The 56,882-nt window shown below is 73.0% G+C and carries 48 protein-coding genes and 1 pseudogene (2 of these 49 only partly in view); 29 read left to right on the top strand and 20 right to left on the bottom strand.

Annotated features, from left to right (window positions below):
- A protein-coding gene (gene polA, locus ACFC0G_RS01045) for a DNA polymerase I (protein ID WP_376395148.1) crosses the window boundary here: on the top strand, positions 1–1,865 show its 3' portion. Its footprint begins 856 nt before the window's first position; 1,865 of the gene's 2,721 nt are visible here — the last part of the coding sequence; its start codon lies beyond the left edge, outside the window; it ends in the stop codon at positions 1,863–1,865.
- 603 nt (positions 1,866–2,468) lie between these two features.
- A pseudogene (locus ACFC0G_RS01040) lies at positions 2,469–2,804 on the top strand (serine hydrolase); the annotation flags it as partial.
- Positions 2,805–3,006: 202 nt separating this feature from the next.
- Here ACFC0G_RS01040 and ACFC0G_RS01035 read toward each other — a convergent pair.
- Positions 3,007–3,945, bottom strand: coding sequence for a DUF4184 family protein (locus ACFC0G_RS01035; RefSeq protein ID WP_376396128.1), 939 nt, complete (start codon positions 3,943–3,945; stop codon positions 3,007–3,009).
- A 267-nt stretch (positions 3,946–4,212) separates the two neighbouring features.
- Between ACFC0G_RS01035 and ACFC0G_RS01030 the strand changes: the two genes are divergently transcribed.
- From ACFC0G_RS01030 to ACFC0G_RS01020, 3 genes are all read left to right on the top strand, one after another.
- Positions 4,213–6,051: a lytic transglycosylase domain-containing protein gene (locus ACFC0G_RS01030; protein ID WP_376395145.1), complete on the top strand. Its 1,839-nt coding sequence runs from the start codon at positions 4,213–4,215 to the stop codon at positions 6,049–6,051.
- 170 nt (positions 6,052–6,221) lie between these two features.
- Complete coding sequence (locus ACFC0G_RS01025; protein WP_107105423.1) at positions 6,222–6,362, top strand: SPW_0924 family protein; 141 nt, start codon at positions 6,222–6,224, stop codon at positions 6,360–6,362.
- Between the two features lie 9 nt (positions 6,363–6,371).
- Complete coding sequence (locus ACFC0G_RS01020) at positions 6,372–7,358, top strand: DUF3068 domain-containing protein (protein ID WP_376395141.1); 987 nt, start codon at positions 6,372–6,374, stop codon at positions 7,356–7,358.
- Here ACFC0G_RS01020 and hrpB read toward each other — a convergent pair.
- Entirely contained in the window at positions 7,342–9,915 is a 2,574-nt protein-coding gene (hrpB, locus tag ACFC0G_RS01015) for an ATP-dependent helicase HrpB (protein WP_376395138.1), read from the bottom strand. The two genes, ACFC0G_RS01020 and hrpB, sit on opposite strands and share 17 nt — an antisense overlap.
- A gap of 87 nt (positions 9,916–10,002) precedes the next feature.
- A complete protein-coding gene (locus ACFC0G_RS01010) occupies positions 10,003–10,842 on the bottom strand; it encodes a class I SAM-dependent methyltransferase (protein WP_376395135.1) in 840 nt (279 codons plus the stop codon).
- A gap of 357 nt (positions 10,843–11,199) precedes the next feature.
- On the opposite strand from ACFC0G_RS01010, the gene rpsA reads away from it, so the two are divergent.
- The 4 genes from rpsA (at position 11,200) to ACFC0G_RS00990 (ending at position 14,917) form a co-directional block, all read left to right on the top strand.
- Positions 11,200–12,708, top strand: a complete 1,509-nt coding sequence (gene rpsA / locus ACFC0G_RS01005; protein ID WP_024757309.1) for a 30S ribosomal protein S1 — start codon at positions 11,200–11,202, stop codon at positions 12,706–12,708.
- Between the two features lie 187 nt (positions 12,709–12,895).
- Positions 12,896–13,834 carry a PAC2 family protein gene (locus ACFC0G_RS01000; protein ID WP_376395132.1) on the top strand — a complete coding sequence of 313 codons (939 nt, stop codon included), beginning with the start codon at positions 12,896–12,898 and terminating at the stop codon, positions 13,832–13,834.
- A 31-nt stretch (positions 13,835–13,865) separates the two neighbouring features.
- The gene (coaE, locus tag ACFC0G_RS00995) at positions 13,866–14,471 is read left to right on the top strand and encodes a dephospho-CoA kinase (RefSeq protein ID WP_376395129.1); all 606 of its coding nucleotides are present in this window, start codon (positions 13,866–13,868) and stop codon (positions 14,469–14,471) included.
- Between the two features lie 77 nt (positions 14,472–14,548).
- Positions 14,549–14,917, top strand: a complete 369-nt coding sequence (locus tag ACFC0G_RS00990; protein WP_376395126.1) for a tetratricopeptide repeat protein — start codon at positions 14,549–14,551, stop codon at positions 14,915–14,917.
- 115 nt (positions 14,918–15,032) lie between these two features.
- Here the strand turns inward: ACFC0G_RS00990 and ACFC0G_RS00985 are convergent, their stop codons facing one another.
- Positions 15,033–15,302 (bottom strand): DUF6343 family protein, encoded by a 270-nt coding sequence (locus ACFC0G_RS00985; RefSeq protein WP_376395123.1) that lies wholly within the window; start codon positions 15,300–15,302, stop codon positions 15,033–15,035.
- Positions 15,303–15,399: 97 nt separating this feature from the next.
- Complete coding sequence (locus tag ACFC0G_RS00980; RefSeq protein ID WP_376395120.1) at positions 15,400–15,735, bottom strand: hypothetical protein; 336 nt, start codon at positions 15,733–15,735, stop codon at positions 15,400–15,402.
- A 229-nt stretch (positions 15,736–15,964) separates the two neighbouring features.
- Here ACFC0G_RS00980 and ACFC0G_RS00975 point away from each other — a divergent pair, with 229 nt between their 5' ends.
- From ACFC0G_RS00975 to ACFC0G_RS00965, 3 genes are all read left to right on the top strand, one after another.
- A complete protein-coding gene (locus ACFC0G_RS00975) occupies positions 15,965–18,859 on the top strand; it encodes a DEAD/DEAH box helicase (RefSeq protein WP_376395117.1) in 2,895 nt (964 codons plus the stop codon).
- A complete protein-coding gene (locus ACFC0G_RS00970) occupies positions 18,856–20,157 on the top strand; it encodes an SWIM zinc finger family protein (RefSeq protein WP_376395115.1) in 1,302 nt (433 codons plus the stop codon). Before ACFC0G_RS00975 ends, ACFC0G_RS00970 begins: the two co-directional genes overlap by 4 nt.
- 139 nt (positions 20,158–20,296) lie before the next feature.
- A complete protein-coding gene (locus ACFC0G_RS00965) occupies positions 20,297–21,109 on the top strand; it encodes a chaplin (RefSeq protein ID WP_376395112.1) in 813 nt (270 codons plus the stop codon).
- Between the two features lie 92 nt (positions 21,110–21,201).
- Here the strand turns inward: ACFC0G_RS00965 and ACFC0G_RS00960 are convergent, their stop codons facing one another.
- The 3 genes from ACFC0G_RS00960 to ACFC0G_RS00950 all read right to left on the bottom strand — a co-directional run bounded on the left by ACFC0G_RS00960 (position 21,202) and on the right by ACFC0G_RS00950 (position 23,646).
- Complete coding sequence (locus ACFC0G_RS00960; RefSeq protein WP_376395109.1) at positions 21,202–21,882, bottom strand: DUF2293 domain-containing protein; 681 nt, start codon at positions 21,880–21,882, stop codon at positions 21,202–21,204.
- 25 nt (positions 21,883–21,907) lie between these two features.
- Positions 21,908–22,366 carry a hypothetical protein gene (locus tag ACFC0G_RS00955; protein WP_376395106.1) on the bottom strand — a complete coding sequence of 153 codons (459 nt, stop codon included), beginning with the start codon at positions 22,364–22,366 and terminating at the stop codon, positions 21,908–21,910.
- A 68-nt stretch (positions 22,367–22,434) separates the two neighbouring features.
- Positions 22,435–23,646: a pyridoxal phosphate-dependent aminotransferase gene (locus tag ACFC0G_RS00950; protein ID WP_376395103.1), complete on the bottom strand. Its 1,212-nt coding sequence runs from the start codon at positions 23,644–23,646 to the stop codon at positions 22,435–22,437.
- Between the two features lie 91 nt (positions 23,647–23,737).
- Between ACFC0G_RS00950 and ACFC0G_RS00945 the strand changes: the two genes are divergently transcribed.
- Together ACFC0G_RS00945 and ACFC0G_RS00940 are read left to right on the top strand one after the other, a co-directional pair.
- Positions 23,738–24,388: a winged helix-turn-helix transcriptional regulator gene (locus tag ACFC0G_RS00945; protein ID WP_376395100.1), complete on the top strand. Its 651-nt coding sequence runs from the start codon at positions 23,738–23,740 to the stop codon at positions 24,386–24,388.
- A gap of 99 nt (positions 24,389–24,487) precedes the next feature.
- The gene (locus tag ACFC0G_RS00940) at positions 24,488–24,982 is read left to right on the top strand and encodes a cupin domain-containing protein (protein ID WP_376395097.1); all 495 of its coding nucleotides are present in this window, start codon (positions 24,488–24,490) and stop codon (positions 24,980–24,982) included.
- Here ACFC0G_RS00940 and ACFC0G_RS00935 read toward each other — a convergent pair.
- Both ACFC0G_RS00935 and ACFC0G_RS00930 read right to left on the bottom strand, forming a co-directional pair.
- On the bottom strand, positions 24,916–25,323 hold the full coding sequence (locus ACFC0G_RS00935) for a MerR family transcriptional regulator (protein ID WP_376395094.1): 408 nt from the start codon (positions 25,321–25,323) through the stop codon (positions 24,916–24,918). The two genes, ACFC0G_RS00940 and ACFC0G_RS00935, sit on opposite strands and share 67 nt — an antisense overlap.
- 26 nt (positions 25,324–25,349) lie before the next feature.
- Positions 25,350–26,102: an SDR family NAD(P)-dependent oxidoreductase gene (locus tag ACFC0G_RS00930; RefSeq protein WP_376395091.1), complete on the bottom strand. Its 753-nt coding sequence runs from the start codon at positions 26,100–26,102 to the stop codon at positions 25,350–25,352.
- Between the two features lie 95 nt (positions 26,103–26,197).
- On the opposite strand from ACFC0G_RS00930, the gene ACFC0G_RS00925 reads away from it, so the two are divergent.
- Entirely contained in the window at positions 26,198–26,842 is a 645-nt protein-coding gene (locus ACFC0G_RS00925; RefSeq protein WP_376396125.1) for a uridine kinase, read from the top strand.
- 55 nt (positions 26,843–26,897) lie between these two features.
- Here the strand turns inward: ACFC0G_RS00925 and ACFC0G_RS00920 are convergent, their stop codons facing one another.
- Positions 26,898–27,830: a carbohydrate kinase family protein gene (locus ACFC0G_RS00920; RefSeq protein WP_376395089.1), complete on the bottom strand. Its 933-nt coding sequence runs from the start codon at positions 27,828–27,830 to the stop codon at positions 26,898–26,900.
- Entirely contained in the window at positions 27,827–28,831 is a 1,005-nt protein-coding gene (locus ACFC0G_RS00915; protein ID WP_376395086.1) for a pseudouridine-5'-phosphate glycosidase, read from the bottom strand. The genes ACFC0G_RS00920 and ACFC0G_RS00915 overlap by 4 nt, the downstream gene beginning before the upstream one ends.
- A gap of 281 nt (positions 28,832–29,112) precedes the next feature.
- Here ACFC0G_RS00915 and ACFC0G_RS00910 point away from each other — a divergent pair, with 281 nt between their 5' ends.
- The 4 genes from ACFC0G_RS00910 (at position 29,113) to ACFC0G_RS00895 (ending at position 33,482) form a co-directional block, all read left to right on the top strand.
- On the top strand, positions 29,113–29,469 hold the full coding sequence (locus ACFC0G_RS00910; protein WP_329624093.1) for a cupin domain-containing protein: 357 nt from the start codon (positions 29,113–29,115) through the stop codon (positions 29,467–29,469).
- Positions 29,470–29,748: 279 nt separating this feature from the next.
- Entirely contained in the window at positions 29,749–31,119 is a 1,371-nt protein-coding gene (locus ACFC0G_RS00905; protein ID WP_376395082.1) for a discoidin domain-containing protein, read from the top strand.
- Positions 31,119–32,480, top strand: coding sequence for an MFS transporter (locus ACFC0G_RS00900; RefSeq protein ID WP_376395079.1), 1,362 nt, complete (start codon positions 31,119–31,121; stop codon positions 32,478–32,480). Before ACFC0G_RS00905 ends, ACFC0G_RS00900 begins: the two co-directional genes overlap by 1 nt.
- A gap of 3 nt (positions 32,481–32,483) precedes the next feature.
- Positions 32,484–33,482: a hypothetical protein gene (locus tag ACFC0G_RS00895; protein ID WP_376395076.1), complete on the top strand. Its 999-nt coding sequence runs from the start codon at positions 32,484–32,486 to the stop codon at positions 33,480–33,482.
- Between the two features lie 35 nt (positions 33,483–33,517).
- Here the strand turns inward: ACFC0G_RS00895 and ACFC0G_RS00890 are convergent, their stop codons facing one another.
- A complete protein-coding gene (locus ACFC0G_RS00890; RefSeq protein ID WP_376395074.1) occupies positions 33,518–34,810 on the bottom strand; it encodes an MFS transporter in 1,293 nt (430 codons plus the stop codon).
- A 152-nt stretch (positions 34,811–34,962) separates the two neighbouring features.
- Positions 34,963–35,529, bottom strand: coding sequence for a methylated-DNA--[protein]-cysteine S-methyltransferase (locus tag ACFC0G_RS00885; RefSeq protein ID WP_376395071.1), 567 nt, complete (start codon positions 35,527–35,529; stop codon positions 34,963–34,965).
- A 241-nt stretch (positions 35,530–35,770) separates the two neighbouring features.
- Here ACFC0G_RS00885 and ACFC0G_RS00880 point away from each other — a divergent pair, with 241 nt between their 5' ends.
- From ACFC0G_RS00880 to ACFC0G_RS00860, 5 genes are all read left to right on the top strand, one after another.
- Positions 35,771–36,670 (top strand): MHYT domain-containing protein, encoded by a 900-nt coding sequence (locus ACFC0G_RS00880; protein ID WP_376395068.1) that lies wholly within the window; start codon positions 35,771–35,773, stop codon positions 36,668–36,670.
- An 82-nt stretch (positions 36,671–36,752) separates the two neighbouring features.
- Entirely contained in the window at positions 36,753–38,888 is a 2,136-nt protein-coding gene (gene uvrB, locus ACFC0G_RS00875; RefSeq protein ID WP_376395065.1) for an excinuclease ABC subunit UvrB, read from the top strand.
- 139 nt (positions 38,889–39,027) lie between these two features.
- A complete protein-coding gene (locus ACFC0G_RS00870) occupies positions 39,028–39,606 on the top strand; it encodes a TerD family protein (protein ID WP_376395062.1) in 579 nt (192 codons plus the stop codon).
- Between the two features lie 156 nt (positions 39,607–39,762).
- Entirely contained in the window at positions 39,763–41,649 is a 1,887-nt protein-coding gene (locus ACFC0G_RS00865) for a TerD family protein (protein ID WP_376395059.1), read from the top strand.
- Positions 41,650–41,881: 232 nt separating this feature from the next.
- Complete coding sequence (locus tag ACFC0G_RS00860) at positions 41,882–42,907, top strand: TerC family protein (RefSeq protein WP_376395056.1); 1,026 nt, start codon at positions 41,882–41,884, stop codon at positions 42,905–42,907.
- Positions 42,908–42,978: 71 nt separating this feature from the next.
- Here the strand turns inward: ACFC0G_RS00860 and ACFC0G_RS00855 are convergent, their stop codons facing one another.
- The 3 genes from ACFC0G_RS00855 to ACFC0G_RS00845 form a co-directional block, all read right to left on the bottom strand.
- Positions 42,979–44,349, bottom strand: a complete 1,371-nt coding sequence (locus tag ACFC0G_RS00855; RefSeq protein ID WP_376396122.1) for an MFS transporter — start codon at positions 44,347–44,349, stop codon at positions 42,979–42,981.
- A gap of 150 nt (positions 44,350–44,499) precedes the next feature.
- Positions 44,500–45,156, bottom strand: a complete 657-nt coding sequence (locus tag ACFC0G_RS00850) for an MBL fold metallo-hydrolase (RefSeq protein WP_376395053.1) — start codon at positions 45,154–45,156, stop codon at positions 44,500–44,502.
- A gap of 35 nt (positions 45,157–45,191) precedes the next feature.
- Complete coding sequence (locus tag ACFC0G_RS00845) at positions 45,192–45,890, bottom strand: maleylpyruvate isomerase family mycothiol-dependent enzyme (RefSeq protein ID WP_376395050.1); 699 nt, start codon at positions 45,888–45,890, stop codon at positions 45,192–45,194.
- Positions 45,891–46,046: 156 nt separating this feature from the next.
- On the opposite strand from ACFC0G_RS00845, the gene uvrA reads away from it, so the two are divergent.
- Both uvrA and ACFC0G_RS00835 read left to right on the top strand, forming a co-directional pair.
- On the top strand, positions 46,047–49,118 hold the full coding sequence (gene uvrA / locus ACFC0G_RS00840; protein ID WP_376395047.1) for an excinuclease ABC subunit UvrA: 3,072 nt from the start codon (positions 46,047–46,049) through the stop codon (positions 49,116–49,118).
- A gap of 135 nt (positions 49,119–49,253) precedes the next feature.
- Positions 49,254–49,679 carry a Rieske (2Fe-2S) protein gene (locus ACFC0G_RS00835; protein WP_376395044.1) on the top strand — a complete coding sequence of 142 codons (426 nt, stop codon included), beginning with the start codon at positions 49,254–49,256 and terminating at the stop codon, positions 49,677–49,679.
- A 45-nt stretch (positions 49,680–49,724) separates the two neighbouring features.
- On the opposite strand, the gene ACFC0G_RS00830 is transcribed toward ACFC0G_RS00835, so the two are convergent.
- Complete coding sequence (locus tag ACFC0G_RS00830) at positions 49,725–50,654, bottom strand: hypothetical protein (RefSeq protein ID WP_376395041.1); 930 nt, start codon at positions 50,652–50,654, stop codon at positions 49,725–49,727.
- A 235-nt stretch (positions 50,655–50,889) separates the two neighbouring features.
- Here ACFC0G_RS00830 and ACFC0G_RS00825 point away from each other — a divergent pair, with 235 nt between their 5' ends.
- Positions 50,890–51,477 carry a papain-like cysteine protease family protein gene (locus ACFC0G_RS00825; protein ID WP_376395038.1) on the top strand — a complete coding sequence of 196 codons (588 nt, stop codon included), beginning with the start codon at positions 50,890–50,892 and terminating at the stop codon, positions 51,475–51,477.
- Positions 51,478–51,482: 5 nt separating this feature from the next.
- Complete coding sequence (locus ACFC0G_RS00820) at positions 51,483–52,259, top strand: hypothetical protein (RefSeq protein ID WP_376396119.1); 777 nt, start codon at positions 51,483–51,485, stop codon at positions 52,257–52,259.
- A 459-nt stretch (positions 52,260–52,718) separates the two neighbouring features.
- Here the strand turns inward: ACFC0G_RS00820 and ACFC0G_RS00815 are convergent, their stop codons facing one another.
- Complete coding sequence (locus tag ACFC0G_RS00815) at positions 52,719–53,405, bottom strand: response regulator (protein WP_376396116.1); 687 nt, start codon at positions 53,403–53,405, stop codon at positions 52,719–52,721.
- A gap of 45 nt (positions 53,406–53,450) precedes the next feature.
- Complete coding sequence (locus ACFC0G_RS00810) at positions 53,451–54,680, bottom strand: sensor histidine kinase (protein WP_376395035.1); 1,230 nt, start codon at positions 54,678–54,680, stop codon at positions 53,451–53,453.
- A gap of 259 nt (positions 54,681–54,939) precedes the next feature.
- On the opposite strand from ACFC0G_RS00810, the gene ACFC0G_RS00805 reads away from it, so the two are divergent.
- Positions 54,940–56,882 carry the 5' portion of an MMPL family transporter gene (locus tag ACFC0G_RS00805; RefSeq protein WP_376395032.1) on the top strand. The gene runs 295 nt beyond the window's last position, so 1,943 of the gene's 2,238 nt are visible here — the first part of the coding sequence; it begins with the start codon at positions 54,940–54,942; its stop codon lies off the right edge, out of view.

Below are 56,882 nucleotides of genomic sequence, written 5' to 3'. Positions count from 1 at the left end.
TCGTCCTCGACACCCTGGAGATCCGCAACCCCTCGCTGCGCGAGCGGCTCCTCGCCGTCGACCCCGGCGCCGCCGAGGAGGCCGCCCCGGCCCCCGCCGCGGGCGTCGAGCTCGACACCACCGTCCTCGGCGCCGGCGAGCTCGCCCCCTGGCTCGCCGAGCACGGCACCGAGCCCCTCGGCATCGCCACCGTCGACACCTGGGCCCTCGGCACGGGGAACGTGAGCGAGATCGCCCTCGCCGCCGCCGGCGGCGCCGCCGCCTGGTTCGAGCCCAGCGCGCTCGACGAGACCGACGAGCGGGCCTGGGCCGCGTGGATCGCCGACCCGGACCGCCCCAAGGTCATGCACAACGCCAAGGGCGCCATGCGGGTCTTCCCCGAGCACGGCTGGAGCATCGCGGGCGTCACCATGGACACCGCCCTCGCCGCCTACCTCGTCAAGCCCGGCCGGCGCTCCTTCGCGCTCGACGCGCTCTCCGTCGAGTACCTCGGGCGCGAGCTCGCCCCGGCGGCCGCCGCCGACGGCCAGCTCGCCTTCGGCGCCGACGACACCGCCGAGGCCGAGGCCCTCATGACCCAGGCCCGGGCGGTCCTCGACCTCGCCGACGCCTTCGACGAGCGGCTCGGAGAGGTCGGCGCCCGCGAGCTCCTCCACGACGTCGAGCTGCCCACCTCCGCCCTCCTCGCCCGCCTGGAGCGGCACGGCATCGCCGCCGACCGCGACCACCTGGAGGCCATGGAGCAGCAGTTCGCCGGCGCCGTGCAGCAGGCCGTGAAGGAGGCGCACGCCTCCGTCGGCCACGAGTTCAACCTCGGCTCGCCCAAGCAGCTCCAGGAGGTCTTCTTCGGCGAGCTGAACCTGCCGAAGACCAAGAAGACCAAGACCGGGTACACGACGGACGCCGACGCGCTCGCCTGGCTGGCCGGCCAGACCGAGCACGACCTGCCCGTGATCATGCTCCGCCACCGTGAGCAGGCGCGGCTCCGCTCCACCGTCGAGGGCCTGATCAAGACCGTCGCCGCCGACGGCCGGATCCACACCACCTTCAGCCAGACGGTCGCCGCCACCGGTCGCCTCTCGTCCACCGACCCGAACCTGCAGAACGTGCCGGTGCGCACGGACGAGGGCCGCGCCATCCGGCACGGCTTCGTCGTCGGCGAGGGCTTCGAGGCCCTCATGACCGCCGACTACAGCCAGATCGAGCTGCGGGTCATGGCCCACCTCTCCGAGGACGAGGGCCTCATCGAGGCCTTCGCCTCCGGCGAGGACCTGCACACCACGGTCGCCTCCCAGGTCTTCGGCGTCGAGCGGTCCGCCGTCGACGCCGAGATGCGCCGCAAGATCAAGGCCATGTCGTACGGCCTGGCCTACGGCCTCTCCGCCTTCGGCCTCTCGCAGCAGCTGAACATCGACCCGGGCGAGGCCCGCGGCCTGATGGACACCTACTTCGAGCGCTTCGGCGGGGTCCGCGACTACCTGCGCCGGGTCGTCGACGAGGCCCGCGCCACCGGGTACACGGAGACGATGCTGGGCCGCCGCCGCTATCTGCCCGACCTCAACAGCGACAACCGGCAGCGCCGCGAGTCCGCCGAGCGGATGGCGCTCAACGCCCCCATCCAGGGCACGGCCGCCGACATCGTGAAGGTCGCGATGCTGGGCGTCGACCGGGCGCTGACGGAGGCGGGTCTCGCCTCCCGGATGCTGCTCCAGGTCCACGACGAAATCGTGCTCGAACTCGCCCCCGGCGAGCGCGAGCAGGTCGAGGCCCTGGTCCGCGAGCAGATGTCCGCCGCGGCCGACCTGCGCGCCCCGCTCGACGTCTCCGTCGGCGTAGGCCCGAACTGGGACTCGGCAGCACACTGACACAGGGGCCCACGCCCGCTGGCGTGGGCCCGAGCCTGTCGGTGGGCCCACCCCCCGCCGTGTGGGCAATCGTCCCGCAGGGCGGGACGGGTGGGCACACGGGACGGCGCCCCCTGCCGGGCCCAGGCTTCTGGCGCCTGAACCCGCACCACGGGCGCGGTGCAGCCGTCCGGGGGCCGGCTCCGGCGGGTGTGCGCCAGGTGGACCAGTCAGGGGGCGGGCCGACAGGCCCGCTCCCTGAAACTGGGGAGCGTGATCACGAGCCGCCGCTCCCGCCTCCGCGCCTGGGCCCTCCTCGGCGCGCTCCTCGGAGCGTCGGGCACCGCCTGGCCCGCCGAGGCGCACCGCGCGCCCGCCCTCTGCACCTCGTCCCGCGACCCCGCCGTCGCCGCGCGCGTGTCCGAGGGCATCGCCGCGGCGCTCAAGGGCCGCGACGGCACGGTCTCGGTCGCCGTCCACGACCTTCGGAGCGGACTGCGCTGCCGGCTCGGGGACACCCAGGTCTACGACTCCGCCAGCATCGCCAAGGTCCTCATCCTGCAGGCCGTCCTCGGCCGGGCCGAGGAGTTGGGCCGCGCGCCCACCCGACTGGAGGGCCGGCGGATGAAGGCGATGATCACCCGCTCCGACAACACCGCCGCCACCGACCTGTGGCGGGGGCTCTCGCGGGCCCGGCTGAACAGGGTGCTGCGCGAGGCCGGCGCCCAGGACACCGTCCTCGGCCACGACCGCTACTGGGGCCTCACCCGCACCACCGCCCGCGACCAGCTGGCCCTGCTCGCCGCGGTCTCCCGCCGGACCGAGGCGCTCACCCTGATGGGGCAGGTCGTCAGCAGCCAGGCCTGGGGCGTCACCGCGGGCGCGCCCCGCACGGTCAAGGTCCACCTCAAGAACGGCTGGCTGCCCCGCGCCAACCACGCGTGGCGCGTCCACAGCATCGGCATCGTCCGCGGGACCAGCACCGGCACCACCACCGGCAACCCCGGCACTGGCGCCGCCGCCGACTACCGGCTGGCCCTCCTGAGCCACGACAACCCCACCATGCGGTACGGGGTACGCACCCTGGAGAGGATCGCCCTCGCCGTGCACCGCGGACTCGCGGGCAGCCCGGTGGCCCGCGGCTTCACCCCCGGGGACAGGATCAGCGAGACCCCGGACGGGAGCGCTCCGCACGGCCGACCGGGGCCGCCTCGGCCTCCGAGCCCGCCGCTCCCTCCGGCCCCACCGCTCCCTCCGAGCCCGCCGCACCCTCCGCTGCAGGGAGGGACCTGGGCGACGTTCCCAGGAGCCGCGCCCCCGTCCCGTACAGCACGAGCCCGACGGCGAGCCCCGCGCCGGCCCCGAAGCAGGCCGTCGGAATGACGTCCAGGGGCGTCTCGATCCGGTCCCAGCCCCAGTACGCGGCCCAGCGCAGCACCCGGTGGGCGACGCCGGCGAGGACGCAGCCGCCGATGAGCCCGACCGCGACGAGCCGCCCCCGCCGGCCCGGGACCGGCACCCGCGCGGGCAGCCCCGTGCCCGGAGCGGTGGAGCGCAGCGCCCGGAGCGTGAACCAGGAGAGGAACCCCAGGGCCAGCGCGGAACCGCCGTACTGCGCGTAGAGATAGACGGGGAACCCGGCCACGATCTCGCCGAGGAAGGGGATCGCCCGGGTGCCCCAGCGGTCGATGTGCGTGAACGAGTCCCACACCACGTGGGTCGTGGAGCCGAGGACGGCGGAGAGGAAGAACCACCCGGCGAGCACCGCCGTGTGCCGGTCCCGCCAGGACCGGCCCCGTACGAACCCGTACACCCGTCCGCGCCACCGGGCGGGCAGCAGCGCGACGAGCGGCTCGCGCACGGTCAGCCACAGGGCCACGAGCACCGCGGTGATCAGCACGTCCGCCGTGACGATCCCGACGGGGGAGTGGGTGACATCGCCGAGGGCCATCGCCCCCGGCGCCGCCGTGGCCGCGAAGTAGGTCATGTCGGGTGCGAAGGAACCCGCGACGAGGGCGGAGGCGACCAGCGGTCCGCGCGCGGTCCCGTCCCGGCGCAGCCCGGGCAGGACGGCGGCGGCATGGCTGAGCGTGAACGGCAACGGGAGCTCCCACTCGGTTCCGGGGTGACGGCCGAGACGGGGCACGGCCGCAGTACAAGAGGCGCGGGACCCGCCGGTCGGTTCCCCTTCCCGACCCGTATACGTGAGGAGGCCACCGGTCCGTGTCCGGTCGGCAGGCGACCAAGAGGTGACGAAAGCGTGAAACACGGTCAGGCGCCCGTGCCCGGTGGTCCGGAGTTGGCATAGGGTCGCCGGAGGTCACACGCGGGGAGCGTGGGACGCGTCGACGGGGAGGGGACCACAGGTATGGCAGCGCAATTGGGCCGCCGGCTGCGCAGGGGGGCCACCAGCGGTGCGGTGGTGGCCGCGGCGGTCGCGGCGCTCGCCGCCTCGCAGGCTCCGGAGATGATCCCGCCGGCCGCGGACAACACGGGCGGTGACCGGGCCATCGGCGCCGGGGACAGCACGACGCCGCCGGCCGACGACTCGGCGACCGGCGATTCCCCGTACTTCACCGAACTGCCGCCCCTGAACACCCCGAACAAGCCGGGGGCGACCACCAACCTGCCGGTGATCACCGGGCCCGCCGAGGCCGGCATACCCGCGTCCGTCCTCTCCGCCTACAAGCGGGCCGAGGCGTCGATCCGCTCGACCGACCCCGCCTGCAACCTGCCGTGGCAGCTGCTCGCCGGCATCGGCAAGGTGGAGTCCGGGCAGGCGCGCGGCGGCGGTGTCGATGCCAACGGCACCACTCTCTCGCCGATCCTCGGCCCCGCCCTCAACGGCGTCGGCTTCGCCAACATCTCGGACACCGACGGCGGCGCCTACGACGGCGACAAGACGCACGACCGCGCCGTCGGCCCGATGCAGTTCATCCCGTCGACCTGGGCGACCTGGGGACAGGACGCCAACGGCGACGGGAAGAAGGACCCGAACAACATCTACGACGCCGCGCAGGCCGCCGGTCTCTACCTCTGCGACAACGACCGGAACCTCGCGCTCAAGGCCGACCTCGACCGCGCCGTCCTCAGCTACAACCGCTCGACGGAGTACCTGAACACGGTCCTGTCCTGGTTCGAGTTCTACCGGCGCGGCACCCACCAGGTCCCGGACGGCACGGGAGTGCTGCCGGTCGACCGCAGCGACGACCACGGCCGGGGCAACCGCCCCACGCCCACCCCGCCGGTCTCGCCCCCGCCGACGACGCCCGTGCCGAAGCCCCCCGTGCCGAAGCCGGGCACGACGAAGCCGTCCGAGCCCAGCGCGCCTCCGACGACCACGCCGCCGACGACGGACCCGACCAAGCCGACCACCCCGCCGACGAAGCCCACCACTCCGCCGACGACGACGCCCACCGTCCCGCCGGCCGTCAAGGTCGCGCGGCTCGCGCCCGTGGCCACCGGTCCGCTGACGACCACCACCGGGAACGTCTTCGGGAAGGCCCCCACGGTCGCGGCGCTCGACGCCTCGGGCGCGCCGGTCGCCGGTGTGAGCATCCGCTTCGAGATCAGCGGAACCACCGACGCCCGCTTCGCCGGCGGGACGACCACGGCCACCGTCACCACCGGCTCCAGCGGCATGGCGGCCTCTCCCGCCCTGCGGGCGGGCCAGAAGGTCGGCCCGTTCACCGTCCGGGCCACCGTCGTGGGCCGCACCCTGAGCGCCGCCGAGTTCGCGGCGACGGTCACCGAGCGCCAGGCGGACACCCTCGCGCGGCTCGACGGCGAGGCCGCCCTGACCGCCACCACCGGCACCGGGTTCACCCAGCAGGTGAAGGTGAAGGCCACCGACAAGGGCGCGCTCGCCCCCGGTGTCCTCGTCACCGGCACCGTCGTCACCTCGAAGACCGCGACCGAGGCGAGCGCCGACGGCCCGTACTTCAAGGGCGAGGCGGGAGCGACGGCCAGGACCGAGGTCTTCACGACCGACGCGAACGGTCTGATCACCCTCGACTCCGGGGCTCTCCTCGCAGGCGACAAGGCGGGCACCTACTTCCTCAAGCTGACGGCGCCCGGCGGCGGCAGCATCTTCGTCGAGCTCACGGTCACGGCGCCCACGCCCACCCCCGAGCCGTCGACCCCGGAGCCGACGCCCTCCACGACGGACTCGCCCGAGGCCACCTCCTCTCCCTCACCCTCGGCCTGACCGAAGGACCGCTCCGCGCGACCCGGCCTCCAGCGCCGCCCCTCCGTCCGCACCGGACGGAGGGGCGGCGTTCCGCGTTACCCGGGTGCAACGTGTTCTCATCTCGCCGTCGCGTTGCTACGGTTCCCCCGCCCTGACGCCCTATCAGATCGAGCAGCGGGAGGCCGACCATGCGCGCCCTTGTCGCCGTCGCCATCGGACTCGCCCCAGTCCTCCTCTTCGTCCTCCTCGTCTCCCTGGTCGATCTGCCGCCCGACGGGCCCACCTCGCCCAAACCGCTGCTGACCGCCGATCCCGGCCCGAAGAAGTAGGGGGCGACCGTGCGCCGCCGAGCCAGCCTCGTCCTCCTCGCCCTCGCCGTCTGCTGCGCCGCTATGGCCCCGACCCTGCGGTGGTACGCCTTCCCGCGCCTGGCGAAGATCCCGCCGAACCAGTACCAGGAGACCGTCCTGGAGGCCCGGCCCGCGACCCTCCTCAACTACTCCACGCTCAAGGCCGAGAAGGTCGAGAAGCTCACGATCATCCAGACCCTCAAGGGCAACGTGGAGGAGTCGAAGCGGATCGAACGCGACGCCGGCCGCGACGTCGTCGTCTGGGACGCCCTCGCCTACGTCACCGGCCCCGACGGCAAGATGGTCTCCAAGGTCCCCGAGCGGTACATCTTCGACGCCCACACCCAGGACCCCGTCCACGCCACCGGCGAGACCGTCGACGGCGACCCGGTCCGGCGCGAGGGCATCGAGTTCAAGTGGCCCTTCCTCACCGAGAAGCGCGACTACCAGTACTTCGACGCCCAGACCCGCACCTCGGCCCCCATCCACTACAAGGGCACCCAGACCTTCCGCGGCATGGAGGTCTACTACTTCGAGCAGACCATCCCCTGGACCAAGGTCCCCATGCCCAAGACCATGCCGATCAAGATCCCCCCGCAGGTCATCGCCGACTCGGGCCTCACCCGCTGGTACACCACCAAGCGCATGTTCTGGATCGAGCCCGTCACCGGAGCCCCCGTCAACGGCGAGGAGATCCACCGCGAGGAGCTCCGCAACGCCAAGGCGCTCATGGGCCAGGACACCATCACCGTCTTCGAGGGCCACGTGAAGATGCGCGAGGACTACGTCAAGAGCGTCGGCGAACTGGTCGAGTCCAACCGCCTGATGGTCCTGATGCTCGTCTCCTACATGCCCTGGAGCCTCACCGTCCTCGCCCTCGCCCTCCTCGCCCTCGCCTTCTGGCTGGAAGCCCGCTCCCGCCGACCGGCGACGCCGCCGGAGGCGCCCGCGCGGCCCGTCACCGCTCCCGTCTGAGCCGCGCGCTGGTGTGCCGGGTCGGCTCCGCCGCGGACGGGTCCTCCGGCCACGGATGCTTCGGATACCGGCCCCGGAGCTCCGCCCGCACGGCGCGGTAGCCCTCCCGCCAGAACGACGCCAGGTCGGCGGTGACGGCCGCCGGCCGCCCGGCGGGGGAGAGGAGATGAACCAGGACCGGCACCCCCGCCACCCGGGGCGTCTCCGCCAGACCGAACATCTCCTGGAGCTTCACCGCGAGCACCGGCCGTCCGCCGCCGTACTCGACCCGTATCCGCGAACCGCTCGGCACCTCGATCCGCTCCGGCGCGAGCTCGTCCAGCCGGCCCGCCTCGCCCGTCGCCCAGGGCAGCAGCCGCCGCAGCGCCTGCCCGGCGTCGATCCGCCCCAGATCCGCCCGGCGCGCGGCCCGGGACAGCTCCGGTTCCAGCCATTCCCCGGCCCGGTCGACCAGCGCCCCGTCCGCCACGTCCGGCCACGGCTCGCCCACCTGCGCGTACAGGAACGCGAGCCGCTCGCGCAGCTCCGAGGCCTCCCGACTCCACCGCAGCAGCCCGAGCCCCTCCCGCCGCAGCCCGTCGAGCAGCGCCTCCCGCACGAGAGCGGGCTCCGCCCCGGACCCGAGGGGCCGCACGGTCAGCTCCACCGCGCCCAGCCGGTCCACCGAGCGCGCGACCACGTCCCCGTCCTCCCAGTGGACCTCCTCGCCCGTGGCCCGCAGGTGACCCGCCGCCCACCGGGCGGTGCCCTCGTCGACCACGGCCGCCAGCCGCACCCGCGCCGTGGCGTCCCGCGCCGTACGGTCCGCCACCGCCACGGCCAGCCACGGCGTGGCACGCAGCGCCGACCCCTCGGCGATCCGGGCCCCGCTGCCCGACACCATCAGATAGCCGCCCTGCTCCCGGGCCCTGGCCACCCGCTCCGGAAAGGCCAGCGCGGTCACCAGACCGGCCACGGCGTCCTCATTCCCCGCCCCCGCCCCCGAGCCCGGCCCCCGACCCGGCCCCGCTCCTCGCCCGGGCTCGGCCGCCTCACCCGCCGAACGCTCCAGACGCCGCGCCTCCGCCTTCCAGCGGGCCGCGTAGCCGTCCTCGCCCCGGCGGGCCGACCGCCAGGCCGCCGCCAGATCGTCCCCGTACTCCCGGGGAGGCTCCTCGCTCAGCAGCGCCACCACCTCCGCCGCCCGCCGGACACCGACCTCGGCGGCGCCGTCGAGCAGCGCCCGGCCCAAACGGGGGTGGAGCCCCAGCCGGGACAGCCGCCCTCCGCGCTCGGTGGCCCGGCCGTCCTCGTCCACGGCGCCGACCGCCGCGAGCACGGAACGGGCCGCCGCCATCGCCCCGGAGGGCGGCGCGTCGAGCAGGGCGAGCCCCTCCGCCGTCGGATCGCCCCAGCAGGCGACCCGCAGGGCGAAGTCCGTGAGATCGGCGATCCTGATCTCGGGCGAGGGGAACCGCGCCCGACTGCCGTCCTCGGCCTCCGCCCAGCACCGGTAGACCGTCCCGACGGCCTCACGCATCGACCGCCCGGCCCGCTGGGTGGCCGCCGCGACCGACACCGGCACCGTCGCCAGCGACCCCAGCCCCCGCGCGTGGTCCATCCGCGGCTCCCGCGCGAGCCCCGAGTCCACGACGATCCGGACCCCCGGCACCGTCAGGCTCGACTCCGCCACGGAGGTCGAGAGCACCACCCGCCGCCGCCCGCCCGGCTCGGCACCCCGCAGGACCGCGTCCTGCACCGCCGCCGGCGCCCGGCCGTGCAGCTGGAGCACCTCCGCGTCCACACCGGCGAGCAGCCCCGCCGTCCGCGCGATCTCCCCCGTGCCGGGAAGGAAACAGAGGACGTCCCCCGCGTGCCGCTCCAGCGCCAGCCGGACCGTCGCCGCCACATGGCGCAGCAGCGCCATGTCCACCCAGGTGCCGTGCGCGGGCCGGATGCCGGCCGGCGGAGCGGCGAACCGGACCGCGTACCCGTGTCCCTCGCCCTCGCTCCGCACGATCGGCGCGGGCCCGTCGCCGTCGACGGCCGTGAGCAGCCGGGCCCACGCCTCCGCGTCGCTCGTCGCCGAGGCTGCGATGAGCTTCAGCTCCGGCCGCAGGGCCGCGCGGACGTCCACCAGGAAGGCGAGGGCCGTATCGGCGTCCAGATGCCGCTCGTGGCACTCGTCGAGCAGGACCACGTCCACACCCGCCAGCTCGGGATCCCGCTGGAGCCGCTGGAGCAGAAGGCCCGTCGTCACCACCTCGACCCGGGTCGCGGGACCGGCCCGCCGCTCGCCGCGCACCGAGAAGCCGACCGTCCCGCCGACCTCCTCGCCGAGCAGCCAGGCCATCCGCCGGGCCGCCGCGCGCACCGCCATCCGGCGCGGCTCGGCCACCAGCACCCGCCGCTTCGGTCCGTCCCCTATAAGACCCGCGAGCGCGAGCGGCACCAGCGTCGTCTTGCCGGTGCCGGGCGGCGCGTGCAGCACCGCCGTGCCGCGCTCCGCGAGCGCGGCCAGCAGCTCGGGGACGGCATGGCGGACGGGAAGCAGGTCGAGTGCGTCGTTTCGGATCACGCACTCAGTTTCATACGAGAGAAGAAGAGGCGGGCCCGGCTGTCCACAGGCCCCACCCATTCATAGGACTAATCCTGGCGCTCGGGACTAGTCCTGGCGCTCGCAGACGAAGATCGCCGTGCCCGGGATCAGATTCCCCCGGAGCGGGGACCAGCCACCCCACTCCTGGCTGTTCCAGGCCGGCCACTCCGGCTCGACCAGGTCCACGAGCCGGAAACCGCCGGCCACCACGTCCCGCACCCGGTCCCCGAGCGTCCTGTGGTGCTCCACATAGACGGCCCGGCCCTGCTCGTCCTGCTCGACGTAGGGCGTCCGGTCGAAGTAGGAGGCCGCCACCGAGAGGCCCTCCGGCCCCGGCTCGTCCGGGAACGCCCAGCGGATCGGGTGCGTCACCGAGAAGACCCAGCGGCCGCCCGGCCGCAGCACCCGGCGCACCTCACGGAAGACCCGCACCGGATCGGCGACGAACGGCACCGCGCCGTACGCCGAGCACACCAGGTCGAAGGAGCCGTCCCGGAAGGGCAGCGTCCCGGCGTCCGCCTCGACCAGCGGCACACCCCCGCCGATCCGCAGCGCGTGCTGCAACTGCCGGTGCGAGAGGTCGAGGGCCACCGGCCGCGCCCCCTGCGCCGCCAGCCAGCGCGAGCACTGCGCCGCCCCCGCGCCGATCTCCAGGACGTCGCGCCCCTTCAGCGAACCGGCCGGCCCGAGCAGTTCCGCCTCGGCCTCGTCGAGCCCCTCGGGACCCCACACGAACCGGTCGTCGCCGAGGAAGGCCCCGTGCTCGCTCTGGTACTCGTCCGCGTTCCGGTCCCACCAGCCGCGGCTGGCCCGGCTGCTCTCCGCGTCCCCCGCGTCACGCCGGGTGGCCTCGGACTCGTCCTCGGCCGCGTCGCGGCCCTCGTGCTGTTCGTACTCTTGGTTCATCTCGCCCGCCGATGTAGTTTGCGCTCAGTGCCGCTGTGCGGCCGACCCCGCCGCTGAGGCGTGGATCCGGCGCGGCGGACAAGAATTAGTGCCGGGTTTGCGCGGTTCTGCCCGTCGTGCGCGCTTCGCGCATTGACCCTGTCCGGCCGCCCCCGTATGCTAAAGGTTGCGCTGCGGGCCTGCGCGCCTCAGACGGAGCAGGCCGCGCTCGTACCTGTTGTATGTCCCCTCGGTTTTCGAGGCACTTTTCCGTTCGCGGGAAGGGGCCTCATTGGCTGTCCGGCTTCTTGGTGCGATACGGGCTCTCGGCGTAGCAGTACCTACGACTTTCTGTCCGTAACCGGAGCCCTTACCCACATGACGAGCAGCACCGAGACCACCGCCACCACCCCGCAGGTTGCGGTCAACGACATCGGTGACGAGGAAGCATTCCTCGCCGCGATCGACGAGACGATCAAGTACTTCAACGACGGCGACATCGTCGACGGCGTCATCGTGAAGGTCGACCGGGACGAGGTCCTGCTCGACATCGGTTACAAGACCGAAGGCGTGATCCCGAGCCGTGAGCTCTCGATCAAGCACGATGTCGACCCGAACGAGGTCGTCAAGGTTGGCGACGAGATCGAGGCCCTGGTTCTCCAGAAGGAGGACAAGGAAGGCCGCCTGATCCTGTCCAAGAAGCGCGCTCAGTACGAGCGTGCCTGGGGCACGATCGAGAAGATCAAGGAAGAAGACGGCATCGTCACCGGTACCGTCATCGAGGTTGTCAAGGGTGGTCTCATCCTCGACATCGGCCTCCGTGGCTTCCTGCCGGCCTCCCTCGTCGAGATGCGTCGCGTCCGCGACCTCCAGCCCTACGTGGGCAAGGAGCTCGAGGCGAAGATCATCGAGCTGGACAAGAACCGCAACAACGTGGTCCTGTCCCGCCGTGCCTGGCTCGAGCAGACCCAGTCCGAGGTTCGCCAGACGTTCCTCACCACCCTGCAGAAGGGTCAGGTCCGCTCCGGCGTCGTCTCCTCGATCGTCAACTTCGGTGCCTTCGTGGACCTGGGTGGCGTCGACGGTCTCGTGCACGTCTCCGAGCTGTCCTGGAAGCACATCGACCACCCGTCCGAGGTTGTCGAGGTCGGCCAGGAGGTCACCGTCGAGGTTCTCGACGTTGACATGGACCGCGAGCGTGTCTCCCTGTCGCTGAAGGCGACGCAGGAGGACCCGTGGCAGCAGTTCGCCCGTACGCACCAGATCGGTCAGGTCGTCCCGGGTAAGGTCACCAAGCTGGTTCCGTTCGGTGCGTTCGTCCGCGTGGACGAGGGCATCGAGGGTCTGGTCCACATCTCCGAGCTGGCCGAGCGCCACGTGGAGATCCCGGAGCAGGTCGTCCAGGTCAACGACGAGATCTTCGTCAAGGTCATCGACATCGACCTCGAGCGTCGTCGCATCAGCCTCTCGCTGAAGCAGGCCAACGAGTCCTTCGGTGCCGACCCGGCCTCGGTCGAGTTCGACCCGACCCTGTACGGCATGGCCGCGTCCTACGACGACCAGGGCAACTACATCTACCCCGAGGGCTTCGACCCCGAGACCAACGACTGGCTCGAGGGCTTCGAGACCCAGCGCGAGGCCTGGGAGACCCAGTACGCCGAGGCGCAGTCTCGCTTCGAGCAGCACCAGGCTCAGGTCATCAAGTCCCGCGAGGCCGACGAGGCCGCCGCTGCCGAGGGCGCTGCCGCCCCGGCCGCCGGTGGCAACGCCGGTGCGGGCATCTCGGGTGGTTCGTACTCCTCGGAGTCGGACGACAACTCCGGCGCCCTGGCGTCGGACGAGGCGCTCGCCGCCCTGCGCGAGAAGCTGGCCGGCGGCCAGAGCTGAACAGGCTCTCCGCTGAGCGCTAGTCGCTAGCGAATCGAGGCCCGCTCCCCTTCGGGGGAGCGGGCCTCGGTCGTTTCCGCGGCCGTACCGGGGCCCACCGGACTCCTCCACCGGAAGATCGGCCCGCGCGGGAATGGTGGTGCGGCTCACGGCGTTGCCAGAGAGAACACGAGGAGGAGCGGTAATCGTGCTTGATCCCCAGGATTTGTACGAATGGGACCCGAAGGGCCTGGCCGTCGTGGACCTGGCCCTTGCGCAGGAGTCGGCCGGGCTGGTCATGCTGTACCACTTCGACGGCTACATCGACGCGGGCGAGGCCGGTGAGCAGATCGTCGAGCGGCTGCTCGACACCCTTCCCCACCAGCTGGTGGCCCGCTTCGACCACGACCGGCTCGTGGACTATCGCGCCCGCCGCCCCCTGCTGACCTTCCGGCGCGACCGCTGGACCGCGTACGACACGCCGTCCATCGAGGTCCGCCTCGTCCAGGACGCCACCGGAGCGCCCTTCCTGGTCCTCTCGGGCCCCGAGCCCGACGTGGAGTGGGAGCGGTTCGCCGCCGCCGTCCGGCAGATCGTCGAGCGGCTCGGCGTGCGCCTCGCGGTCAACTTCCACGGCATCCCCATGGGCGTGCCGCACACCCGGCCCGTCGGCCTCACCCCGCACGGCACCCGCACGGACCTGATGCCCGGACACAGCAGCCCCTTCGACGAGGCGCAGGTTCCCGGCAGCGCCGAGTCCCTCGTCGAGTACCGGCTCTCGGAGTCCGGTCACGACACCCTCGGTGTGGCCGCCCACGTCCCGCACTACGTGGCCCGCTCGCCGTATCCGGACGCGGCCCTGACCGTCCTGGAGGCCGTCACGGCCGCCACCGGTCTTGTGCTCCCCGGTGTCGCCCACGCCCTGCGGACGGAAGCCCGCCGCACCCAGACCGAGATCGACCGCCAGATCGGCGAGGGCGACGAGGAGCTCGTCGCCCTCGTGCAGGGCCTTGAGCACCAGTACGACGCGGTGGCCGGCGCCGAGACGCGCGGCAGCCTGGTCGCCGAGCCGGTCGACCTGCCGTCGGCCGACGAGCTGGGCCGCGAGTTCGAGCGCTTCCTCGCGGAGCGGGAGGGCGACGCGTAGTGCCCGCCGGGCAGGCCCTAAGCTGCCGCTCATGCTGAAGGTGGGCCTGACCGGCGGGATCGGCGCCGGCAAGAGCGAAGTGTCGCGGCTGCTCGTCTCGTACGGAGCCGTGCTGATCGACGCGGACCGGATCGCGCGCGAGGTCGTCGAACCCGGGACACCGGGGCTCGCCGCCGTCGTGGCGGCCTTCGGGGACGGCGTCCTGACCGAGGGCGGGACGCTCGACCGGCCGAAGCTCGGCTCCATCGTGTTCGCCGACGCCGACCGGCTGGCCACCCTGAACTCCATCGTGCACCCCCTGGTCGGGGCCCGGTCGGCCGAGCTGGAGAGCCTGGCGGGCGCCGGAGACGTCGTCGTCCACGACGTACCCCTGCTCACCGAGAACGGGCTGGCACCGCTGTACGACCTGGTCGTGGTCGTCGACGCGTCCCCCGAGACCCAGCTCGACCGGCTCGTACGCCTCCGGGGCATGGCCGAGTCCGAGGCCCGGGCCCGGATGACCGCCCAGGCCGCGCGCGCTCAGCGGCTGGCCATCGCGGACCTCGTGATCGACAACGACGGTCCGCTGGAGGCGCTGGAACCGCAGGTGCGGAAGGTCTGGGACGAGCTGGAGCGCCGGGCCGCCTCCCCGGCCTGAGGCCTCCCCGGGCACCGAGGCGGAATGCCGCCGCCGGGTTCGGTGTTCCTTCACCTCATCGAGGGAAGGATGCCATCGTGGCCGACAGGAACCCGGAAACACACGTCATCGACTTCCGCGCCGCCGAGCACCTGCTGGCCGCGCGGGACCCGCGTGGCGCCGTGAAGCTGCTGGACTCGGTGATCGCCGCCCATCCCGAGAACACGGCGGCGCGCCTGCTGCGGGCCCGGGCGTTCTTCGCCGCCGCGCAGCTCCGCCCGGCGCAGCTGGAATTCGAGCTGGTCCTGGAGCGGGAGCCGGACAACGCGTTCGCCCACTTCGCGCTGGCCCGCACCTTCGAGCGCTCCGGGCAGACCGCCCAGGCCACCCGGCACTTCCGGCTCGCCGCCGCACTCGACCCGAAGCCGGAGTACCTCCAGGCGGCGGGATTCGACACGCGGCACTGAAGGCAGGGCGGCACTGAAGGCACGCGGCGCTGAAGGCACGGAGGCGCTGAAGGCCCGCCGCACTGACGACTCCCGGAACCGGCCGCGGGCGCGACCGACGGCAGTCGGTCAGCGGTCAGCGGCCCGTGCCGCCGTGGTCGGGCTCGTAGGGCGGGACGTCCCGGCCGGGCTGCCAGTGCGGGCCCTGATGGAGGTGGCGCACCACCATCGTCAGGTCGACCATGACCACCAGGAGCAGCACTCCGCAGGCCGCGGCCCAGCCCGGGCGGCCCACCAGCGAGAACACGGTCGTGCCGAAGACGGCCCAGAGCAGCCCCCACACACTGAGCCAGAAGCGCAGTCGCAGGGCACTGCGCGCGGTGGCCGGTTCGTTCCCGGAACGCATGGCGACCCCTCCCTTCGGGGCACCTGTCCTTCTTCCAGCATGGACCTGCGGCGGGGGAGGGGGAAGGGGCCGGGGGCCGGGGAGCGCTGCCGGGTGTCTAGTGGACGACGCTGTAGCTGCGCCAGGGCAGGTGGCCGGGCACGATGCCGTCGCTGGTGTTGATGGGGAGGTAGATGGAGTCCTTCCCCTTACAGTCCCGGGTCCGGTACAGCACGATGTCGGTCAGGCTCTCGTTCGCGACGTGGGTGGCACCGGACGGCGCCAGGCGGTGGCAGCCGTTCACCGAGGGGCTGGTCACGCTCACCGCCACATCGCGTTCCGTGACGTAGGCGATCGGGCCCACGGTGGTGCGGCCGAGGCCGGAGCAGCCGGCGACCGCGAGAGTGAGCAGGACGGCTCCGGAGGCCGTCGTGAGACGCCGTCGAACGGACATGGCGCATCCTCTTCTGTCGTGCGAGGGCGGCGGCCGGCAGCACCCCGCTTCCACCCCTGGTCCAGGCCACCATGCCGCCTGCCGGACCGCGTGGCATCCGCTGATGGGCCGCCCGGGGGAACGGCCCTGGGGGCCGTTGTCAGACCCCACCCGTAAGGTCGGAGTTCCAGGAGGGGAACCGGGCGGAGATCCCGTCGGATCCGTCGCACCGCGGGAGGAGAGCAGAGCCGTGACGCACAGCTGGACCACCGGCGCCGCCGTCTTTCTGCCTGCCGCCCTGCCGCGCGAGGGCCGCGTCGCCTTCTGGGCCCCCGACGGGAGCGCCCTGCCGGACCTCGCCGCGCCCGACGGCGGCCCCGTGGCCGCCGAGGGCGGTCCGGCCGCGCCCGACGGCCCGGAGCGCGTCGAGCTGACCGTCGTCCGGCGGCACGGGAGCGGGGCCCGCACCCGGGTGGTGCCCGCCGTCACCCTCCCCGTCGCCGCCGCCCTGCCCCTTCTCGTCGCGGCCCGCCACCACCCGGCCGCGCACCCCGCCACCGCCTGCTGGGGAGCCGCCGCCCTGCACGCCCTGCAGCTGGTCGCCAGGGGCCGGCTGCTGCCCGGGCTCACCGCCGACGACCTGGACGCCTGGCGGGCCGGCCCGCTGGACGCCGACGACATCGCCCACCTGCGGGCCGTCGCCGCGGCCATGCCGTACGAGGCGCACGCCGTGCCCGTCCCCGGACCCGGCCCCCTGCGGCTGCCCGAGCCCGAGGCGCTCGTGCGCGCCTTCCTCGACGCGGTCGCCGACACCCTGCCGCGCACCCCGGCCGCCGCCCACGCGGTCGGGGCGCCGTTCGCGGCCCGCGAGCCGCAGCACCTGCCCCGCGCGCGTGCCTGGGCGGCGGAGGCCGCCGCCGGGATGGACGCGGGCGTACGGGTCTCGCTCCGCCTCGACCTGTCGGGGTACGAACTCTTCGACATCGCCGACACTGCCGACGGCGAGGAGGGCGGTGCCGACCGCCAGGCCGCCGCCGCGATCCTCCAGATCCACAGCCTCGCCGACCCGACCCTCGTCATCGACGCCCTGGCCCTGTGGGCGGGGGACGGCGAGCAGTTCGGGCCGCGCGCCCGGATCGACGCGGTCCTCGCCCTGCGCCGGGCCGCCCGCGTCTGGCCCCCGCTGGCCCGGCTCCTGGAGCGGGACGTGCCCGACGTCCTCGCCGTCACCGAGGACGAGCTGTACGAGCTCCTCGGCCCCGCGGCGGCCCGCCTCGCCGACGCCGGGGTCGCCGTGCACTGGCCACGCGAGCTCGCCCGCTCGCTGAGCGCCTCCGCCGTCGTCCGCCCCGCGCTCTCCGCGCCCGGCTCCGCGACCGACGGCACCGCCTTCTTCGACAGCGAGGAGCTCCTGCGGTTCAACTGGCAGCTGGCCCTCGACGGCGATCCCCTCACCGAGCGCGAGATGGACCTCCTCGCCGAGGCCCACCGGCCCGTCGTACGCCTCCGCGACCAGTGGGTCGTCATCGACCCCGACCTCGTCCGCAAGGCCCGCAAGCGTGAACTGGGCCTGCTGGAACCGGTCGACGCCCTCGCCGTCGCCCTCACCGGCACCGCGGAGGTCGACGGCGAGACCGTCCCCGCCGTCCCCGTCGGGGCGCTCGCCGCCCTCCGGGACCGGCTCATGGCCGGCCCCGAGGCCGTACAGGCCCCGGCCGGCCTGACCGCCACCCTCCGCGACTACCAGCTCCGCGGCCTCGCCTGGCTGGACCTCATGACCTCGCTCGGCCTCGGCGGCTGCCTCGCCGACGACATGGGCCTCGGCAAGACCGTCACGCTCATCGCCCTCCACCTGCGGCGCGCCCGCCGCGCCCCCACCCTCGTCGTCTGCCCGGCGTCCCTCCTCGGCAACTGGCAGCGGGAGATCGAGAAGTTCGCGCCCGGCACGCCGGTGTGCCGCTTCCACGGCACCGACCGGGACCTCGACGGAATGGACGGCGGCTTCGTCCTCACCACCTACGGCACCCTGCGCACCAGCGCCGCCCGGCTCGCCGCGCGGGACTGGGGCATGGTCGTCGCCGACGAGGCGCAGCACGTCAAGAACCCGTTCTCCGCGACCGCGAAGGCGCTGCGCGAGATCCCCGCACCCGCCAGGGTCGCCCTCACCGGCACCCCCGTGGAGAACAACCTCTCCGAATTGTGGGCGCTCCTCGACTGGACGACCCCCGGTCTCCTCGGACCGCTCAAGGCCTTCCGCGCCCGCCACGCCCGGGCCGTGGAGAACAACGAGGAGATCGAGCACGCGGAGGCCGTCGAGCGCCTCGCCCGGCTCGTACGGCCCTTCCTGCTGCGCCGCCGCAAGTCCGACCCCGGGATCGTCCCCGAGCTGCCGCCCAAGACCGAGTCCGACCATCCCGTGGCCCTCACCCGGGAACAGGCCTCGCTCTACGAGGCCGTCGTCCGCGAGACCATGGCGCAGATCGAGGCAGCCGAGGGCATGGCCCGCCGAGGGCTCGTCATGAAGCTGCTGACCTCCCTCAAGCAGATCTGCAACCACCCCGCGCAGTACCTCAAGGAGGAAGCGCCGCGCGGCAGCGGCACCGCCCGGCTCGCGGGCCGCTCCGGCAAGCTCGCCCTGCTCGACGAGCTCCTCGACACGATCCTCGCCGAGGACGGGGCCGTGCTCGTCTTCACCCAGTACGTGTCGATGGCCAGGCTCCTCGCCGACCACCTGGCCGCGCGCGGCATCCAGGCCCAACTGCTGCACGGCGGCACGCCGGTGGCCGAGCGCGAGCGGATGGTCGACCGCTTCCAGGCCGGTGAGATCCCCGTCTTCCTGCTCTCCCTCAAGGCCGCGGGCACCGGCCTCAACCTGACCCGGGCCGGCCACGTCGTGCACTACGACCGCTGGTGGAACCCGGCGGTCGAGGAGCAGGCCACCGACCGGGCGTACCGGATCGGCCAGACCCAGCCGGTGCAGGTCCACCGCCTCGTGGCCGAGGGCACGGTCGAGGACCGCATCGCCGAGATGCTGCGCGCCAAGCGGGCCCTGGCCGACGCCGTCCTCGGCTCCGGCGAGGCCGCCCTGACCGAACTGACCGACCGCGAGCTGGCCGATCTGGTGTCCCTGAGGAGGTCCTCGTGAACCACCCGCGCTCCGCCCGCGGGGCCCTGCCCCGCCACGACGACCGCCGCCGCAGCTTCCCGCAGGTCGCGCCCCGCGAGGCGCCCGACGGGCGGTTCGCCGCGACCTGGTGGGGCAACGCCTGGGTCGAGGCGCTGGAGGACACCGCCCTCGACCCGGCGCGCCTCTCGCGCGGGAAGGCGTACGCCGGGCGCGGCCACGTCGACGCGATCACCGTCACCCCCGGCCGGGTCGTCGCCTACGTCCACGGCAGCCGCCCCCGCCCGTACCGCACCGAGATCCGGATGCGGACCCTCGGCGACGACGGCTGGGAGCGGTTCCTCGACGAGGCCACCGCCCGCCCCGATCACATCGCCGCCCTCCTCGACAAGGACGTGCCGCACGCCCTGGAGGCCGTCACCGGCCTGCTGCCCGCACCGGGGGACCTCGTCCCCGACTGCTCCTGCCCGGACGACGGTTACCCCTGCAAGCACGCCGCCGCCCTCTGCTACCAGGCGGCGAGGCTCCTCGACGAGGACCCGTTCGTCCTCTTCCTGATGCGCGGCCGCGGCGAGCAGGAGCTGCTCGCGGACCTCACCCGGCGCAACGCGGCCCGGTCGGCCGCCGAGACGACGGCCGCCGCGCCGCCGATGCCCACGGTCCCCGCCCGCGCCGCGCTCGCCGCGACGGCGCCCGGCGCGTCCGGTGTGCCGGGGGCGCCCGGTGCGGGGCTTCCGCCGCTGCCCCGGCCGCTGTCGCTCCCCGACCGGCCGGGCCGTCCGGCCGTCTTCCCGCCCGATCCCGAAGCCCCCGATCCACTCGCCCTCGACCTCCTGGCGAGCGAGGCCGCGGTCCGCGCCCACACCTTCCTCGCCACCGGACACGACCCGGTCGCCGCGCTCACCCCCTGGCAGGACGCGGTCCGGCTGGCCGCCGCGCACCCCGGTTCGGGACTCACCGCCTCGACCCGCGCGCTCTACCGCGACCTGGCCTACGCGCTGGACCGCACGCCCACGGACCTCGCCCGGGCCGTCGCCGCCTGGCGGCAGGGCGGCGCCGCCGGACTCGCCGTCCTGGAGGAGCCCTGGGACCCGCCGGCGGGTCTGTTCGACCGGGCCAGGCCCGCGCTGCTCGCCGCCGACTTCCCGGCCTTCCGGCCCTGGCGCAACCGGCTCTCGACGGAGTCCCTCCAGCTCCGGCTGGGCCGGGACGGCCTCTGGTACGGCTACGAGTCGGACGGGGGACGCGAGGACTGGTGGCCGCGCGGCGAACCCGATCAGGACCCGGTCGGTGCCCTCACCGATCTGCTGGGCGGGTGAGGGGACGGCGGACCGACACTCGAACGGCACCCCACTCGAAGGAGTGAATCACGCCAACGGCCGGATCCGGCACGCACGTTTGTCGCGTTGATTCCGGTACGGGCACTTGCCCGTGTACACCTCCGGAAGGCAGGAAGCCATGAGGCAGATTCGCCGAAGTGGTCTGGCCACACTGATGGTCACGGGTGGGGCGCTCGCGCTCTCGGCGGGCGCCGCGCACGCCGACGCCGATGCCCAGGGCGCCGCGGTCGGTTCGCCGGGAGTGATCTCCGGCAATACGGTCCAGCTGCCCGTCCACGTGCCGGTCAACGTCTGTGGCAACACGGTCAACGTCATCGGGCTGCTCAACCCGGCGGCCGGCAACAGCTGTGCCAACAAGTCGGCCGCGCCCGAGCCCGGCGGCTACGGCGAGGAGGACGGCGGCGGCCGGTCGCACAAGGACCTGCCCGGCACCCCGCGGGGCGGCGAGCAGGGCGGCTCCCACGGGGGCGGCTCCTCCGACGGCGGTTCCTCCAACGGCGGCGGCGCCTCGGCCGAGACGCACACCCAGGGTTCCCCCGGCATCCTCTCCGGCAACGGCATCCAGCTGCCGATCGACCTCCCCGTGAACGTCGTCGGGAACTCGGTCAACGTCGTCGGCATCGGCAACCCGGCCGTCGGCAACACCGGGGTCAACGGCCCCGCCAAGCCCGCGCAGCCGATCGAGAAGCCGACGCCGCGTCCGCAGACGCCCGTCAAGAACGTGCCGGGTCCGCGTGCCGAGGAGACCGTGAAGCCCGCCCCCGCGCCCGTACCCGCCTCGGCCCACGCGCCGCAGGGCGAGTCCGAGTCGGTCGCGCTGGCCTCCACGGGTTCGGACACCGTCGGCTACGCCGCCGCGGGGAGCGCCGCGCTGCTGCTCGGCGGCGCCCTGATGTACCGCCGCGCCCGCCGTGCCGGAGACCAGGCCTGACGGTCTCCTCCCTCCCGTCGGGGACCGGACCCGAGGGCCGTCGGCCTTCGCGCCCCGACCGACGCGGCTGACCCCCGAGCCGTCAGCCGCGTCTACCGGACGCGCCGTTCCTCGGCGCCGTCCCGCCAGGCCCGGAGCACCGTCTCGATGGCGGGGGCGACCCTCGTCCGGGCCTGGTGCCGGGGGACCCCCTGCATCAGCAGGGTGTCGTACGGGGTGTCGACATGCCGTACGGAGGCGCGTACGGCGGCGGTGACGGCGCCCCGGTCGAGCGACCGGCCCGCGGCCGTGCGCCCCACGCGCCCGCTGCCCTTCGCCGACGCGTGCTCGGAGATCTCCGTGGCCCGGTCGTCCGGACAGGACGGGAAGAGGCGGAGGATCTCGGCCCGCAGCGTCGCCGTGACCTCGGCGTCGAGCGTCGCGCGCCGCGCCGCGTCCCGGGCCCGCCGCCTGGCCCGCGCCTCCGCGTCCGCCAGGCAGGCCGCCTCCGCCCGTGCCAGGGCCGCCTCTTCGACGAGCAGGCCCTGACGCTCGTACCGCGTACGGCGCCGGTTGTGCCGGACGACCACGGCCCAGAGGGCGCTGCCCTCCCGGGCGCGCCGGGTGAGCGCCGTGTCGCCCCGGCGCAGGAACACCAGGTGTCCGAGATCGGCGCAGTCCAGGCAGACCGGCGCGTTGAACTCGACGATCATCCGCTCCAGCGGCCCCTGGTGGCACTCCGAGCAGCGGCGACGCTTGAGCGGTTCGACGACGACGGGTGCGACGAGGTCCATGGCCGGTCCTCCCTCGGGTCGTTCCTCAGCGGACGCCGGGCGCGGCTGCGGCGATGAACGTGGCGAGCGCTTCCTTCGCCTGCTCCGAGCGGCGGGCCCGGTCCGCCTCGTCGACCGCCTCGTGCATGCAATGGGAGTCCACGAAGGCCGCCTCGGCCAACTGGCGGACCTCCGGGTCGTCGCACACCAACTGGACGCGGAAGAGGGCCTGTCGGGCGGCGGTGCGCTGCCGGTAGGAGGCGTGGCGGGACTCCTCGGCCGCCTCCGAGCCGGGGTGCTGGAGAGCCCGGAACCAGCGGTCGTTCTGGCTGTGCCGGTAGTCGACGACCGCGCCGGCGAAGGCGCTGTAGGTGGCGATCCGTTCCTGGCGGAGCTGTTCGGTGCGGGCGAGCGCGGCCGTGCGCTCGGTGGCCCGCCCCTGGAACCAGTGTGTGAAGACGGCACCCAACAGGGTTCCCGCCACGGCTATCAGCGCCGCATCCATGACCCGCCGCCCTCCCCATCCCCTCGGCGTTCGGACCCGTAGATCATGACAGCCGAGGGGGCGGGACGTCACTGCCGGTAGCTGCTCAGGAAGCGGCCGATGCGGCTGATGGCGGCGTCGAGGTCGTCGGCGTACGGCAGGGTCAGGATGCGGAAGTGGTCCGGGCGCGGCCAGTTGAAGCCCGTGCCCTGGACGACCTGGATCTTCTCCCGCAGGAGCAGGTCGAGGACGAACTTCTCGTCGTCGTGGATCTTGTGCACGGCGGGGTCGAGGCGCGGGAAGGCGTACAGCGCACCCTTGGGCTTCACGCAGGAGACGCCGGGGATCTCGTTGAGCTTCTCCCAGGCCCGGTCGCGCTGTTCGAGGAGCCGCCCGCCGGGGGCGGTGAGCTCGTGGATCGACTGCCGGCCGCCGAGCGCGGCCTGGATGGCGTACTGGGCGGGGGCGTTGGGGCAGAGCCGCATGGAGGCCAGCATGGTGAGGCCCTCCAGGTAGTTCCTGGCCTGCTGCTTCGGCCCGCTGACGACCAGCCAGCCGGAGCGGAAGCCCGCCACCCGGTACGTCTTGGAGAGTCCGCCGAAGGTGAGGACGACCAGGTCCTGGGCGAGGGAGGCGGCGGGGTAGTGGACGGCCTCGTCGTAGACGATCTGGTCGTAGATCTCGTCGGCGAAGACCATCAGGCCGTGGCGGCGGGCGAGATCGAGGATGCCCTCGACGATCTCCTTCGGGTAGACCGCCCCGGTGGGGTTGTTGGGGTTGATGATGACGACGGCCCGGGTCCGGTCGGTGATCTTCGACGCCATGTCGTCGAGGTCCGGGTACCAGTCGGCCGACTCGTCGCAGAGGTAGTGCACCGCCTTGCCGCCCGCGAGGGTGGTGACCGCCGTCCAGAGGGGGAAGTCGGGGGCGGGGATCAGGACTTGGTCGCCGTCCTCCAGGAGCGCCTGGACGGCCATGGAGACCAGCTCCGACACGCCGTTGCCCAGGAAGACGTCGTCGACGTCGACCTCGGGCAGGCCCATGGCCTGGTAGCGCTGGGCGACGGCGCGGCGGGCCGAGAGGATGCCGCGCGAGTCCGTGTAGCCATGGGCCTTCGGGAGCATCCGGATCATGTCCTGGACGATCTCCTCGGGTGCCTCGAACCCGAAGAGCGCCGGGTTTCCGGTGTTGAGGCGCAGGACGCTGTGGCCCGCCTCCTCCAGCGCGTTGGCGTGCTCGATCACCGGGCCGCGGATCTCGTAGCAGACCTCGCTCAGCTTGCTCGACTGCCGGAACTCCATGTCCGACCTCCCCAGGTCCCCGGAATCAGTGATGCTTGGTTTTACCAAGTTCGAGCTTGGAAAGTCCAACAACATGTCTAGACTGCGTCGCATGCCACGTCAGCCACGCCGCCGCAGCTACGACCAGCACTGCGCCGCAGCGCGCGCCCTCGACCTCGTCGGCGACCGCTGGACCCTGCTCGTCGTCCGCGAACTCCTCGCCGGGCCGCGCCGCTACACCGACCTCCACGCCGACCTGCCCGGCGTCAGCACGGACATGCTCGCCGGCCGCCTCAAGGACATGGAGAGCACCGGACTCGTCACCCGCCGCCGACTGCCCCCGCCCGCCTCGGCCTCCGTCTACGAACTCACCCCGCGCGGCCGGGACCTGCTGCCCGTCCTGCGCTCGCTCGCCGCGTGGGGAGCGCCCGACCTGGGCGAACCGCGGCCGACCGACGCCGTCCGCGCGCACTGGTACGCGATCCCGCTCCTCGGCCCGCTCGCGGAGCTGGGTGCGGGAGTCGTCCAGGTGACCCTGGACGAGGGGGAGTTCCACGTACGGATCGACGGCGACGGCGGTGTGCAGTACGGGGACGGGGTGTACGAAGGCGGCGGTGCGGGCGGTGCGGCGGGTGGTGGTCCCGACGCCTGGCTGCGGACCGACGCGGCGACCTGCCGGGCCCTCGCGGAAGGGGAGTTGACGCTCGCCGGGGCGATCGAGTCGGGGCGCGCCGCCCTCGAACGGCCCACCCGCGTTCCTTGATCAAATCCCTGTCCGAGACCCAGCGCTTCCGGATAGCGTGTGGCCGTTTCGGCGGCCGTCGAACGGACGGCCGCTCCACGGACTCGGAGAGGAATCGTCATGGGGCTGGGGCAAGAGATACGTGAGGCGGGGCGCGGCGCGCGCCTGCGCAGAACCCTCCTCGTCGCGGGCGCGGTGGCCGCGGTGGCGGTCGTACCGTCCGCCGCGCTGGCCACGCCCGGCAGCGGCGTCACCGGAACCGTGCTCGCCAAGGGCACCTCGGACGGCAAGCTGAAGATCACGCCCCCCAAGGGCGACACCGACGTGGTCGTCCGCACCATCACCCTCGCCCCCGGCGGCTCCACGGGCTGGCACCACCACCCCGGACAGCTCGTCGCCGTCGTCCAGGCCGGCACGCTCACCCGCACCCTCGACGACTGCTCGGTCGAAGTGACCCCGACGGGCCGGGCGTTCATCGAGCCCTCGGGCGGGAAGCACGTCCACATCGGCCGCAACCTCGGCACCGAGCCGGTCGTCCTGTACGTGACCTACCTGCTGCCGAAGGGGGCGCCGCTCTCGGTCGACGAGCCGGCTCCCGCCTGCGCCCAGGGCTGAGCGCCCGCCAGGGACGCCGCGAGCCGGTCCCGGGCCGCCGTCTGCGCAGCGATCCGCGCGTCGATGACGGCCAGCCGCTCGCGGGCGATCTCCAGCCCCCGGGCGGACGGCGGGGCCGACGCGACGTCCCCGTCGAGGCACGAGCGGAACGCCGACACGTCGTCCAGCGTGAGCCCGGCGTCCAGCAGGTAACGGATGTTCGACACGCGCGCGACGGCCCCTTCCCCGTACGCCCGGTACCCGTTGTCCGCACGGGCCGAGGTGATCAGCCCCGCCTGCTCGTAGTGGCGCAGCGCGCGGGGCGACACCCCTGTCCGCCGGGCCAGTTCACCGATGCGCAAGGACGCCACCTCCTCGCGCAGTCGTATCACGTGACCAGCGCGCCCCCGTCGACGGGCAGGACCGTGCCGGTCAGGAAGCCGGCGTCGGGCGCGGCGAGCAGGGTGATCGCCCGGGCGACCTCCTCGGGCCTGCCGATGCGGCCCAGCGGGGTGTGGGCGAGCTGCCACGCCCGCAGCGACGCCAAACGCTCGGGGGAGAGGCCCATGTGCTCGGCGATCGGGGTCTCGATCGCGCCCGGCGCGACGGCCACCACGCGGACGCCGGCGGGCGCGAGCTCCAGCGCCCAGCAGCGGGTCAGGGTCTCCAGGGCGCTCTTCGTCGCCGGATACACGGAGTTGGCCGGCCAGCCGCGCTGCCCGATCGCCGTCGACACGTTCACGACCACGCCCCGGGAGTCCTTGAGCGCGGGGACGGCGGCCTGGGTGAGGAGGACCGGGGCGACGAGGTTGGTCTCCAGGAGCGGGGTGATCACCGAGCGGTCGAGCGTGCCGAGCGGGCCGCCGAGGGAGATCCCGGCGTTGTTGACGAGGACGTCGAGTCGGCCGTGCGCGGTCACCGCCGCTTCGACGATCTCCTCGGCGGCCCCCTCCGCCGTCACGTCCGCGACGAACGGGCGGATCCCGGGGTGCCCCTCGGCGGCCTCGCACAGCGGCTCCTTCCTGCGGCCGACGGCGACGACCGTCGCCCCCTGCCCGGCGAAGGCGCGCGCGGTGGCCCGGCCGATGCCGGTGCCCGCGCCGGTGACGACGACGACCCTGGTGGGTGTGATGGTGTCCATGAATCCGATGGTCGAACAGTGACGCCAGTGACAAGGTCAAGCCGGGGCGGGGGCAACGCGCCGGGACGAGGGAAGCGGCGGGCAGGATGAGTGGGATGCGATACGAGGCGATCACCTGGGAACGGCTGGCCGGCACGCTCGCCGGGCACCTTGACGCGGCCACGCCCGGCGACGGCGGGCCATGGCTCAAGGTCGGCATCGACGGGCCGCCCGCCGCACCCGGCGACGAGCTCGCCGGGCTCCTCGCCGAGGCGCTCCGGGCGCGCGGGCGAGCCGTCCACGTGGCCGGGACCGGCGGCTTCCTGCGCCCGGCTTCGCTCCGGTACGAGTACGGGAAGCGGGACCCCGACGCGTACTACGACGGGTGGACCGACATCGGGGCCCTGTGGCGCGAGGTCTTCGCCCCGCTGGAACCCGGCGGCACCGGACGCGTGCTGCCCGACCTGTGGGACCCGGCCACGGACCGGGCGACCCGCAGCCCGTACGTGACACTGCCGCCCGGCGGGGTGCTCCTGCTCCACGGGCCGTTCCTCCTCGGCCACTGGTTCCCCTTCGACCTCACCGTGCACCTGCGGCTCTCGGCCGCCGCCCTCGCCCGGCGCACCGAGGAATCCTGGACGCTGCCCGCCTTCGCCCGGTACGAGACGGAGGTCGGCCCCGCCACGACCGCCGACGCCGTCGTCCGCGCCGACGACCCACGCCACCCGGCCTGGACCGGGCTGGGTGGCGTGGAGAGTTAGGGGCTGCCCGGCGGATCATGGCCGGGGTCGCGGGGCCTGATCCGCCGGACAGGCCCTAGGGGGCCGTTTCGGGGGCGGGACCCGGGGGTCTGCCTCCCACGACGGTGACCGCCTCCGCGCCCGCGCGGCACCCCGCCTCCGCGGCCTTCACCGCGTCCGCGCCCGCGAGCCGGGCCGCCAGGAAGGCCCCGGTGAACGCGTCGCCCGCGCCCGTCGAGTCCACGCGTCGCTCCGGCGGCACCGGGGGCGCGGCCACCCGCGCCGTGACCGCGCCGTCCTCGGCGACCAGCGCGCCCGCCGCTCCGAGGGTGACCACGACCAGTGGATGGTGCCGGCTCAGCTCCGCGGCCGCCGCCTCCGGTTCACGGCCCCCGGCCAGGAGCCGGGCCTCGTCGGCGTTGGGCAGCAGCACGTCGGCGCCCGCCGTCGCCGCCAGGAACCGGTCCACCCCCAGCTCCGCGAGGAAGCCCGCGGAGGCCGGGTCCACACTCACCGGAACGCCTGCCTCCCGCGCGTCCCGCAGCGCCCGCCGGGCCGTCTCGCGGCTCGTCGGGGCGAAGAACAGATAGCCGGACAGGTGCAGCGCGGCCACGCCGTCGAGCAGGCCGGCGGTCCAGTCGGCGGGGGAGAGGCGCAGCGCGGCGCCGCTGTCGGTGAGGAAGGTCCGCTCGGCCGAGGCGTCGACGAGCGCGATCACGGTGGCCGTCGCCGCCTCCGCGTCCGCGACGAGGAGTGGGTGCACCCCCGCCCGTCGCAGTGCGCGCTCGTGCCAGTCCGCCGCGTCCGTCCCGACCCGGCCGAGCAGCCGTACCTCCCCGCATCCGGAGCGGACCGCCCAGCAGGCCGCGTTGGCCCCGGCGCCGCCCGGGAGGGTACGGATCTCCGCCGCCGTGTCCGTCGCGGGCGCGAGGGGCGTCCGGTGCCGGGCGACGACGTCCGTCACCACGTCCCCGACGACCAGCAGCGCGCCGCGCCCCCGCCGCCTCACCGGCCGCCCGCGCCGGCCGCTTCCGTGCCGGCCGCGTCGAGGTCGCCCGCCCCCGTGCCGCTCGCCCCTGTGCCGCCCGCCCCCTTGTCCGGCGCCCCCGCGCCGTACGCCGTCGCGATCCGGGCCGCGAGCCGCACGTTGCCCCGTACCGCCGCGAGGTTCGCCTCCAGGGACGCCCCTTCCGTGTGCACCGTCAGGTAGTCGAGCAGGAACGGCGTCACCGCCTGCCCCGTGATCGCCTTCTCCTTCGCCGCCGCCAGGCCCTGCGCGAGGACCCGGTCGTGGAGGGCCGGGTCCAACTGCTCCGTCTCCGGCACCGGGTTGGCCACGACGAGCGCCGCACGCGGCCCGCCGAGCGCGTCCTGGGCCCGTATGACCGCCGCCACCTCCTCCGGGGTCCGCAGGGTCCAGTCGACGGGCTCGCCCGAGGAGGACAGGTAGAACCCGGGGAAGTGCTCCGTGCCGTACCCGACGACCGTCACCCCCAGGGTCTCCAGACGCTGCAGCGTCGCCGGCACGTCGAGGATCGACTTCACCCCCGCGCACACCACCGTGATCCCGACCCCGGCGAGCAGCCGCAGGTCGGCCGATTCGTCCTGGGTCTCGCTCCAGCCGCGGTGCACACCGCCGAGGCCGCCGGTCGCGAACACCCGCAGGCCCGCCGCGTCCGCGAGCCACGCCGTCGCCGAGACCGTCGTCGCGCCCGTCACCCCGGCCGCCAGGGCCGGGGCCAGATCGCGGTGGCCCAGCTTCCGCACCGACGGGTCCTCGGCGATCCGGGTCAGGGCCGTCCGGTCCAGGCCCACCCGGGCGGTGCCGTCGATCACGGCGACGGTGGCGGGGACGGCGCCCCCGGCCCGTACGAGCTCCTCCAGCTCCAGGGCCACGGCGAGGTTGCGCGGGCGGGGCAGACCGTGGGCGATGATCGTCGATTCCAGCGCGACGACGGGACGGCCCTCGTGGAGCGCCTCCCGTACCTCTTCGGACACCTGTGTGGACATGTCCCATTCCTGGCGCGACCACGGGCCCCGCAAACCTCGGTGGCGAGCTCCTGCCACACGGTGTGCGGCCCCGGGTGCGGCTGCGGAATCCGTGACGGCGGATCCGCTCCTGCGGCGGAGCGCCGTCGCGGGCCCCGGCGCGCCTTGCCGGGAGCGTGGTGCGGAATCCGTCGCCGTCGCCGTATTCGGGTAAGTCGCCTGGTAGGGGCCGAAGCGGAGTGATCTATTCCACCCGATCCCGGTCCTCGGGCCGCTCCGGACCCCCGCTACAGTCACCGCCCATGACGACACATGACGTGCCTTCCTTCGCCGTGCACATCCCCGACGCGGAGCTTGAGGCCGACCCCCTCGACCCCGCCCAGATCGTCTCCGGCACGCCCGAGGTGACGGGCAAGGTGCTGTGGGAGTCCGCCGACGGCAAGCAGGTGCGCGGCATCTGGCAGATCACCCCCGGCGTCGTCACCGACACCGAGGCCAATGAGCTCTTCGTGGTGGTCAGCGGACGCGCGACCGTCGCCGTCGAGGGCGGGGAGACGCTGGAGATCGGCCCCGGCGACGCCTGCGTGCTGCGCGAGGGCGACCGGACGACCTGGACCGTGCACGAGACCCTGCGCAAGGCGTACCACATCAGTCTCTGAAGCCTCTGAGGTTTCTGAGGCTCGCTCTCACCGGCTCCGAAATCGGCGGGAGCCGTGGGGAGTTGAGGGTCTGGTAGGAAACCTTCCTATCGGCTAGCATCCCGGCCAGCGGCTTGGCGCGGCGCCCGTCCCCCCGGGCGTGACGCGCTCAGCGAGAGCTCTGACCCGGCCGCCGAGCACCGCCCCGCCGCGTGGCGCCCGAATCGCCACGCGGCCGGGCCGGCGTGCTCCGCACCGGTGTCCAGCTCTCGCCGACCCCTCAGGCCAGGGAGCCCAGGTATGCGCCTGTACGCCTCCACACCACCGCGCAGCACCCCCACCACCAGCCCCACCACCCCCCTCACCACCACCCGTCTGACCCTCGTCCTCACCGCCGTCCTGCTGCTCGTCGGCGGACTCCTCCTCGCCCACCCGGACCGGGCCGGCGCCGCCGCCGACTCCCTGATCTCCCAGGGCCGGCCGGCCACCGCCTCCTCCGTCGAGGACGGCACGTTCGGCCCGGAGAAGGCCTTCGACGGCGTCTCCACCACCCGCTGGGCCAGCGCCGAGGGCTCCGACCCCCAGTGGATCCGGGTCGACCTCGGCTCCTCGGCCACCGTCTCCCGCGTCCGCCTCGTCTGGGAGGCCGCCTACGCCAAGGCCTACCGCGTCGAGATCTCCGAGGACGGCACCACCTGGACCCGCCTCGCCACCGAGACCGCCGGGAACGGCGCCACGGACGACTGGACCGGACTCACCGGCAAGGGCCGTCACCTGCGTGTCTACGGGACCGCGCGCGGCACCTCGTACGGCTACTCCCTCTTCGCCGTGGAGGTGTACGGCACGACCGGCACCACGACCCCGCCCACCGGCGCCTTCACCGTCGTCGCGGCCGGGGACATCGCCGCCCAGTGCACGGCCTCCAGCAGCTCCTGCGCCCACCCCAAGACGGCGGCCCTGGCGCAGCGGATCGCCCCGTCCTTCTACCTGACGATGGGTGACAACCAGTACGACGACGCCCTGATCTCCGACTTCCGGGCCTACTACGACAAGACGTGGGGCGTCTTCAAGGCGAAGACCCGGCCGGTGCCCGGCAACCACGAGACCTACGACCCGGCCGGCTCCCTCGCCGGCTACAAGGCGTACTTCGGCGCCATCGCCTACCCCCAGGGCAAGCCCTACTACAGCTACGACCAGGGCAACTGGCACTTCGTCGCCCTCGACTCCAACTCCTTCGACGACCCCGCGCAGATCCAGTGGCTCAAGGACGACCTCGCGCGGAACACCAAGGGCTGCCTCGCCGCCTACTTCCACCACCCCCTGTACTCCTCCGGCGGCCACGGCAACGACCCCGTCTCCCGGCCGGTCTGGCAGATCCTGTACGGCGCCAAGGCCGACCTCGTGCTCAACGGACACGACCACCACTACGAGCGGTTCGCCCCGCAGGACCCGAACGGGCGCGCCACCGCCGACGGCATCGTCGAGATCGTCGGCGGCATGGGCGGCGCCGAGCCCTACGCCATCGAGACGGTCCAGCCGAACAGCCAGAAGCGGATCAGCGGCCCGTACGGGGTGCTGAAACTGGACCTCACCGACACCACCTACACCTGGCAGTACGTCGGCACCGACGACCAGGTCAAGGACTCCGGCCCGACCTACACCTGCCACTGATGTACCTCGCGACCACCGGTCGCCGCGGCGCGCCGCCCGCCCCCTCGCGGGGCAGGCGGCGCGTCCCCGGCACCGTCCTCGCGCTCGGCGCGGTCAGCCTGGTCACCGACGTCTCCTCGGAGATGGTGACCGCCGTGCTGCCGCTCTACCTCGTCGTCGGACTCGGCCTCTCCCCGCTCCAGTTCGGACTGCTCGACGGGGTCTCCACCGGCGCCACCGCGCTCGTCCGGATCCTCGGCGGCGCCACCGCCGACCGCGGAGGCCGCCACAAGCAGGTCGCGGGGCTCGGCTACGCCCTCTCGGCCTGCTCCCGGCTGGGCCTCCTCCTCGCGGGCGGCTCGGCCGGCGGGATCGCCGCCGCGCTCGCCGCCGACCGGCTCGGCAAGGGCGTCCGCACGGCTCCGCGCGACGCGCTCATCACCCTGCACAGCCCGCCCGAGGAGCTGGGCCGCGCCTTCGGCACCCACCGGGCCATGGACACCACCGGGGCCCTCCTCGGTCCGCTGGCCGCCTTCGCCCTGCTGTGGGCCACGGCCGAGGCGTACGAGGCGGTCTTCGCCGTCAGCTTCTGCGTCGGGGTCTTCGGCGTCCTGCTGTGGGTGCTGCTGGTCCCGGGGCGGCGACGTGCGGAGGGGCGGCGACGTGTGGCGGGGCCGGGGCCGTCGTCGAAGGCGCCGGGCCTCCGGGCCGCCGCCGAGGTCGATGCCGCCGATGCCGCGCCACGCGCGCGTGGCGGGGTCTTCGCCGCGCTGCGCTCGCCCGCGTACCGGCGGATCCTCCTCTGCGCCGCCGTGCTCGGCGCCGCAACCGTCGGCGACGCCTTCCTGTACCTGCTGCTCCAGCGACGGCTCGAACTCGACGCCACCTGGTTCCCGTTCCTGCCGCTGGGCGCCGCCGGCGTCTATCTGCTGCTCGCCGTCCCGGCGGGCCGCCTCGCCGACCGCGTCGGGCGCCGCCGGCCGCTCCTGTACGGGCACGGGGCGCTGCTCCTCGCGTACGGCCTGCTCCTCGCCCCCGTACCGGACGCCCTCCTCCTCGGGGGCGTCCTCGTGCTGATCGGCACCTTCTACGCGGCCACCGACGGCGTCCTGATGGCCCTGACCGGGCCCTTCCTCGCCGAGGGGCGTCAGGCGGGCGGCCTCGCGCTCGTCCAGACCGCGCAGGCGCTGGCCCGGCTCGGCGCCGCCGTCGCGTTCGGTGCCGTCTGGACGGCGAGCGGTCCGCAGGCGGCACTCGTGGCCGCGCTTCTGGCCCTCGCCGCTGCCCTGTGCTGCGCCACCCGCGTCCTGCCCGCCGAGAGCCCCCTGCCCGCCGACCGGCTCCTGCTCCCTGCCTCGTCCACGACCCTCCGAGAGGACTGACCCATGCCCGCCGTGACCGATGTCCGCCTGTCCCGCCCCGCGCGCGTGTGGATCCTCGTCCTCGCCCTCCTCCTGCTCGGCGGCGGCGCCACCGCCTACACCCTCCGGGCGGCCTCGGGGCGGCAGACCGGGGCCGTCGGGTCCTCGGTGGCCGGCTTCACCCTCGACGGGGGCCGCCCCGGCACGCTCCACGTCCGGGACACCGCGACCGGGCGCGTCGCGCGCGTGGACCCGTCCGCGCCCGGCGGCCGGGTGGCGGGCGGACCCGCCTGCGACCGGTTCCACGCGGCCGGCCCCACCGTCCTCTGCCTCGTGCGCCGGCCGGGCGTCCCGGCCCGCTCGTACGTCCTGGTGCTCGACCGCCGGCTGCGCGAGGTGCGCCGCATCGCGCTGCCGGGCATCCCCAGCCGCGCCCGGGTCTCCGCCTCCGGGCAGATGCTCGCCTGGACGATGTTCGCGACGGGCGACTCCTACGCGCGCTCGTCCTTCTCCACCCGCACGTCCATCCTCGATCTGCGCACCGGCTACCTGGTGAAGAACATCGAGCAGATCCCGCTCACCCTCGGCGGACGCCGGTACCACGCCCCCGACGTCAACTACTGGGGCGTCTCCTTCGCCGCCGACGACAACCGCTTCTACGCCACCGTCTCGACGGACGGGCGCACCCACCTCGTCGAGGGCGACATGAGGAACTGGTCCGCCCGGGCGCTGCGGGAGAACGTCGAATGCCCGTCGCTCTCCCCGGACGGGACCCGCGTCGCCTTCAAGAAGCGCGTCTCCGAAGGCCCGCGCGAGCCGTGGCGGCTGTACGTGTACGACCTGCGCTCCGGGCGCGAGCACGCCGTCGCCGAGCGGCGCGGCATCGACGACCAGGCCCTGTGGACGGACCCGGAGACCCTCGCGTACGGATACGGGGGAGCGGTCTGGTCCGTACCGGCCGACGGGACGGGGGCACCGCGTCGGCTGGCGCCCGGGGCGACCTCCCCGGCGGTGCCGCGCTGAGGGCGACGCCCGCCCGGTCCGCCGGGCCCGCCGGGTCAGGCCTTCCGGAGGGCGCCGCGGACCGCGAGCGCCGCCATCGGCAGCAGCAGGCAGGCGGCGATCGCGTTGAGCGGCCCGTAACCCGCCTGCGAGACGATCAGGCCCGCCGCGAGTCCGCCGACTCCGGCGGCCGTGTTCATGACGAAGTCGGAGAGGCCCTGGACGGCGGCACGCGCGGCCTGCGGCACCGAGTCGGTGAGCAGCGCGGAACCGGACACCAGCCCGGCGGACCAGCCGAGACCGAGGACGAAGAGGCCCAGGGCCGTCTGGCCGTGGCTCGGTCCGGCCGTGCCCGCGATGAGCGCCGCCACGGCGATGAGCCCGACGGCGAGCCCGATCACCGCAAGGCGGCCCAGCCGGTCGGACAGCCAGCCCATCAGGGGCGAGAAGGCGTACATGCCCGCGATGTGACCGCTGATCACGAGACCGATCAGCTGGATGCCCGCGCCGTGGTGGGTCAGCGCCACCGGGGTCATCGACATGATCGAGACCATCGCGGTGTGCGAGGCGGCGACGGTGACGAGGGCGAGCCGGGCCCGCGACGACTCCCGTACGGCCCGCATCCCGGCGCGCAGGGAGCGGCCCTCCGGCTGCTCGCCCGTCCCGGAGTCGGCGAGCGCGCGGGCGGTGAGGAGGGGGTCCGGGCGCAGGAGGAGGGCGACCACGGCCGCCGAGACGACGAAGACGCCCGCGGCCCAGACGAAGGGGCCCGCCGTCGCCGGGATGCCCAGGCCGGACACGCTCTCACCGGCGGGAGCGGCGATGTTCGGTCCGAGCACCGCGCCGATCGTGGTCGCCCACACCACGGTGGAGATGGCCCGGGCCCTGCGGTCGGGCTCGGCGAGGTCGGCGGCGGCGAAGCGGGCCGCCAGGTTGGCCGAGGAGCCGGCGCCGAAGCCGACGAGTCCGACGAGGAGCAGCGGGAAGCTCTCGACGGCCGCGCCGATCACCACCACGACGGCACCCAGCGCCCCGAGCAGATACGCCAGGACCAGCCCCGCCCGGCGGCCTCGCGAGGCCATCAGGGCGGCCAGCGGCATGGCGAGCAGCGCGGGACCGGCCACCGTCGCCGTGGAGGCGAGGCCGGACAGCGCCTCCGTGCCGCTGACGTCCTTGGCCAGGACGGCGGCGAGCGCGACGCCGATGGCGATGCCGAGTCCGCCGAGGATCTGGGTGGCGATGAGGACGGCCTGAATCCGCCGCCGCAGCGCGGGCAGCTCGGCGGCGGTGACGGGAGCGGATATCTCGTCGGGCAGGGTGACGTCAGGGGCGTCGGGGGTGTTGGTCACTTACGTGAGTGTGCCAGCCGTCCCACCCGATGGGAACGCCCCCCAGAGCCTGCCCATGGGACAGGCCACCTGGCCCGCTCCCCTCGGGCTCCGGAGCCTCTCCACGACACAGGCCCCGGCCCGCTCCCCTCGGGCTCCGTCCGGAGCACGCGTCAGAACAGCGGCGCGGGCAGCACACCCTCAAGCGCCAGCAGCTGCCGCTTGGTCTCCAGCCCGCCCCCGAACCCCCCGAGCCCGCCGTCGCTCTCCACCACCCGATGGCACGGCACCACCACCGGCAGCGGATTGGCGCCCATCGCCGCTCCGACCGCCTGCGCCGCGCCGGGCTGCCCCACGCGCCGCGCCAGCTCCCCGTACCCCACGACCGTGCCGTACGGGACGCCGGTCGCCAGCTCGCGCAGCACCTGCCGGTTGAAGCCGGTCGTCAGGCTCCAGTCCAGCGGCAGGTCGAACGCGCGCGGGTCGCCCGCGAAGTACGCGTCGAGCCGGCGTATCGGCTCGGCGAGCAGCCCCGAGGCGCACTCCACCGGCTCCGCCCCGAACCGGCCGGCCAAGCGCTCCAGCATCTGCACCCGCCGCGCCGCGTCGGCGTGGAACTCGACCCGCACCAGACCCCGCCCGGTCGCGGCGAGGAAGAGCGGACCGATGTCGCTCTCCACGACCGACCACTCCACCGCGACGGCCGGCTCTCCGCCCGTCGGCTCCGCTTCGATGTCCATGCCGCCCACGGTACGACCCGCCACTGACAGCCCGACCGGAACAGGCTCCGCCCGGTCACGAGGAGGGCGCCGAGCCGCCGCCCAGATCACGGACCGGTCTCGCTCCGGTCTCACGAGCAGAAATTCCCCGGTCACGTGGTCGTGAGGCTTCCGGCGCGCCATAATCTCGCCCCGGTAGTACTACCCAGCGGTACCGACTGTTTTCGGACGACGTGGCACCAGGGGTGGAGGACACACGCTCATGCAGGGCACGGTCGACGGATTCAGCTACGGCCTCGTCACTCCGGTGGCGGCCTTCATCATGGCCTGCCTCGGCGGCGCCCTCGGTCTGAGGTGCACCACCAGGTCGCTCCGCCACCGTGACAGCTTCAAGGCCGGATGGCTCGCCCTCGGCGCCACCTCCATAGGCACCGGCATCTGGACCATGCACTTCATCGCCATGATGGGCTTCTCGGTCCAGCAGGCGCCCATCAACTACGACCGCCCCATCACCTTCGCCAGCCTGGGCGTCGCCGTCCTCATGGTCGGCATCGGGATCTTCATCGTCGGGTACCGCGGGGCGACCGCCCTCACCCTGGTCACCGGCGGCACGATCACCGGTCTCGGCGTCGCCACGATGCACTACCTCGGCATGGCCGGCATGCGCCTCCACGGCCGCATCGAGTACGACACGCTCACCGTCGCCCTGTCCGTGGTCATCGCCGTCGTGGCCGCCACGGCGGCCCTCTGGGCGGCCGTTTCCGTGCATGGATTTCTGGCCAGTCTCGGTGCGAGCCTGGTGATGGGCGGAGCCGTCAGTGGTATGCACTACACCGCCATGGCGGCCGTCAGCGTCCACCTCCAGGGCGCCCAGGCGCCCGCCGGCACCGGAGACACCGCGACCTCGCTCCTCCTGCCGATGCTGATCGGCCCCGCGGTCTTCCTCATCCTCGCCGCCGTGGTCGTCATGTTCGACCCGCTGCTCGTGATGGGCGACCCGGACTGGCAGCGGCCCGCCGCCCGGAGCGTGCACCGCCCCGGCGTCCCCGCACCGCGCCACGTGCCGTCCTACGGCGAGCCCGCCAACTGGACGGCCCGCCCCGCCGGCCGCGCCGCCCGCAGGAGCGTCCCCCGCGGCGGCCACCGCTCCCAGGACTGGTGACGGGACGCCTTCGGGACACCTCGGGAGGGGGCGGTGAGCCGATCACCGCCCGAGTGTCAGTGCCGGGTCGTACGGTGGTTGCATGCGGCCCGTTTCCAAGATCGAACGTTCGGTGGCGCCTTTCGAGGTCGTCAGCTCCTACCAGCCCAGCGGCGACCAGCCGACGGCCATCGCCGAGCTCGAGCGGCGCATCCGCGCGGGCGAGAAGGACGTCGTGCTCCTCGGCGCCACCGGCACCGGCAAGTCGGCCACCACCGCGTGGATGATCGAGAAGCTCCAGCGCCCCACCCTGGTGATGGCGCCGAACAAGACCCTGGCCGCCCAGCTGGCGAACGAGTTCCGCGAACTCCTGCCGAACAACGCGGTCGAGTACTTCGTCTCGTACTACGACTACTACCAGCCCGAGGCGTACGTCCCCCAGTCGGACACGTACATCGAGAAGGACTCCTCCATCAACGAGGAGGTGGAGCGGCTCCGCCACTCCGCGACGAACTCCCTGCTCACCCGCAGGGACGTCATCGTGGTCGCCTCCGTCTCCTGCATCTACGGCCTCGGCACGCCCCAGGAGTACGTGGACCGGATGGTCCCGCTCAAGGTCGGCGAGGAGATGGACCGCGACCAGCTGCTCCGCCGCTTCGTCGACATCCAGTACACCCGCAACGACCTGGCGTTCACCCGCGGCACCTTCCGGGTCCGCGGCGACACCATCGAGATCTTCCCGGTGTACGAGGAGCTGGCCGTCCGCATCGAGATGTTCGGCGACGAGATCGAGGCCCTCTCCACCCTCCACCCGCTCACCGGCGAGGTCATCAGCGAGGACCGAGAGCTGTACGTCTTCCCCGCCAGCCACTACGTCGCGGGCCCCGAGCGCATGGAGCGCGCGGTCAACGACATCGAGCGCGAGCTGGAGACCCGCCTCGCCGAGCTCGACAAGCAGGGCAAGCACCTGGAGTCCCAGCGCCTGCGCATGCGCACCACGTACGACATCGAGATGATGCGCCAGATCGGCTCCTGCTCCGGCATCGAGAACTACTCGATGCACTTCGACGGCCGCGAGCCCGGCTCCGCGCCGAACACCCTCCTCGACTACTTCCCCGAGGACTTCCTGCTCGTCATCGACGAGTCGCACGTCACCGTGCCGCAGATCGGCGCCATGTACGAGGGCGACGCCTCCCGCAAGCGGACCCTCGTCGACCACGGCTTCCGGCTCCCGTCCGCCCTCGACAACCGCCCGCTGAAGTGGGAGGAGTTCCAGAAGCGGATCGGCCAGACCGTCTACCTCTCGGCGACCCCGGGCACGTACGAACTCTCCCGCGGCGACGGCTTCGTCGAGCAGATCATCCGCCCCACCGGCCTCGTCGACCCCGAGGTCGTCGTCAAGCCGACCGAGGGCCAGATCGACGACCTCGTCCACGAGATCCGGCTGCGCACCGAGAAGGACGAGCGGGTCCTCGTCACCACCCTCACCAAGAAGATGGCCGAGGACCTCACCGACTACTTCCTGGAGCTCGGCATCCAGGTGCGCTACCTCCACAGCGACGTCGACACCCTGCGCCGCATCGAGCTGCTGCGCGAGCTGCGCGCCGGCGAGTACGACGTCCTCGTCGGCATCAACCTCCTCCGGGAAGGCCTCGACCTCCCCGAGGTCTCCCTCGTCGCCATCCTCGACGCCGACAAGCAGGGCTTCCTGCGCTCCGGGACCTCCCTCATCCAGACCATCGGCCGCGCCGCGCGAAACGTCTCGGGCCAGGTCCACATGTACGCGGACCGGATCACCCCGGCGATGGAGCAGGCCATCGACGAGACCAACCGGCGCCGCGAGAAGCAGGTCGCGTACAACACCGCCCACGGCATCGACCCGCAGCCGCTCCGCAAGAAGATCAACGACATCGTCGCGACCATCGCCCGCGAGGAGGTCGACACCGAGGAGCTCCTCGGCAGCGGCTACCGCCAGGGGAAGGACGGAAAGGCCGCCAAGGCACCCGTCCCCTCGCTCGCCGCCCACGGCCCCAAGTCCCGGGGCAAGGCCGGCGGGTCCGGCACGATCGAACTGGGCGACCGGCCCGCCACCGAACTGGCCGCGATCATCGAGGAGATGACCGACCGGATGCGCGCCGCCGCCGCCGAGCTGCAGTTCGAGGTCGCGGCCCGGCTCCGCGACGAAGTGGGAGAGCTGAAGAAGGAGTTGCGCCAGATGAAGGAGGCGGGCATCGCCTGACCGGAGGCGGTCCGGTGTGTTGCAAGACCGACACAAATCCGGACCGCGGTTCTGCGGTGTCAGTACCTCTGCGTAGGGTGCTGGACAACCGCACGCACCGGACAGCGGGCGCGGGGAACGCAACGAGAGGGGCAAGCGCGTGACGGTCAACATGACCAAGGGTCAGGCCATCAGCCTGGAGAAGCAGGGCGGGGGCAGCCTCAGCCAGGTGCGGATGGGGCTCGGCTGGCAGGCGGCACCGCGCCGCGGTCTCTTCGGCAAGCGCACCCAGGAGATCGACCTGGACGCCTCGGCCGTCCTCTTCGCGGACAAGCAGCCGGTCGACGTGGTCTTCTTCCGGCACCTGGTCAGCGACGACGGCTCGGTCAAGCACACCGGTGACAACCTCGTCGGCGGCGCGGGCCAGGGCGGGGACGACGAGGCGATCCTCGTCGACCTCCAGCGGGTCCCGGTCCACATCGACACGATCGTCTTCACCGTGAACTCCTTCACCGGTCAGACGTTCCAGGAGGTGCAGAACGCCTTCTGTCGGATCGTCGACGAGACGAACGGCCAGGAGCTCGCGCGCTACACCCTCGACGGCGGCGGCAACTACACCGCGCAGATCATGGCGAAGGTGCACCGGGTCGGCTCCGGCTGGCAGATGACCGCCCTGGGCAACGCGGCCAACGGCCGTACGTTCCAGGACCTGATGCCCGCGATCCTGCCGCACCTGTAGGCAGGCCCGCGCAGGACGCACTCACAGCTCCCGGAGGCAGCAGGCCACCGGGAGCTGTCCCGCACCACCGCACCACCGCACGACCGAACCACCGCGCCACCGCGCCACCGCACATCCGCACCATTCGTACCGGGAACCGCTGAGGGGACAGAGCCGATGACGGCCGAGCTGGTCCGGGGGCAGAACCACCCCCTGCCCGACACCCGACTGGAGATCAGGGTGTCGGCCGGTCACCCGGTCGTCGCCGGGGCCGCCCTCGGCGACGAGCGGGGCAGGGTCCCGGGCGTGGAGTGGATCGCCCACCCCGTCGCCCCCTCGCTCCCCGGCGTGGACGTCCCCCGGCAGGCCGCCGCCGACCAGCGCCTCGCCGTCGACCTGGCGGCGGTCCCGGACACCGTCCACCGCGTCTCCGTCCTCCTGGCACTGCCCGACGGCATCGGCGGGCCGACCTCCTTCGGGAGGGTCGCCGCCCCCTTCGTCGCCGTCACCGGCCCCGACGGCACCGAGATCGCCAGCTACACGATCACCGGGCTCGGCAGCGAGTCCGCCGTCGTCGCCCTGGAGCTGTACCGCCGGCAGGGCGCCTGGAAGGTCCGCGCCATGGGCCAGGGATACGAGGGCGGTCTCGCCGCCCTTCTCGGCGACCAGGGCCTGGACCGCCCCGCCGACCTGGCCGCGTCGATCATGGAGACGGAGCGCGCACGCCACACGCCGCCACCCGCCCAGGTCCCGGCCCACCCGGACCCTGCCCCGGAGCCCGCCCCCGCCGCCCCCCGGCCCGCCCCCGGCACGGGAGGCCCGATCAGCTACGCCCACCCCCGGCGCCGGCCCGCCACGCCGGAGCCGCAGCCCGCACCGGCCCCGCAGGCGCCTCAGCGTCCGCCCGGGCCGCAGGGGCCGCAGGTGCCGCCCGTGCCCGTCGCCGGGGACGCGGCAGGCTGGTCCATGGACGAGCGCCTGTACAACCAGGTGTGGGGGATGTTCGAGGACCTGGCCCGTACCGCCGCCGCCTACCGCAGTGCCTGCGAGTTCGCCGAGTCCCGGCTCGACCGGGAGCTCGACGAGTCGCTCTCCGACTACCGCTCGCGGGTCGGCGGCGCGAACGACGCCGCGCGGGCGGCCGCCCGCGCCCGGCACGACGAGCTGGTCGAGCGGGCCCAGGAGGTCCTGGACCGGGACCTCGCCCAGCTCGCCGTCGAGTCCGAGGTCGTCGAACCGGCCCTGCCGCCCGCCTACGCCCGCTGGGACAACCCGGTCTGGCACGCCTACCGCCCCCCGGCGGAGGAGCCGATGGCCGTGCGCCTGGGCGACCTCCACCTCCCCGAGCGCACCGAGCTCCGCATCCCCATGCTCGTCCGGCTCCCCATGGAGCGAGGGCTCTGGGTGGACAGCGGCCGCGGCCGCTCGGAGGCGGCCGCCCTCCTCGACGAGACCGAGCTGAAGCGGCTCGCCCTCGACAGCGCGGTCGCGCACACGGCCCGGCTGCTCGCCGTCCACCCGCCGGGTGAGTTCGCGGTCCACGTCGTCGACGCGGCCGGTGCGGGCACCGCCGCGCTCGCGCCGCTCGTGGACACCGGTGTGCTCGCCGCCCCGCCCGCCCGGGGCGCGGCCGGCGTCTCGGCCGTCCTCGAGCAGCTCACCGAGCGGGTCGACCTGCTGCAGATGGCCCTGCGGAACGGCGCGGTCGACGCGCTGCCGCCCGGCCTGGACACGGCCCGGCAGCTCCTGATCGTGCACGACTTCCCGCACGGCTTCGACGACCGGGCGGTCACCCGGCTCCGGTACCTCGCCGACGAGGGCCCCGGCGTCGGCGTCCATCTGCTGATGGTGGCCGCCCGCGAGGACGCCGCCGCGTACGGACCCGTGCTCGACCCCCTCTGGCGCTCGCTGCTGCGGCTCACCCCCGTCCCCGACGACCACCTCGCCGATCCGTGGGTCGGTCACGCGTGGTCGTACGAGCCCCCGCTGCTGCCGCCGGGCAGCCGGATCCTCCGTCAGGTCCTCGCGCAGGTCGTGGACGCCCGCCCGGCAAAGCGACTCTGACCTGGCCTTTTGGCGGCTCTTTACCCTCCCCTTTACCTTCTCTTGGTCTTTCGGGTAGTGTTCATGGTGCGGAGGGGAGTACTCCCCGTGTGCGGCGTACCCGTCAATACGGACGGATCCTCAGTGATCCGATCCCGGGGCGTCGGCCCGACCGCGGTGTGAGCCGCTCGGGTGGAAGAGACCTCCGGCAGCGACGACGCTGATCAAAGAGCCGTACGACGCCGGAGGCGCAGTGGACGTTTCAATGACCCTGTGGGTGCTGACCATTCTCGGTCTGGTCGCCCTCATCGGAGCCGACTTCTTCATCGGGCGGAAGCCCCATGACGTCTCGGTCAAGGAAGCCGGAATCTGGACGATCGTCTGGGTCGTGCTCGCCGTGCTCTTCGGAGTCGGCCTGCTCTTGTTCGGCAACAGTCAGGCGGCCGGGGAGTTCTTCGCCGGCTACGTCACCGAGAAGTCGCTCAGCGTCGACAACCTCTTCGTCTTCATCCTGATCATGGCGAAGTTCTCGGTCCCCTCCCACCTCCAGCAGCGCGTGCTGCTCGTGGGTGTGGTGATCGCCCTGGTCCTCCGCACGATCTTCATCGTCGCGGGCGCCGCGGTCATCGCGAACTTCTCGTGGGTCTTCTACATCTTCGGCGCGTTCCTGATCTACACCGCCTGGAAGCTCATCCAGGAGGCGCGTGCCGACGAGGAAGAGGAGGACTGGGAGGAGAACCGTCTCCTCAAGTCCGTCGAGAAGAAGTTCGGCGTCGCCGACAAGTACCACGGCACCAAGCTCTTCATCCGCGTCAACGGCAAGCGCGTCCTGACCCCGCTGATGGTCGTCATGATCGCCATCGGCACCACGGACATCCTCTTCGCCCTCGACTCCATCCCGGCGATCTTCGGCCTGACCCAGGACCCGTACATCGTCTTCACCGCCAACGCCTTCGCCCTCATGGGCCTGCGGCAGCTGTACTTCCTGATCGGCGGCCTGCTCAAGAAGCTGGTCCACCTCAGCTACGGCCTGTCGGTGATCCTCGGCTTCATCGGCGTGAAGCTCGTGCTGCACGCCCTGCACGAGTCCGGGGTGCACGTCCCGGAGATCTCCATCGGGTTCTCGCTGGCGGTCATCGGCGGCGTCCTGGTCGTCACCACGATCACCAGCCTCATCGCCTCCAAGAAGCAGTCGGAGCGAGCCGCTGCCGAGGGCGCGGCCGACACCAAGGGTGTCGAGGACGCGGACGGCGTCGAGAAGGACAGCGTCGACGCCTGACGCGTCTTCCACGGCGACGGCCGGCCCGGGGCGCCCGCCCCTGGCCGGCCGTCGCCGTCTCGCGCCCTCCCTCAGGCGGGCGCGGCCCCCGCCGCCTCGGTCTCCGTCTCCTTGACGGCCGTCGCCTCGGCCTCGTCCGCCTCGGCCTCGTCCGTCTCGGTCTCGCTCGCCTCGGTCTTCGCCGTCCCGACGCGGTCCGGCAGGGTCTCCGGGAGGAGGGCGAAGCAGCCCAGGCTGATGAGGGCCACCACGGTCAGATAGGCCGCGACGCCCCAGGGCGGGCCCGATCCGCCGTCCGAGAGGGTCGTGGCGACGATGGGCGTGAGCGCGCCGCCGAGGACGCCCGCGAGGTTGTAGCCGACGGCCGCTCCGGTGCAGCGGACGCGGGGCTCGTAGAGCTCAGGGAGGTACGCGGCGATCACCGCGAACATCGTGATGAAGGCCAGCAGCGAGCCCAGGAAGCCGAGGAACATCAGGACCGGCTCCGCGGTGTGCAGCAGGGCCACCATCGGGAACATCCAGAGCGCGGAGGCCGCGCACCCCGCGAGACACAGCGGGCGGCGGCCCCAGCGGTCGGCCAGCAGGGCCACGAAGGGCGTGGCCGCGCCCTTGACCGCCACCGCGGCCATGACACAGGTCAGCATGACCGTGCTGCTCACCCCGAGCCGCTCGGTGCCGTAGGTCAGGGCCCAGGTGGAGACCGTGTAGAACACCGCGTACCCGACGGCGAGCGCCCCGGCCGTCAGCAGCACGAGACGCCAGTGGTCGCGCGCGATCTCGGCCAGCGGGGCGCTCGCCCGGCCTCCCGACGCGGACAGCTCCTCGAACTGCGGGGTCTCCGCCAGCGAGGAACGCAGCAGCAGCCCGGCCGCCGCGAGGACACCCGCCGCCCAGAAGGGCACCCGCCAGCCCCAGGAGCGGAACTCCGCGTCGCTCAGCCCCGCCGTGAGCGCCAGCATCACCCCGTTCGCGAGGAGGAAGCCGACCGCCGGGCCGATCTGCGGGAAGCTCGCCCACAGCGCGCGCCGGTTCGCGGGCGCGTGCTCGGCCGTCAGCAGGACGGCGCCGCCCCACTCGCCGCCGAGGCCGAGGCCCTGGAGGAAGCGGAGGGTGAGCAGGAGCAGCGGCGCGGCGATGCCGAGCGTCTCGTACGTGGGGACACAGCCGACCGCGACGGTGGCGCAGCCGGTCAGGAGCAGCGAGGCGAAGAGGACCGGCCGGCGGCCGTACCGGTCGCCGACGTGCCCGAAGAGCACCGAGCCGAGCGGGCGGGCGACGAAGCCGATGGCGAAGGTGCCGAAGGCGGCCAGGGTCCCGGCGAGCGGGGAGAAGGTCGGGAAGAAGAGCGGCCCGAGGACGAGGGCGGCGGCGGTCCCGTAGACGAAGAAGTCGAAGAACTCGATGGCGGTGCCGACGAGCGAGGCGGTGGCGAGCCGGACCATCGAGGGAGGAGCGGGCGGAGCCGGGGGAGCGGGCGGCGACGGAGAGTGACTGGTGCGCATGTGGCGCCAACTACCCGGCGGCCATCCGGGTTACGGGGGCGTACGGTAGCGCGCGGCCGGTGAGCCGCGCGCCGGGGGTACGGCGGTGGGTCACCAGCCGCGCTCGCGCCACTCCGTGAGGTGCGGGCGCTCGTCACCGAGCGTGGTGTCCTTGCCATGGCCCGGGTAGACCCAGGACTCGTCCGGCAGGGCGCCGAAGAGCTTGGTCTCCACGTCGTGGATCAGGCTCGCGAAGGCCTCCGGGTCCTTCCAGGTGTTGCCCACCCCGCCGGGGAAGAGGCAGTCGCCGGTGAAGACGTGCGGGTGGCCGTGCGGGTCGTCGTAGACGAGGGCGATCGAGCCGGGGGTGTGCCCGACCAGGCGGCGGGCGGTCAGCTCGACCCGGCCCACGCGGACCGTGTCGCCGTCCTCGACCGGCACGTCGGTGGCGACCGGGATGCCCTCCGCGTCGTACGCCCCCGCGTAGGTCCGGGCGCCGGTCGCGGCGACGACCTCCGCCAGGGCCTGCCAGTGGTCGCCGTGCCGGTGGGTGGTGACGACGGCGGCGATGCCGTCGTCACCGATCAGCGTGAGCAGTGTGTCGGCGTCGTTGGCCGCGTCGATCAGCAGCTGTTCGCCGGTCGCCCGGCAGCGCAGCAGGTACGCGTTGTTGTCCATCGGGCCGACCGAGACCTTCGAGATCATCAGGTCCGTCAGCTCGTGAACGTCCGCCGGTCCGCCGACCTTCACACTTCCGCTGTACGTCATGGGCTCAGCCTAGCTCCGCCCACCGACAGCGGTGGCTACAGCGGCGGGAGAGCGGGGAGCGGGCCGCCCTCGGTCTTGAGAGCGGCGCCGTCGCGGCGGCCGGCGAGCCAGCCGAGCAGCTCGGCGGCCGGGCCGGTCACGGTCACCTCGGCGCCCTCGGCGCCCTCGGCGGAGCCGGTGGTCCAGGTGCCCGTGCCCTCCGCGGCCACGATCCGGGTCGGCGGCACGGTCGCGTTGCCCGTGAAGCGCTCCGCGAGGAAGTCGATCTCCCGCCGGACGAACTCCCCGGGCAGGTCCTCCAGCTCGTAGCCGACGCCCAGGTCGACGTGGTGCAGGGCCACCTCCACCCAGCGGCGGAACGGGATCCGGGAGGCGCTGTCCGTGACGCCGTTGCGGAGCTCGACGGTGCGGCTCCAGTCGGCGGGCTCGGCGCCCGCGGCCTGGAAGCCGTCGCCGCTCTCGCGCACGTCGGCGAGCTGGACGGCGAGGGGGCGGGCGGCGTCGCGCTCGATGTCGGCGTCGCGGGTCGCGGCGTCGGCGTACATGGGGCGCCCCTGGAGGACGTTCACCAGAGCGTCGGCGTTCCGGGCGATGTGGGCCAGGACATGGCCGCGGGTCCAGCCCGGAAGCCGTGACGGCTGGGCCGCCGCCGCGTTGTCCCAGGAGGCGGCCGCGGCAAGCAGCAGGTCGGTCGCCGCCTTGACAGAGGCGAGATCACGTTCGTGGTCGATCATGGCGCCGACCCTAGCGCCGCCACTCGTTCGGGTGAAGCGGCCTCCATGAGGCCGGAAATCGAATGTGCGTGCTATAGGCTCGACGGAAGCATCCGGCATCCTTGGTTGTTGGGTGTGTCAGGCACATCCGCTCTCTCAAGAAAGGTGCGGACCGGCGTGGCCGACCGTCTCATCGTTCGTGGCGCTCGCGAGCACAACCTCAAGAACGTCTCGCTCGACCTCCCGCGTGACTCCCTCATCGTCTTCACCGGGCTCTCGGGATCGGGCAAGTCCTCCCTCGCGTTCGACACGATCTTCGCCGAGGGGCAGCGCCGGTACGTCGAGTCGCTCTCCTCCTACGCCCGGCAGTTCCTCGGTCAGATGGACAAGCCGGACGTCGACTTCATCGAAGGTCTGTCGCCCGCGGTCTCCATCGACCAGAAGTCGACCTCGCGCAACCCGCGCTCGACGGTCGGCACCATCACCGAGGTCTACGACTACCTCCGCCTGCTCTTCGCCCGCATCGGCAAGCCGCACTGCCCCGAGTGCCGCCGGCCGATCTCCCGCCAGTCGCCTCAGGCCATCGTCGACAGGGTCCTGGAGCTCCCCGAGGGCAGCCGCTTCCAGGTCCTCTCGCCGCTCGTGCGCGAGCGGAAGGGCGAGTTCGTCGACCTCTTCGCCGACCTCCAGACCAAGGGCTACAGCCGCGCCCGGGTCGACGGCGAGACCGTACAGCTGAGCGAACCGCCGACGCTGAAGAAGCAGGAAAAGCACACGATCGAGGTAGTCGTCGACCGCCTCACCGTGAAGGACAGCGCCAAGCGCCGCCTCACCGACTCCGTCGAGACCGCGCTCGGCCTCTCCGGCGGCATGGTCGTGCTCGACTTCGTCGACCTCCCCGAGGACGACCCCGAGCGCGAGCGGATGTACTCGGAGCACCTCTACTGCCCGTACGACGACCTCTCCTTCGAGGAGCTGGAGCCGCGCTCCTTCTCCTTCAACTCGCCCTTCGGCGCCTGCCCCGACTGCACCGGCATCGGCACGCGCATGGAGGTCGACCCCGAGCTGATCGTCCCGGACGAGGACAAGTCGCTCGACGAGGGCGCCATCCACCCCTGGTCGCACGGGCACACCAAGGAGTACTTCGGCCGGATGATCGACGGCCTCTCCCAGGCCCTCGGCTTCCGCACCGACATTCCCTTCGCCGGCCTTCCGCAGCGGGCCAAGAAGGCCCTCATGTACGGCCACAAGACCCAGATCGAGGTCCGCTACCGCAACCGCTACGGGCGGGAGCGCGCCTGGACCAGCCCCGCCTTCGAGGGAGCGGTCTCCTTCGTCAAGCGGCGGCACGGCGAGGCCGAGAGCGACTCCAGCCGCGAGCGCTTCGAGGGCTACATGCGCGAGGTGCCCTGCCCCACCTGCGAGGGCACCCGCCTCAAGCCGATCGTCCTCGCGGTCACGGTCATGGACCGGTCCATCGCCGAGGTCTCCGGGATGTCCATCAGCGACTGCGCCGAGTTCCTCTCCCGGCTGACCCTCAACGCCCGCGACAAGAAGATCGCCGAGCGGGTCCTCAAGGAGGTCAACGAGCGGCTGCGCTTCCTCGTCGACGTCGGCCTCGACTACCTCTCCCTCAACCGGGCCGCCGGCACGCTCTCCGGTGGCGAGGCCCAGCGCATCCGGCTCGCCACCCAGATCGGCTCCGGCCTCGTCGGCGTGCTGTACGTGCTCGACGAGCCGTCCATCGGCCTCCACCAGCGCGACAACCACCGGCTCATCGAGACCCTGGTCCGGCTCCGGGACATGGGCAACACGCTCATCGTCGTCGAGCACGACGAGGACACCATCAAGGTCGCGGACTGGGTCGTCGACATCGGCCCCGGCGCCGGCGAGCACGGCGGCAAGGTCGTCCACTCCGGCACCATGAAGGAGCTCCTCGCCAACGAGGAGTCGATCACCGGGCAGTACCTGTCCGGCCGGAGGGCGATCCCCACCCCGGACATCCGCCGCCCCGTGGACCCCGGGCGACGGCTCACCGTGCACGGCGCCCGCGAGAACAACCTGCTGGACATCGACGTTTCCTTCCCGCTGGGCGTCCTCACGGCCGTCACGGGCGTCTCCGGATCCGGCAAGTCGACCCTGGTCAACGACATCCTCTACACCCACCTGGCGCGCGAGCTGAACGGCGCCAAGTCGGTGCCGGGGCGCCACACGCGCGTGGACGGCGACGACCTCGTCGACAAGGTCGTGCACGTCGACCAGTCCCCGATCGGCCGCACCCCGCGGTCGAACCCGGCGACCTACACCGGCGTCTTCGACCACGTCCGCAAGCTCTTCGCCGAGACGATGGAGGCCAAGGTCCGGGGCTACCTGCCCGGCCGGTTCTCCTTCAACGTCAAGGGCGGCCGCTGCGAGAACTGCTCCGGCGACGGCACGATCAAGATCGAGATGAACTTCCTCCCGGACGTCTACGTCCCGTGCGAGGTCTGCCACGGCGACCGGTACAACCGGGAGACCCTGGAGGTCCACTACAAGGGCAAGTCCATCGCCGAAGTCCTGAACATGCCGATCGAGGAGGCCCTCGACTTCTTCGAGGCCGTCCCCACCATCGCCCGGCACCTGCGCACGCTCAACGAGGTGGGCCTCGGGTACGTCCGCCTCGGGCAGTCGGCGCCGACGCTCTCCGGCGGCGAGGCCCAGCGCGTGAAGCTCGCCTCCGAGCTCCAGAAGCGCTCCACGGGCCGCACGGTCTACGTCCTGGACGAGCCGACCACGGGTCTGCACTTCGAGGACATCTCGAAGCTGATCAAGGTGCTGTCCGGCCTGGTCGACAAGGGCAACTCGGTGATCGTCATCGAGCACAACCTCGATGTCATCAAGACCGCCGACTGGCTCATCGACATGGGCCCCGAGGGCGGCAGCGGCGGCGGCCTGGTCGTCGCCGAGGGCACGCCGGAGGAGGTCGCCTCGGTCCCGGCCAGCCACACCGGCAAGTTCCTCCGCGAGATCCTCGGCGCGGACCGGATCAGCGACGCCGCCGGGACCGTCCCGGCGGCCCGGGGGGCGCGGAAGACGGCGGCGAAGAAGGCTCCGGCCAAGGCGCCCGCCAAGAAGGCCGCGGCGACGAAGACGGTTGCCGCGACCAAGACGGCCGCGGCGACCAAGACGGCCGCCAAGAAGTCGGCCACGAAGGCGACCGCCACCAAGGCCGCCGCGAAGAAGGCGACGACGCGGGCCCGCAAGGCCTGACGTTCCCGGCAGGGCCCCCTCCTCGGGGGCCCTGCTCCGTCTCCGGACGGACCCCGGGCCCGGCCGTCGGCGCAGGGAACCCCGCCGGTATCGTCGGTTCGGTCACGCCTTGCCCCGATCCACCGTGGAGCGCCCATGTCCGGCCAGTCCAGCCGCCGCACCGTACTGAAGGGCGCCGCTCTCGCCGGTGCCGCCGGGCTGGGAGTCGCCGCCTGCTCCACCGAATCCAAGCTGGGCCACGCCGGAGTCCCGACCCCGACCGCCCCGGTCGCCCTCGGCGCCCCGGACGAGATCCCCGTCGGCGGCGCCAAGCTCTACCGCGAACAGAAGGTCGTGGTGAGCTGCCCGGCCAAGGGCCAGTACAAGGCGTTCAGCGCCCAGTGCACCCACGCCGGCTGCGTCCTCGACAAGATCGAGGACAACGAGGGCAACTGCCCCTGCCACGGCAGCCGCTTCGACGTGACGACCGGCAAGGCGGTCAAGGGCCCGGCCACGGTCCCGCTCCCCGAGGTCCCGGTCCGCGTCGAGAACGGCAAGCTGGTCGCCGGCCCGGAGGCGTAGCCCCGAGTCACCGGCCCCGAGACGTAGGCCCCGAAGGCCGGACCCTCACGACCAGTCCCAGTCGATGCCCAGGATCCCCGGGCGCACCCCCTGCTCCACGACGTGCACCGTGCGGTGCCGGCCGCTCAGGGTCAGCTCCGCACGGCCCCCGCGCGGCGCGCCCGCCGAGGTCTGGGCGAACCTCCGGCACCGCACCGGCAGCGCCGCCTCGTCGAAGCGCACCTGGAGCACGTACTGCCCGCCGGCGAAGCTGAACCCGCGCACGTACTCCCCGCTCGGGCCCGCCGTGCCGTCCTCGAACCCGTACGAGAACAGATGCGTGTCCCCGGCCCGCAGCCGCGCGTCGAAGAGCAGCTCCGCGACCAGCACACCCGTCCCGGCGTGCCACCGCACCCGCCCGGTGCGGCAGTTCTCCACGGCCCGCACCTCCACCCGGGACGGATCGCACCCCGGATCCCCGTGGTGGATGGCCAGATAGCGGTCGACCCCGTCCCGGTGCGCCCGCACGACGTGCTGCGACTCGCGCCCCACCAGCTCCCGCGCCGCCCCGATCCGTACCCGCTCGTGGTGCCCCACCGTGTGCAACCCGCCGTCCGCAGGGGACTCCAGCTCCGTGAGCAGCTCCTCGACCGACCCGGACGCCTCCACCAGTGAGCGGTACGAGCGGCCCGCCGGGCGCTCCACGTCGGCCCGGCCCGCCGCGTCCCCCGACAGGAGCCGGAGCAGCGAGTTCCCGGGCAGCTGGAGCACCTCCTCCAGGGCCCGCACGGCCTTCAGGGACTCCGGCCGCTGCGGCCGCCGGGCGCCCTGCTGCCAGTAGCTGAGGCTCGTCACCCCGACCCTGATGCCCCGGTGCGCCAGATGGTGCTGGACCCGCTGGAGCGGCAGCCCGCGCACGGCGAGCGCGGTGCGCAGCGCCAGATGGAAGGGACCGGTGTGCAGCAGCTGTGCCAGATCGGCCTCGGTGTGGCTCACGAGGGCTCCTCAGTGAACGTTCACGGTGGGGGAGCGGACCGTCGCGCCGCGAGCGGTGGGCGGGCAGGTGGGCCGAGGGCGTCCGTTCACACCCGGGTCACACCGTTCACAGTCCGATGTCACCCCGCATTGAAGCGTGTTGACCCGCTCCCGACAACGGCAGATGCTCCTGACCAGCGTCCGGACGCGCTCCTCCACTCCCCACATCCCCACCCCCCTCCACGGGAGGAACGCGATGCGCAGCAGAAGACTGTCCCTCGCGGCACTCGCCGCAGCCGCCCTCTTCTTCGTCCCCACCACGACGGCGTCCGCCGCGCCCGCCGGTGAGGACGTCTCCACCCTCGCCTCCAAGCAGCTCGACATCACCATGCAGGCCCAGCAGAAGACCAACTGGTGCTGGGCGGCGGGCGGCAACACCATCGCCACCTGGTTCGGCCGCAACTACAGCCAGAACCAGTTCTGCAACGCCGCCTTCAACCGCCAGCAGGGCTACGACTGCCCCAACAACCAGGCCACCCTCGGCAACGTCCAGACGGGACTGAGCTGGGCCGGCGTCAACCCCGGCTCGTACGTCACCGGCTGGCTGCGCTACCCGACCGTACAGACCGAGATCAACGCGAACAGGCCGATCGAGACCCGCATCCAGTGGTCGAGCGGCGGCGGTCACATGCACGTGATCTACGGCTACGACGACGCCAACAGCTGGGTCTACTGGGGCGACCCCTGGCCGTCCAGCGACCGGTACAACTGGGCCTCGCACGCCTGGTACGTCAACAACAACTCCTTCTCCTGGACCCACTCGCTCTACCGGATCGGGGCGTGACGACGATGAACGGACGTGCCATCGGCGCCGGTCTCCTGACCACCGCCGCCCTCGTCGCCCTCGGGGCGCTCCCCGCCGCCGCCGCGGAGACCCTGCCGTCCGCGCCGACCCCCGAGCAGGCCGCCTCCGCGCCGCAGACCCTGGACACCCTGTCCCGGTTCTTCGCCCGGGACGGGGCGCTCGCCCGCTCGGCCGCCGCCCCGCGCGTCGAGGGCGGATCGGTGCCGGTACGGATCCTGTCCCCGGACTTCGTCGCCGGGAAGGCGGGGGCGCCGGTCGCCCGCGTCGAGTTCCGGGCCAGCCGGGCCGTCGCCTCCGACGGCCAGAAGGCCTCGCTGTGGACGGTGAAGCAGCCCGGCGGCTGGCAGGTCGTGAACATCGCCACCGGCGACGACGAGATCCGGTACGCCGAGCAGGGCGGGCGCGTGCTGCCCGGCGGGCTCGTCTTCCGGGAGCCGCAGATCGACGCGTGGTACGTCCAGAAGGGCGCGAAGGTGCTGCCGCTGGACGAGGACGCGGTGCGGGCGGTCGGGAAGAACGGGACGAGTCTGGCCGCGTACCGGTCGCGGGTCGCTCGCGACTATGGGGACAAGCTGCCCGGCTCGGCGTACGCGAAGAAGGGGGCGGCGGGCGGGTACGCGCCGCAGGCGAGCGGGCCGGTGCCGCACGAGGAGCCGGCCGTCACGGTGGCCTCCACGGCGGCGGGCGCAGGTGCGGTCCTGGCCCTCGCCCTGATCGCCACAACGGCGATACGCCGTCGGCGCGCGACCCAGGAGCCCTGAGCCGCCCCCGGTGGCTGGCGCGCCGCCTCCGGTGGCCGGCGCGCCGCCTCCGCGCTGGGGCCTGCCCCCTCTCGGGGCAGGCCCCAGCGGGCTACTTCCGAGACGTCGGGCTGGGAGGCCAGGGCCCGGACTCGAGGCTGAATCCGTCGTTCCGCGGAAGCTCGCCGCGCCGCGACAGGGCCGGCGCTGATCTCGCGGTGTGCAGCGGGATGCGGTGGCAGGAGTGGGCGACGGTGCTGCTCCCCGCGCTGGGGATGGGCCCGGGCGCGTGCGCGGAGGAGGCCGATTTCCGGGTTCAGGCGTGTGCGAAGTCGGCGGTCGGGTTCCCGAGCAGGCGATGCGGTCGGTCGAGACGTATTGCCTGCTGGAGCGTCCACCGTACCCAGCGCCGTCGCCTCTGGCCTGAGGCGGGGCAACAGATGACACGGCGGGACGTCATCCTGGCCCGAAGGGCTCGGTTCAGTCCGGATCGGCGGCCTGTCGGGCTGCCACCAGGCCCGACTCGTAGGCCGCAATCACAGCCTGCGCCCGGTCACGGACGCCGAGTTTGTCGAAGATGCTGGTGATGTAGTTCTTGACGGTGGAGACACTGATCTCCATGGTGCGTGCGATCTGGTTGTTGTCCAGGCCGGTAGCCACCAGGCGCCAGACCTCCACCTCGCGCGGGGTGAGACCGGGGGTGCCTTCTGCGGCGGGCAGCCGACGGTTCGGGGGCGCAACCTGCTCGTTCCTGACGTAGGCGGAGATCAGCCGGGTCAGCAGACGGGGAGCGACGGCGGCCTCGCCCGCACGGACGGTGCGGATCGCGGCCACGAGGTCCTCGGGCGAGCTGTCCTTGGGCAGGAAACCGTATGCGCCGGCGCGCAGGGCGGCGACCACGTACTCGTCCATGTCGAAGGTGCTGAGGGCGAGCACCCGGCACTCGGGAAGGTCACGAGCCAGTCGCTCGGTGGCGGCCACCCCGTCGAGGACGGGCATCCGGATGTCCATCACCACGACGTCGGGACGGTGCTCGCGGGCGAGCACAAGAGCCTGCTCGCCGTTCTCGGCCTCGGCAACCACGGTGATGGCAGGAGAGGGGCCGAGGATCAGGGCCAGCCCGCGCCGCACAAGCGGCTGGTCGTCCGCGATCAGTACCCGGATCATCCGCTCGCCCGCGGCCTCGTTTTCGGCGTCTGTCCCGCTCACCGGTCAGTCCTCCTCATCCTCGCCCGTCGGAGCTTCCAGCGGCAGGCTGGCCACGACCCGGAAGCCGGCCTCGGGCAGCGGACCGGCCTCCAGCGCGCCGCCGTGCAAGGCGACCCGTTCACGCATGCCGACCAGACCGTATCCAGCGCCCTGCCTGATGCCGGGGGCCAAAGCTGCCGCGTCCATCGCGCCTTGGTCGGTGACGGACACACGGACACGCTCGGGCAGACAGGTGAGGCGGACCTCCACCGGGACGTCGGGCCCTGCATGCTTGCGGGCATTGGTCAGTGCCTCCTGGACGACCCGGTAGAGAGTGAGACCGACCACCGGCGGCAGTCGTCCGGGCTCGCCATCCACGGTCAGCTCGGTGGGCTGTCCGGCCTCCCGAGATTCCTTGATCAGGCGGTCGAGGTCGGCAAGGCCAGGCTGTGGCGCCTCCGGGGTGCCGTGCCGGTCGGTCGCCGTGTCCTCGTCGGTCCGCAAGACGTCGAGGAGCTGCCGCATCTCGCGCAGGGCCAGCCGCCCCGACTCCTCCAAGGTGACCAGGGCATCGCGGGCGACACCGGGGTCGTGGTCGAGGTTGGCGCGGGCGCCGCCCGCCATCAGCTGCATGATCGTGATGCGGTGGGCGACGATGTCATGCAGCTCCCTGGCGATGCGGCGGCGTTCCTCGGCTACCGCCCGGTCGGCGAGGAGCCGGCGGTTGGCCTCCGTCTCCTGGTGCCACCGGTTGACCGCGAGGCCGGTGGCGGCGATGAGGCAGGCGGCGAGGCAGGCGCTGGTCACGTTCAGGAGCCCGTGCGGGGCGGAGAGGTCCGGGGTGAGCAGGGTGACGCCGATCGCCCCGATCGTCAGGGCGGCCGTCGCCCACGGGCGGCCGGTCCGGGCGGCCGAGTAGAGGGCAACCGCCAGGGCGGCGCCGAAGTGGTGGTCTATGGGCGTCGTCAGGTTCAGCAGCGCGACGAGCACCAGGCTGACGGTCATGACGGTGAGCGCGAAACGGCGCCTCATGAGCAGCGGCAGCGCGGAGACGGTCACCAGCAGGACGCCGGCACTTGACACGGGTGAACCCTTGACCTGCGAAAAAGCGGTATATCCGACGAGGTCCACGACAGCCGCGCCGACGGCCACCAGGGCGTCGTTGCGGGTCCACGGCAACGTGTCGGCGTCCGGCGGGAAGAGGCGCCCGCGCAGCGCCTGACGCGTCGGCACGGTGCTGCGACGCGTCACCATTTTGGTCCTCTCTTGCTGTTCTCCGCTGTGGTGCCGGACGGTCCGCCCGGCACCGGGGTCTTCCGCCATTGTCCCTGCGCGCCGCAGCCCCTGGCTCCGCCCCAGGGCCGAAACCGGACCAGGACCAGGGTCCCGGTCCGGCGGATGGCCGGTCCCAGGGCCCTGTACGGCTTCTCGTCCCACGCTCGTACGATCTCCGCGCATTCCGGTGATGTGCTGTAAGGGAACTGCCCGAGATAGTTTTCGAACGGAAGTCCCTGTGATTCGCACCCTGGCCGGATTCTCCACGAGAAATCCATGGAAGGTCATCACCCTCTGGGTACTGCTGGGAATAGGACTGGCCATAGTGGGTCAGGCGCTGATGTACCGGGCCACCGAGAGCCAGCTCGGTGACTTCCTGCCCGAGAAGTACGATTCGGCAGCGGCGCTGAAGGTCGCCGAGGACAAGTTCGGGATCAAGCCGGACGCCAATGCGGTGACCATGCTGGTGAAGCGGGCCGACGGAAAGCCGCTCGGCGCGGCCGACCAGCAGCGCGCGGAGGCAGCGGCAGCGGCGCTCGGCAGGCAGCGGGTGACCATGCCGAAGCCCAAGGACACCCCCGACTTCCTGGCGAAGGACTATTCCCAGACGCCGAAGGTGACGCCCGGCACGGTCGCACCCCACCGCGCTTTCGTTCTCTTTTCCGTAGGCCTTTCCGGTAATTCGACCGACCCCGGCCTGCAGAACCTATTCAAGGAATTCCGGAATACCGCCTCCGACAGGTACGCGCAGGACGGACTGCGCACCGGATTCGCCGGCGGTCTGGCCGACCTCGTCGACAGCCACGAGGCGGAGAAGACCACGAGCACAGTGGCCGGGGCACTCACCATCGGTCTGATCGTGCTGCTGAACGTGCTGGTGTTCCGTAGTGCCTTGGCGGCGCTGCTGCCGCTGCTGGCGGTCAGCATCGTCGGCGGGGCCGCCGCGGGTGCGGTGGTCGGCACGGCGCTGCTCACCGGGATCAAACTGGACCCGAGCACACCGCAGCTGATCAACGTGGTGCTGCTCGGCATCGGGATCGACTACTTCCTGTTCCTGCTGTTCCGCTTCCGTGAGCGGCTGCGCGCGCAGCCCGAGCGGAGCGCCCGCGAGATCGCGGGTGAGGTGACGGGGCGGGTGGGCTCCGCGATCACCTCGGCGGCGCTCACCATCGTCGCCGCCTTCGCCACTCTCGGTGTCGCCAGCTTCGGGCAGTTCCGGGTGCTCGGCCCGGCCGTCGCGATCTCGGTCATGGTGATGCTGCTGGCCAGCCTGACCTTCATGCCCGCCCTGCTGGCGGTCACCGGACGCAGGATGTTCTGGCCCTCCCGCGCCCTGAAGCGCGCGCCGCGCGAGGGTTCGGCCGGACGCTTCGGCGACACCGTCGCCCGGCGACCGCTCGCCGTCACGGTCGGCGCCGTCGTCCTGCTGGGTGCGCTGGCCGCCGGGATGGCCGGCATGAAGATGGACTACAGCACCGGCAGCGGCAGCGGCGGTACACCGGCCGCGGCCACCGCCGCAGAGATCTCCCGCGCCCTGCCCGCGGGGGTGTCCGACCCAACCGAGGTCTACGTCACCAGCGGCGACGGCGGCGCTCTCGACCGGCACGGCGTCGACGTCCTGGTCAAGGCGCTCGGCCGCACGCAGGGCGTGGGCCAGGTGACTCCGGTCGTCTACGACAAGGCGGGCGGCGCCGCCCGGATCGGCCTCTACCTGACCGCCGACCCACAGAGCCAGGAGGCACGCGACCTGGTGTCCGGGCCGGTGCGGGCGACCGTCGCACGGCACACACCCACGGGCGTCGAGGCACACGTCGGCGGCACGGCGGCGATCTTCGCGGACATTTCCACCGCCGTCTCCGAGGATCTGGAGCTGGTCTTTCCCATCGCCGCCGCGCTCATCGCGCTGATCCTGCTCGTCCTGCTTCGCAGCCTGCTGGCACCGGTGGTGCTCATGCTCTCCGTCGGGCTCGGCTTCGCCGCCACGCTCGGCGCCTCCACCCTGGTGTTCCAGCACGTACGCGGCGAAGCGGGCGTCAACTTCACCCTGCCGCTGGTGCTCTTCCTGTTCGTGGTCGCCCTGGGCACGGACTACAACATCCTGATGAGCGACCGCATCAGGGAGGAGATGGAGCGCCCGGGCCCGGCCCGCTCGGCAGTGGCCCGCGCCGTACGGCACACGGC

It is taken from the genome of Streptomyces sp. NPDC056169 (assembly GCF_042268445.1).
GTDB lineage: Bacteria > Actinomycetota > Actinomycetes > Streptomycetales > Streptomycetaceae > Streptomyces.
Note: the sequence above shows the minus strand (reverse complement) of the source record. Positions and strands in the feature narration are given on the sequence as shown.

What these genes read in the sequence shown, in the direction of transcription:
- ACFC0G_RS00865 (WP_376395059.1), top strand. Translation starts at nt 39,763, where the DNA reads ATGACGGCCGAGCTGGTCCGGGGGCAGAACCACCCCCTGCCCGACACC.
- rpsA (WP_024757309.1), top strand. Translation starts at nt 11,200, where the DNA reads ATGACGAGCAGCACCGAGACCACCGCCACCACCCCGCAGGTTGCGGTC.
- ACFC0G_RS00950 (WP_376395103.1), bottom strand. Translation starts at nt 23,646, where the DNA reads ATGGAGTTCCGGCAGTCGAGCAAGCTGAGCGAGGTCTGCTACGAGATC.
- ACFC0G_RS00815 (WP_376396116.1), bottom strand. Translation starts at nt 53,405, where the DNA reads ATGATCCGGGTACTGATCGCGGACGACCAGCCGCTTGTGCGGCGCGGG.
- ACFC0G_RS00855 (WP_376396122.1), bottom strand. Translation starts at nt 44,349, where the DNA reads ATGGTCCGGCTCGCCACCGCCTCGCTCGTCGGCACCGCCATCGAGTTC.
- ACFC0G_RS00825 (WP_376395038.1), top strand. Translation starts at nt 50,890, where the DNA reads ATGCGCAGCAGAAGACTGTCCCTCGCGGCACTCGCCGCAGCCGCCCTC.
- ACFC0G_RS00955 (WP_376395106.1), bottom strand. Translation starts at nt 22,366, where the DNA reads ATGGATGCGGCGCTGATAGCCGTGGCGGGAACCCTGTTGGGTGCCGTC.
- ACFC0G_RS00885 (WP_376395071.1), bottom strand. Translation starts at nt 35,529, where the DNA reads ATGGACATCGAAGCGGAGCCGACGGGCGGAGAGCCGGCCGTCGCGGTG.
- ACFC0G_RS00925 (WP_376396125.1), top strand. Translation starts at nt 26,198, where the DNA reads ATGCGATACGAGGCGATCACCTGGGAACGGCTGGCCGGCACGCTCGCC.
- ACFC0G_RS00940 (WP_376395097.1), top strand. Translation starts at nt 24,488, where the DNA reads ATGGGGCTGGGGCAAGAGATACGTGAGGCGGGGCGCGGCGCGCGCCTG.
- ACFC0G_RS00900 (WP_376395079.1), top strand. Translation starts at nt 31,119, where the DNA reads ATGTACCTCGCGACCACCGGTCGCCGCGGCGCGCCGCCCGCCCCCTCG.
- ACFC0G_RS00835 (WP_376395044.1), top strand. Translation starts at nt 49,254, where the DNA reads ATGTCCGGCCAGTCCAGCCGCCGCACCGTACTGAAGGGCGCCGCTCTC.
- ACFC0G_RS00850 (WP_376395053.1), bottom strand. Translation starts at nt 45,156, where the DNA reads ATGACGTACAGCGGAAGTGTGAAGGTCGGCGGACCGGCGGACGTTCAC.
- ACFC0G_RS00845 (WP_376395050.1), bottom strand. Translation starts at nt 45,890, where the DNA reads ATGATCGACCACGAACGTGATCTCGCCTCTGTCAAGGCGGCGACCGAC.
- ACFC0G_RS00980 (WP_376395120.1), bottom strand. Translation starts at nt 15,735, where the DNA reads ATGTCCGTTCGACGGCGTCTCACGACGGCCTCCGGAGCCGTCCTGCTC.
- ACFC0G_RS00820 (WP_376396119.1), top strand. Translation starts at nt 51,483, where the DNA reads ATGAACGGACGTGCCATCGGCGCCGGTCTCCTGACCACCGCCGCCCTC.
- ACFC0G_RS00810 (WP_376395035.1), bottom strand. Translation starts at nt 54,680, where the DNA reads ATGGTGACGCGTCGCAGCACCGTGCCGACGCGTCAGGCGCTGCGCGGG.
- ACFC0G_RS00945 (WP_376395100.1), top strand. Translation starts at nt 23,738, where the DNA reads ATGCCACGTCAGCCACGCCGCCGCAGCTACGACCAGCACTGCGCCGCA.
- ACFC0G_RS00985 (WP_376395123.1), bottom strand. Translation starts at nt 15,302, where the DNA reads ATGCGTTCCGGGAACGAACCGGCCACCGCGCGCAGTGCCCTGCGACTG.
- ACFC0G_RS00895 (WP_376395076.1), top strand. Translation starts at nt 32,484, where the DNA reads ATGCCCGCCGTGACCGATGTCCGCCTGTCCCGCCCCGCGCGCGTGTGG.
- uvrB (WP_376395065.1), top strand. Translation starts at nt 36,753, where the DNA reads ATGCGGCCCGTTTCCAAGATCGAACGTTCGGTGGCGCCTTTCGAGGTC.
- ACFC0G_RS01025 (WP_107105423.1), top strand. Translation starts at nt 6,222, where the DNA reads ATGCGCGCCCTTGTCGCCGTCGCCATCGGACTCGCCCCAGTCCTCCTC.
- ACFC0G_RS00910 (WP_329624093.1), top strand. Translation starts at nt 29,113, where the DNA reads ATGACGACACATGACGTGCCTTCCTTCGCCGTGCACATCCCCGACGCG.
- ACFC0G_RS00915 (WP_376395086.1), bottom strand. Translation starts at nt 28,831, where the DNA reads ATGTCCACACAGGTGTCCGAAGAGGTACGGGAGGCGCTCCACGAGGGC.
- ACFC0G_RS00965 (WP_376395112.1), top strand. Translation starts at nt 20,297, where the DNA reads ATGAGGCAGATTCGCCGAAGTGGTCTGGCCACACTGATGGTCACGGGT.
- ACFC0G_RS01030 (WP_376395145.1), top strand. Translation starts at nt 4,213, where the DNA reads ATGGCAGCGCAATTGGGCCGCCGGCTGCGCAGGGGGGCCACCAGCGGT.
- ACFC0G_RS00905 (WP_376395082.1), top strand. Translation starts at nt 29,749, where the DNA reads ATGCGCCTGTACGCCTCCACACCACCGCGCAGCACCCCCACCACCAGC.
- ACFC0G_RS00960 (WP_376395109.1), bottom strand. Translation starts at nt 21,882, where the DNA reads ATGGACCTCGTCGCACCCGTCGTCGTCGAACCGCTCAAGCGTCGCCGC.
- ACFC0G_RS00880 (WP_376395068.1), top strand. Translation starts at nt 35,771, where the DNA reads ATGCAGGGCACGGTCGACGGATTCAGCTACGGCCTCGTCACTCCGGTG.
- ACFC0G_RS00930 (WP_376395091.1), bottom strand. Translation starts at nt 26,102, where the DNA reads ATGGACACCATCACACCCACCAGGGTCGTCGTCGTCACCGGCGCGGGC.
- ACFC0G_RS01010 (WP_376395135.1), bottom strand. Translation starts at nt 10,842, where the DNA reads ATGAACCAAGAGTACGAACAGCACGAGGGCCGCGACGCGGCCGAGGAC.
- coaE (WP_376395129.1), top strand. Translation starts at nt 13,866, where the DNA reads ATGCTGAAGGTGGGCCTGACCGGCGGGATCGGCGCCGGCAAGAGCGAA.